At 52.6% G+C, this 57,671-nt stretch carries 62 protein-coding genes and 1 riboswitch (2 of these 63 running past the window's edge); of the genes, 1 reads left to right on the top strand and 61 read right to left on the bottom strand.

Translation table 11 applies throughout. The features are described from left to right. The 13 genes from recN to AC1BI1_RS00790 all read right to left on the bottom strand — a co-directional run. Nucleotides 1-1,101, bottom strand: the 5' portion of a protein-coding gene (gene recN, locus AC1BI1_RS00850; protein ID WP_476715369.1) for a DNA repair protein RecN. 591 nt of this gene lie to the left of the window's left edge; the window shows 1,101 of its 1,692 coding nt (coding positions 1-1,101); it begins with the start codon at nucleotides 1,099-1,101; the stop codon falls past the left edge of the window. 10 nt (nucleotides 1,102-1,111) lie between these two features. After that, nucleotides 1,112-1,567 (bottom strand): arginine repressor, encoded by a 456-nt coding sequence (gene argR, locus AC1BI1_RS00845; RefSeq protein ID WP_476715368.1) that lies wholly within the window; start codon nucleotides 1,565-1,567, stop codon nucleotides 1,112-1,114. 18 nt (nucleotides 1,568-1,585) lie between these two features. After that, nucleotides 1,586-2,455 (bottom strand): NAD(+)/NADH kinase, encoded by an 870-nt coding sequence (locus AC1BI1_RS00840; RefSeq protein ID WP_476715367.1) that lies wholly within the window; start codon nucleotides 2,453-2,455, stop codon nucleotides 1,586-1,588. Between the two features lie 9 nt (nucleotides 2,456-2,464). Continuing rightward, nucleotides 2,465-3,001 carry a hypothetical protein gene (locus AC1BI1_RS00835; RefSeq protein WP_476715366.1) on the bottom strand — a complete coding sequence of 179 codons (537 nt, stop codon included), beginning with the start codon at nucleotides 2,999-3,001 and terminating at the stop codon, nucleotides 2,465-2,467. Between the two features lie 7 nt (nucleotides 3,002-3,008). Continuing rightward, on the bottom strand, nucleotides 3,009-3,836 hold the full coding sequence (locus AC1BI1_RS00830; RefSeq protein ID WP_476715365.1) for a TlyA family RNA methyltransferase: 828 nt from the start codon (nucleotides 3,834-3,836) through the stop codon (nucleotides 3,009-3,011). Continuing rightward, nucleotides 3,829-5,754: a 1-deoxy-D-xylulose-5-phosphate synthase gene (gene dxs / locus AC1BI1_RS00825; protein WP_476715364.1), complete on the bottom strand. Its 1,926-nt coding sequence runs from the start codon at nucleotides 5,752-5,754 to the stop codon at nucleotides 3,829-3,831. The genes AC1BI1_RS00830 and dxs overlap by 8 nt, the downstream gene beginning before the upstream one ends. Then, on the bottom strand, nucleotides 5,751-6,341 hold the full coding sequence (locus AC1BI1_RS00820) for a hypothetical protein (RefSeq protein WP_476715363.1): 591 nt from the start codon (nucleotides 6,339-6,341) through the stop codon (nucleotides 5,751-5,753). The genes dxs and AC1BI1_RS00820 overlap by 4 nt, the downstream gene beginning before the upstream one ends. Before the next feature lie 826 nt (nucleotides 6,342-7,167). Then, nucleotides 7,168-8,058 carry a polyprenyl synthetase family protein gene (locus AC1BI1_RS00815; RefSeq protein WP_476715362.1) on the bottom strand — a complete coding sequence of 297 codons (891 nt, stop codon included), beginning with the start codon at nucleotides 8,056-8,058 and terminating at the stop codon, nucleotides 7,168-7,170. Next, nucleotides 8,055-8,303, bottom strand: a complete 249-nt coding sequence (xseB, locus tag AC1BI1_RS00810; RefSeq protein WP_476715361.1) for an exodeoxyribonuclease VII small subunit — start codon at nucleotides 8,301-8,303, stop codon at nucleotides 8,055-8,057. Before xseB ends, AC1BI1_RS00815 begins: the two co-directional genes overlap by 4 nt. Beyond that, entirely contained in the window at nucleotides 8,282-9,520 is a 1,239-nt protein-coding gene (xseA, locus tag AC1BI1_RS00805) for an exodeoxyribonuclease VII large subunit (protein ID WP_476715360.1), read from the bottom strand. The genes xseB and xseA overlap by 22 nt, the downstream gene beginning before the upstream one ends. Continuing rightward, nucleotides 9,514-10,359, bottom strand: a complete 846-nt coding sequence (folD, locus tag AC1BI1_RS00800; protein ID WP_476715359.1) for a bifunctional methylenetetrahydrofolate dehydrogenase/methenyltetrahydrofolate cyclohydrolase FolD — start codon at nucleotides 10,357-10,359, stop codon at nucleotides 9,514-9,516. Before folD ends, xseA begins: the two co-directional genes overlap by 7 nt. After that, nucleotides 10,352-11,761: an NADPH-dependent glutamate synthase gene (gene gltA, locus AC1BI1_RS00795; RefSeq protein WP_476715358.1), complete on the bottom strand. Its 1,410-nt coding sequence runs from the start codon at nucleotides 11,759-11,761 to the stop codon at nucleotides 10,352-10,354. The genes folD and gltA overlap by 8 nt, the downstream gene beginning before the upstream one ends. Beyond that, nucleotides 11,752-12,594, bottom strand: a complete 843-nt coding sequence (locus tag AC1BI1_RS00790; RefSeq protein ID WP_476715357.1) for a sulfide/dihydroorotate dehydrogenase-like FAD/NAD-binding protein — start codon at nucleotides 12,592-12,594, stop codon at nucleotides 11,752-11,754. Before AC1BI1_RS00790 ends, gltA begins: the two co-directional genes overlap by 10 nt. A 155-nt stretch (nucleotides 12,595-12,749) precedes the next feature. Between AC1BI1_RS00790 and AC1BI1_RS00785 the strand changes: the two genes are divergently transcribed. Next, on the top strand, nucleotides 12,750-13,940 hold the full coding sequence (locus AC1BI1_RS00785; RefSeq protein WP_476715356.1) for an MFS transporter: 1,191 nt from the start codon (nucleotides 12,750-12,752) through the stop codon (nucleotides 13,938-13,940). Here AC1BI1_RS00785 and AC1BI1_RS00780 read toward each other — a convergent pair. From AC1BI1_RS00780 to sigK, 48 genes are all read right to left on the bottom strand, one after another. Then, the gene (locus AC1BI1_RS00780; RefSeq protein ID WP_476715355.1) at nucleotides 13,923-14,876 is read right to left on the bottom strand and encodes a Kae1-like domain-containing protein; all 954 of its coding nucleotides are present in this window, start codon (nucleotides 14,874-14,876) and stop codon (nucleotides 13,923-13,925) included. The two genes, AC1BI1_RS00785 and AC1BI1_RS00780, sit on opposite strands and share 18 nt — an antisense overlap. After that, the gene (gene nusB, locus AC1BI1_RS00775) at nucleotides 14,857-15,315 is read right to left on the bottom strand and encodes a transcription antitermination factor NusB (protein ID WP_476715354.1); all 459 of its coding nucleotides are present in this window, start codon (nucleotides 15,313-15,315) and stop codon (nucleotides 14,857-14,859) included. Before nusB ends, AC1BI1_RS00780 begins: the two co-directional genes overlap by 20 nt. A gap of 20 nt (nucleotides 15,316-15,335) precedes the next feature. Further along, complete coding sequence (locus AC1BI1_RS00770; RefSeq protein ID WP_476715353.1) at nucleotides 15,336-15,557, bottom strand: DUF2273 domain-containing protein; 222 nt, start codon at nucleotides 15,555-15,557, stop codon at nucleotides 15,336-15,338. A gap of 15 nt (nucleotides 15,558-15,572) precedes the next feature. After that, nucleotides 15,573-16,115: an alkaline shock response membrane anchor protein AmaP gene (gene amaP / locus AC1BI1_RS00765; protein WP_476715352.1), complete on the bottom strand. Its 543-nt coding sequence runs from the start codon at nucleotides 16,113-16,115 to the stop codon at nucleotides 15,573-15,575. Nucleotides 16,116-16,130: 15 nt separating this feature from the next. Then, nucleotides 16,131-16,538 carry an Asp23/Gls24 family envelope stress response protein gene (locus AC1BI1_RS00760; protein WP_476715351.1) on the bottom strand — a complete coding sequence of 136 codons (408 nt, stop codon included), beginning with the start codon at nucleotides 16,536-16,538 and terminating at the stop codon, nucleotides 16,131-16,133. A gap of 73 nt (nucleotides 16,539-16,611) precedes the next feature. Then, complete coding sequence (accC, locus tag AC1BI1_RS00755) at nucleotides 16,612-17,955, bottom strand: acetyl-CoA carboxylase biotin carboxylase subunit (protein ID WP_476715350.1); 1,344 nt, start codon at nucleotides 17,953-17,955, stop codon at nucleotides 16,612-16,614. Nucleotides 17,956-17,962: 7 nt separating this feature from the next. Continuing rightward, nucleotides 17,963-19,801 carry an acetyl-CoA carboxylase biotin carboxyl carrier protein gene (gene accB, locus AC1BI1_RS00750; RefSeq protein ID WP_476715349.1) on the bottom strand — a complete coding sequence of 613 codons (1,839 nt, stop codon included), beginning with the start codon at nucleotides 19,799-19,801 and terminating at the stop codon, nucleotides 17,963-17,965. 114 nt (nucleotides 19,802-19,915) lie between these two features. Continuing rightward, nucleotides 19,916-20,128 carry a hypothetical protein gene (locus tag AC1BI1_RS00745; protein WP_476715348.1) on the bottom strand — a complete coding sequence of 71 codons (213 nt, stop codon included), beginning with the start codon at nucleotides 20,126-20,128 and terminating at the stop codon, nucleotides 19,916-19,918. 16 nt (nucleotides 20,129-20,144) lie between these two features. After that, a complete protein-coding gene (locus AC1BI1_RS00740; protein ID WP_476715347.1) occupies nucleotides 20,145-21,899 on the bottom strand; it encodes a phosphoenolpyruvate carboxykinase in 1,755 nt (584 codons plus the stop codon). 240 nt (nucleotides 21,900-22,139) lie between these two features. After that, nucleotides 22,140-22,505: a Na-translocating system protein MpsC family protein gene (locus AC1BI1_RS00735; RefSeq protein WP_476715346.1), complete on the bottom strand. Its 366-nt coding sequence runs from the start codon at nucleotides 22,503-22,505 to the stop codon at nucleotides 22,140-22,142. A 52-nt stretch (nucleotides 22,506-22,557) separates the two neighbouring features. Beyond that, nucleotides 22,558-23,175 carry a SpoIIIAH-like family protein gene (locus AC1BI1_RS00730; protein WP_476715345.1) on the bottom strand — a complete coding sequence of 206 codons (618 nt, stop codon included), beginning with the start codon at nucleotides 23,173-23,175 and terminating at the stop codon, nucleotides 22,558-22,560. A 27-nt stretch (nucleotides 23,176-23,202) separates the two neighbouring features. Further along, complete coding sequence (locus AC1BI1_RS00725) at nucleotides 23,203-23,814, bottom strand: hypothetical protein (RefSeq protein WP_476715344.1); 612 nt, start codon at nucleotides 23,812-23,814, stop codon at nucleotides 23,203-23,205. Nucleotides 23,815-23,819: 5 nt separating this feature from the next. Next, nucleotides 23,820-24,395, bottom strand: coding sequence for a stage III sporulation protein AF (locus tag AC1BI1_RS00720; RefSeq protein WP_476715343.1), 576 nt, complete (start codon nucleotides 24,393-24,395; stop codon nucleotides 23,820-23,822). Between the two features lie 9 nt (nucleotides 24,396-24,404). Further along, entirely contained in the window at nucleotides 24,405-25,625 is a 1,221-nt protein-coding gene (gene spoIIIAE / locus AC1BI1_RS00715; RefSeq protein ID WP_476715342.1) for a stage III sporulation protein AE, read from the bottom strand. A 21-nt stretch (nucleotides 25,626-25,646) separates the two neighbouring features. Beyond that, nucleotides 25,647-26,036: a stage III sporulation protein AD gene (gene spoIIIAD, locus AC1BI1_RS00710; protein ID WP_476715341.1), complete on the bottom strand. Its 390-nt coding sequence runs from the start codon at nucleotides 26,034-26,036 to the stop codon at nucleotides 25,647-25,649. A gap of 13 nt (nucleotides 26,037-26,049) precedes the next feature. Then, complete coding sequence (gene spoIIIAC / locus AC1BI1_RS00705) at nucleotides 26,050-26,256, bottom strand: stage III sporulation protein AC (RefSeq protein WP_476715340.1); 207 nt, start codon at nucleotides 26,254-26,256, stop codon at nucleotides 26,050-26,052. A 14-nt stretch (nucleotides 26,257-26,270) separates the two neighbouring features. After that, entirely contained in the window at nucleotides 26,271-26,789 is a 519-nt protein-coding gene (gene spoIIIAB, locus AC1BI1_RS00700; protein WP_476715339.1) for a stage III sporulation protein SpoIIIAB, read from the bottom strand. Continuing rightward, the gene (gene spoIIIAA / locus AC1BI1_RS00695) at nucleotides 26,783-27,838 is read right to left on the bottom strand and encodes a stage III sporulation protein AA (protein WP_476715338.1); all 1,056 of its coding nucleotides are present in this window, start codon (nucleotides 27,836-27,838) and stop codon (nucleotides 26,783-26,785) included. Before spoIIIAA ends, spoIIIAB begins: the two co-directional genes overlap by 7 nt. 105 nt (nucleotides 27,839-27,943) lie before the next feature. Further along, nucleotides 27,944-28,426 carry a CD1247 N-terminal domain-containing protein gene (locus AC1BI1_RS00690; protein WP_476715337.1) on the bottom strand — a complete coding sequence of 161 codons (483 nt, stop codon included), beginning with the start codon at nucleotides 28,424-28,426 and terminating at the stop codon, nucleotides 27,944-27,946. 43 nt (nucleotides 28,427-28,469) lie between these two features. After that, nucleotides 28,470-29,027 (bottom strand): elongation factor P, encoded by a 558-nt coding sequence (efp, locus tag AC1BI1_RS00685; RefSeq protein ID WP_476715336.1) that lies wholly within the window; start codon nucleotides 29,025-29,027, stop codon nucleotides 28,470-28,472. A gap of 14 nt (nucleotides 29,028-29,041) precedes the next feature. Then, nucleotides 29,042-30,118, bottom strand: coding sequence for a M24 family metallopeptidase (locus AC1BI1_RS00680; RefSeq protein WP_476715335.1), 1,077 nt, complete (start codon nucleotides 30,116-30,118; stop codon nucleotides 29,042-29,044). Next, nucleotides 30,115-30,570, bottom strand: coding sequence for a type II 3-dehydroquinate dehydratase (gene aroQ / locus AC1BI1_RS00675; protein ID WP_476715334.1), 456 nt, complete (start codon nucleotides 30,568-30,570; stop codon nucleotides 30,115-30,117). The genes AC1BI1_RS00680 and aroQ overlap by 4 nt, the downstream gene beginning before the upstream one ends. 316 nt (nucleotides 30,571-30,886) lie before the next feature. After that, nucleotides 30,887-32,239: a TldD/PmbA family protein gene (locus tag AC1BI1_RS00670; protein WP_476715333.1), complete on the bottom strand. Its 1,353-nt coding sequence runs from the start codon at nucleotides 32,237-32,239 to the stop codon at nucleotides 30,887-30,889. After that, on the bottom strand, nucleotides 32,239-33,642 hold the full coding sequence (locus AC1BI1_RS00665) for a TldD/PmbA family protein (RefSeq protein WP_476715332.1): 1,404 nt from the start codon (nucleotides 33,640-33,642) through the stop codon (nucleotides 32,239-32,241). The genes AC1BI1_RS00670 and AC1BI1_RS00665 overlap by 1 nt, the downstream gene beginning before the upstream one ends. An 80-nt stretch (nucleotides 33,643-33,722) precedes the next feature. Then, nucleotides 33,723-34,997: a type 4a pilus biogenesis protein PilO gene (gene pilO / locus AC1BI1_RS00660; protein ID WP_476715331.1), complete on the bottom strand. Its 1,275-nt coding sequence runs from the start codon at nucleotides 34,995-34,997 to the stop codon at nucleotides 33,723-33,725. A 64-nt stretch (nucleotides 34,998-35,061) separates the two neighbouring features. Beyond that, complete coding sequence (locus AC1BI1_RS00655) at nucleotides 35,062-35,619, bottom strand: PilN domain-containing protein (RefSeq protein WP_476715330.1); 558 nt, start codon at nucleotides 35,617-35,619, stop codon at nucleotides 35,062-35,064. A 1-nt stretch (nucleotide 35,620) separates the two neighbouring features. Beyond that, nucleotides 35,621-36,523, bottom strand: coding sequence for a type IV pilus biogenesis protein PilM (gene pilM, locus AC1BI1_RS00650; protein WP_476715329.1), 903 nt, complete (start codon nucleotides 36,521-36,523; stop codon nucleotides 35,621-35,623). Between the two features lie 37 nt (nucleotides 36,524-36,560). Further along, nucleotides 36,561-37,712: a hypothetical protein gene (locus AC1BI1_RS00645; RefSeq protein WP_476715328.1), complete on the bottom strand. Its 1,152-nt coding sequence runs from the start codon at nucleotides 37,710-37,712 to the stop codon at nucleotides 36,561-36,563. Between the two features lie 5 nt (nucleotides 37,713-37,717). Next, entirely contained in the window at nucleotides 37,718-38,185 is a 468-nt protein-coding gene (locus AC1BI1_RS00640; RefSeq protein WP_476715327.1) for a prepilin-type N-terminal cleavage/methylation domain-containing protein, read from the bottom strand. A 5-nt stretch (nucleotides 38,186-38,190) separates the two neighbouring features. Continuing rightward, nucleotides 38,191-38,571 (bottom strand): type IV pilus modification PilV family protein, encoded by a 381-nt coding sequence (locus AC1BI1_RS00635; protein WP_476715326.1) that lies wholly within the window; start codon nucleotides 38,569-38,571, stop codon nucleotides 38,191-38,193. Between the two features lie 8 nt (nucleotides 38,572-38,579). Beyond that, on the bottom strand, nucleotides 38,580-39,068 hold the full coding sequence (locus AC1BI1_RS00630) for a GspH/FimT family pseudopilin (protein WP_476715325.1): 489 nt from the start codon (nucleotides 39,066-39,068) through the stop codon (nucleotides 38,580-38,582). Between the two features lie 43 nt (nucleotides 39,069-39,111). Next, nucleotides 39,112-39,870 (bottom strand): prepilin peptidase, encoded by a 759-nt coding sequence (locus tag AC1BI1_RS00625; protein ID WP_476715324.1) that lies wholly within the window; start codon nucleotides 39,868-39,870, stop codon nucleotides 39,112-39,114. Between the two features lie 104 nt (nucleotides 39,871-39,974). Further along, a complete protein-coding gene (locus AC1BI1_RS00620; RefSeq protein ID WP_476715323.1) occupies nucleotides 39,975-40,574 on the bottom strand; it encodes a type II secretion system protein in 600 nt (199 codons plus the stop codon). Nucleotides 40,575-40,715: 141 nt separating this feature from the next. Continuing rightward, nucleotides 40,716-41,231 carry a prepilin-type N-terminal cleavage/methylation domain-containing protein gene (locus tag AC1BI1_RS00615; protein ID WP_476715322.1) on the bottom strand — a complete coding sequence of 172 codons (516 nt, stop codon included), beginning with the start codon at nucleotides 41,229-41,231 and terminating at the stop codon, nucleotides 40,716-40,718. Between the two features lie 78 nt (nucleotides 41,232-41,309). Next, the gene (locus AC1BI1_RS00610) at nucleotides 41,310-42,389 is read right to left on the bottom strand and encodes a type II secretion system F family protein (RefSeq protein WP_476715321.1); all 1,080 of its coding nucleotides are present in this window, start codon (nucleotides 42,387-42,389) and stop codon (nucleotides 41,310-41,312) included. 188 nt (nucleotides 42,390-42,577) lie between these two features. Continuing rightward, nucleotides 42,578-42,665, bottom strand: a riboswitch (cyclic di-GMP riboswitch). 48 nt (nucleotides 42,666-42,713) lie between these two features. Continuing rightward, complete coding sequence (locus AC1BI1_RS00605) at nucleotides 42,714-43,721, bottom strand: type IV pilus twitching motility protein PilT (RefSeq protein WP_476715320.1); 1,008 nt, start codon at nucleotides 43,719-43,721, stop codon at nucleotides 42,714-42,716. Nucleotides 43,722-43,728: 7 nt separating this feature from the next. Continuing rightward, a complete protein-coding gene (locus AC1BI1_RS00600; RefSeq protein WP_476715495.1) occupies nucleotides 43,729-45,384 on the bottom strand; it encodes a GspE/PulE family protein in 1,656 nt (551 codons plus the stop codon). A 70-nt stretch (nucleotides 45,385-45,454) separates the two neighbouring features. Next, nucleotides 45,455-46,540, bottom strand: a complete 1,086-nt coding sequence (gene aroB / locus AC1BI1_RS00595) for a 3-dehydroquinate synthase (protein WP_476715319.1) — start codon at nucleotides 46,538-46,540, stop codon at nucleotides 45,455-45,457. Further along, nucleotides 46,519-47,040 carry a shikimate kinase gene (locus tag AC1BI1_RS00590; RefSeq protein ID WP_476715318.1) on the bottom strand — a complete coding sequence of 174 codons (522 nt, stop codon included), beginning with the start codon at nucleotides 47,038-47,040 and terminating at the stop codon, nucleotides 46,519-46,521. Before AC1BI1_RS00590 ends, aroB begins: the two co-directional genes overlap by 22 nt. Nucleotides 47,041-47,054: 14 nt before the next feature. Further along, nucleotides 47,055-48,206, bottom strand: a complete 1,152-nt coding sequence (aroC, locus tag AC1BI1_RS00585; protein ID WP_476715317.1) for a chorismate synthase — start codon at nucleotides 48,204-48,206, stop codon at nucleotides 47,055-47,057. A gap of 11 nt (nucleotides 48,207-48,217) precedes the next feature. After that, complete coding sequence (locus tag AC1BI1_RS00580; RefSeq protein ID WP_476715316.1) at nucleotides 48,218-49,066, bottom strand: shikimate dehydrogenase; 849 nt, start codon at nucleotides 49,064-49,066, stop codon at nucleotides 48,218-48,220. A 15-nt stretch (nucleotides 49,067-49,081) separates the two neighbouring features. Continuing rightward, a complete protein-coding gene (locus AC1BI1_RS00575) occupies nucleotides 49,082-49,585 on the bottom strand; it encodes a YqeG family HAD IIIA-type phosphatase (RefSeq protein ID WP_476715315.1) in 504 nt (167 codons plus the stop codon). A gap of 309 nt (nucleotides 49,586-49,894) precedes the next feature. Beyond that, complete coding sequence (locus tag AC1BI1_RS00570; RefSeq protein WP_476715314.1) at nucleotides 49,895-51,370, bottom strand: recombinase family protein; 1,476 nt, start codon at nucleotides 51,368-51,370, stop codon at nucleotides 49,895-49,897. A gap of 30 nt (nucleotides 51,371-51,400) precedes the next feature. Then, nucleotides 51,401-51,562, bottom strand: coding sequence for a hypothetical protein (locus tag AC1BI1_RS00565; RefSeq protein WP_476715313.1), 162 nt, complete (start codon nucleotides 51,560-51,562; stop codon nucleotides 51,401-51,403). Nucleotides 51,563-51,663: 101 nt separating this feature from the next. Further along, entirely contained in the window at nucleotides 51,664-52,446 is a 783-nt protein-coding gene (gene fdhD, locus AC1BI1_RS00560; RefSeq protein WP_476715312.1) for a formate dehydrogenase accessory sulfurtransferase FdhD, read from the bottom strand. 189 nt (nucleotides 52,447-52,635) lie between these two features. After that, the gene (fdhF, locus tag AC1BI1_RS00555; RefSeq protein ID WP_476715311.1) at nucleotides 52,636-55,332 is read right to left on the bottom strand and encodes a formate dehydrogenase subunit alpha; all 2,697 of its coding nucleotides are present in this window, start codon (nucleotides 55,330-55,332) and stop codon (nucleotides 52,636-52,638) included. 15 nt (nucleotides 55,333-55,347) lie between these two features. After that, entirely contained in the window at nucleotides 55,348-57,231 is a 1,884-nt protein-coding gene (locus AC1BI1_RS00550) for an FAD-dependent oxidoreductase (RefSeq protein ID WP_476715310.1), read from the bottom strand. Between the two features lie 215 nt (nucleotides 57,232-57,446). Next, nucleotides 57,447-57,671 carry the final stretch of an RNA polymerase sporulation sigma factor SigK gene (sigK, locus tag AC1BI1_RS00545; RefSeq protein WP_476715309.1) on the bottom strand. Its footprint extends 441 nt past the window's final position, so 225 of the gene's 666 nt are visible here — the last part of the coding sequence; its start codon lies beyond the right edge, outside the window — the gene reads right to left on this strand; its stop codon occupies nucleotides 57,447-57,449.

Genomic DNA, 57,671 nt, shown 5'->3' with positions numbered 1-57,671 from the left:
CTCAGCTTTTTCTTTATAAATTGCTGCCAATTCCTCTATTTCTTTTTCTAGGGAACTGAAAATTTCCGCACTCTGTTCCAGCCTGGCCAGGGTGCAAGCAGCTTCTTCTCGAAAACGCAAAATTTCTTCGAGGCTATTGCCGTACTTGCGTCGCAAACGCCGTAGAAGCTCCAGCCGTTCCTCTATCTCCTGGATGCGTTGGGGATTGAACTCCAAATTTTCGCCGTAAGACCTTATAGCCTGAGCTACTTCTTCCACCTGGAGCCTCGCTTCTTCCAGCTGGGCAAACCATTTTTCGACCATTGGATCCAAGTTGGCCATAGACTTTAGTTGGTCTTCGGCCCGGGCCAGGAGATCATAGGCCGCCAGACTTCTGGCTCCCTGCCCGCCAAAAAGAAGGGCATAAACCGTTTCCGCCCCCCGCATTAATTCCTCAGCATTATTCAAGAGGTTGAGCTCCTGGCGCAGTTCTTCTTCTTCCCCCGCCCGCAGAGCAGCCCTGTCTATTTCTTCTACCTGAAAGCGCAATAAATCCTTTTGTCTTTCCCTCTCCTCAGGGTTGCCGCAAAGGTCGGCCAGTTCCTTTTGCTTAACCCGCCACTGGGCGTAAATACTGGCCACTTCCTGGCGCAAAGCTTGAAGACCGGCAAAATTATCCAGTAATTGCAGTTGATAGCTGGGTCGCAGCAAGGACTGATAAGCGTGCTGACCATGCAGGTCGACGAGCTGCTGACCTACCTTCTGATACATGGAAAGGGTCACGCTGCGACCGTTAATGCGGCAGGAATGGCGGCCGCTGCGGCTGAGCTCGCGGGTGAGAAGTAAAGCCCCATCTTCTTCCGGGCTTAGGCCTAATTCTTTAAGGGTTTCCTCTATTCCCTTTAATCCTTGGCAATAAAAAAGCCCGCTGACCTGACCCCGTTCGCTACCCTCTCTTACATATTCTCCCGAAGCCCGCGCTCCCACCAGTAAGCCTATAGCGTCGATGATAATAGACTTGCCGGCCCCGGTTTCTCCTGTTAAAACATTTAAGCCCGGCCCCAGGGTGAGCTGCAGTTTTTCAATCAAAGCAAAATTTTCTATTTGTAATTCTTGTAACATACGCTACCCCCTAAGACAGCAGAGCCAGAAAACGATTAAAAATCTCGGGCACCGCTTCCTTGGGTTTGACAATAACTAAAATAGTATCATCCCCGGCTACGGTACCTATTATTTCCTTCCACTCAATTTGGTCAATGCAGGAAGCCACAGCATGGGCTGTACCGGGAAGAGTCCGGATAAGGATGAGATTTTCACTGAAGTCAACCTTAGTTACTGAATCCTGAAACAGCCGCTGCAAGCGCACATAGGGGTTTAACCTCCGCTCTTCCGGTGGAGGAGCATAGCGATAGCTATTTTCCCCCGACGGCACTTTTATTAAACCTAACTCTTTAATATCGCGAGACACAGTAGCCTGGGTTACCTTTAAACCCCGCGCTCTGAGTTCCTGAGTTAATTGCAGCTGGGTCTCAATGGATTTTTCGGCAATAATAGATAAAATAAGGTGTTGACGTTTAACCTTCTTCATCCCTCCTCGCCAGGGCCATCAATCTCTATTTCTATGCCGGCTACCTCCTTCCCGCAATTTTTCCCTTACCAAGCTATAAAAAGACCTCTCCCGGAGGCGTACCAAGCGGGTAGGTGTACTGGCACGCGAAGTTACAACTTGGTCACCATGGTTTAATTGCATCCCTTGCTGGCCGTCTACGGTCAGCATAACTTCGGCTCCCGCGGTATAAACCTTGACGTGGATTTCCTGGTCCCCCGGTACTACCAAGGGGCGAGCATAAAGGGTGTGGGGACAGATAGGAGTTAAAATCATTACCTCCAGTTCTGGTGAAACGAGAGGGCCACCGGCAGAAAGGGAATACGCAGTAGAGCCAGTCGGCGAAGATACAATCAAGCCGTCAGCCGTATAAGTATCTAGATAATCCGTGGCTACATAGACTTCCAGCTTGAGCATCCGAGAAAAGGCGCCTTTAGTAATAACGACATCATTTAAAGCTATAAAAGAAGCTTTTCTTTCTCTCCTCCACAGGCGACTTTGTAGCATCATACGCTCTTCTATGCTAAAGTCCCCCGCGAGCAACCGTTCCACTGAGGGAAAAAGCTCGTTTAATTCTATCTCCGTTAAAAAACCTAGGTGGCCTAGATTGACCCCTAAAATGGGAGTTCCTTTATCCGCTACCAGGCGCGCAGCCCGCAAAAGCGTACCATCTCCGCCTAAGGAGAGTAAGCAGTCTGCTTCGGTCAGCTCGTGAGGCCCTGCTCCTCTTTGAGGGCAGCCCAACATTGCAGCGGTGCTCTCCAGCACCAGGGGCTGTACCCCGCGTTTCTCCAGCCAATCCATCAGTTCTGAGGCCACAGGCCGTACCTGCGGTTTATTAAGATTAGCTATCAAGCCGATTTTTTGCAAAGCAGTCCCTCATTTCCCCAGCCCATTTCCTAAACCTAGCCAAGTAACTAAAGCTCCTACCGCTCCAGCCAAGGCGTACTTCCAGACAGCTGGTAGCCTCTCGAATCTATTATACCAGTTGTTCCCCAACCGAAAAGAGACACGGTGTATTTTCCGGCTCTCCATGTCCAACAGGAGGACCTCATCAGGCCGGTATACCAAAAAATATTCCAACAATTGCCGCCTAGTAGTGGCCCTTCCCGGTTCCTGGCCCTGGCGGCCGCTCTTAACTTCTACTATATAAATTTTACCCCCTTTGCGGGCCACTAAATCTGCCTGAACGGACCCTTTATATTCCCGCCCGTCTACTATCATTACTACGGGTACTCGGCGCTGAACATCGATAACCTTATAACCTCGTTCAGCTAATACATGGATTGCTTCTTTTTCCGCCTTTCTGGCCCGTCGGAGCCGGGCAGCAAGGTTTAGAGCTTGCCGCCTTCTAAACCACCACAGGGCCAGTACAACACCGGTTACCAGCCCCAGAAGAAAAAGGTCTGCGGCCACCAAGGCTTCACCCCTTTCCGCCCTGGAGCTCCTCATGGGCCCTGGTTACCACAGCAGGAACCAAATCTTTTACCTCCGCTAGCGTCAATCCCGGACAATTTAAGCCCAGCCATAAAAAGAACTCCCTGTTTCCTTTCGGTCCTAAAAGGGGAGAATGAGTAAGCCCCAAGATGGAAAATCCTTGGGCCTGAGCTGTAGCACAAACCGTTAGCAATACTTCACAGTGAATCCGGGGGTCGCGTACCACTCCTTTTTTTCCTACTCGTTCCGGCCCGGCTTCGAACTGGGGTTTAACTAAGGATATGACTTGCCCGTGGGATTGCAGGCAATTTAAGATAGCAGGCCATACCTTACTTAAGGAAATAAAAGAGAGGTCGAGGGTGGCCAGGTCCACTTTTTCGCCCAAGATCTCCGGCGTCAAATAACGGACGTTTACCCGTTCGTGAACTACAACCCGGGGATCCTGGCGTAAACTCCAGTCCAACTGGCCATACCCTACATCTACGGCATGTACCCTAAGAGCACCGTGCCGAAGCAAACAGTCGGTAAAACCACCGGTGGAAGCGCCGGCGTCTAGGGCTACCTTTCCTGCTGCCTCCACACCAAAAACTTGTAAGGCCCGCTCTAATTTTAAACCCCCACGGCTCACGTAGGGGAGAGACAGGTTTAAAATCTTGATCTCCGCTTCCGGATCCACCAGGCTACCTGGCTTGCTGATCTCCTTACCGTTTACCAAGACTTCTCCCGCCATAATGGCGGCCTGGGCCCGTTCGCGGCTGGGAAATAATCCCTTCTCTACCAGCAATACATCTAACCGTTTTTTCGTACTACCCACTGGATAACTCCTTTGCTGCTGCCGGACAGGTAGCCGGCAGCATACTCTCACCTTTTAATAACCTCTCCACCTCTGCCGCGATAGAGGTCGCGGTCAACCCCAAGTGCTCCCTTAAAAGTTCAGGTTTGCCATGGGTGACAAAAATATCGCCAATGCCTAAACATTTAACCTTAACCTCTGTACACCCTTCAGCAGCCAGGGCCTCTAAAACTGCGCTGCCAAAACCCCCGGCAATGGCATGCTCTTCCAAGGTAATTATATGTCCTGTTTGCCGGGCCCATTTTATAATTAACTCGGTATCCAGAGGTTTAACAAACCGGGCATTGATTACTGCTACTTCTATACCCCGCCCGGCCAAATCCTCAGCAGCCTCTAAGGCCGCATAAACCAGGGGACCCAGGGCTATAATAGCTGCCTTGCTACCCTCCCGTAAAACTTCTCCCTTGCCCACCGGTAACGGTTTGGCTGCTCCTACCAGAGGTACTCCTACCCCTTTACCCCGGGGATAACGCAACACCGCCGGCCCCTTAAGATTTAAGGCCGTGACCAGCATGTGGCGCAGCTCTTGCTCATCTTTAGGAGCCATTAAAACCATACCGGGTACACACCGGAGTAAAGCAATATCGAAAACGCCCTGATGGGTCTCACCATCTTCACCCACCAGGCCAGCCCGGTCCAGGGCCAGAGTAACCGGGAGGCCCATTAAAGCTATATCGTGTATTACCTGATCTACTGCACGCTGGATAAAAGTAGAATATATCGCTACCACCGGCTTTAAACCCATGGCTGCCAGACCGCCGGCCAAAGTTACGGCATGTTGTTCGGCAATTCCTACATCAAAGAAGCGCCGGGGGAAACGCCGGGCAAAGGGAATAAGCCCTGTGCCCTCCGGCATAGCCGCTGTAATGGCCACTATGCGCTCGTCCTTTTCTCCCTGCCGTACCAGCTCGGCACCAAAAACTGAGGTAAAAGTGGGAGGGCCGCCCTGGCCCAAAATCTCACCGCTTTGGGGATCAAAAGCTCCCACTCCATGGAAAACTTCTGGTCTGGCCTCAGCCGGAGGATAACCTTTTCCCTTTTTGGTGAGCACGTGCACCAGCACCGGCCCGCGCATACGACTGGCTTGCTGCAATACTTCTTTTAGTTGGGCGATACTGTGCCCGTCAATGGGCCCCAGATAGGTAAAACCTAGCTCTTCAAAAAGCATGCCCGGTATTACCAGATACTTGAGGCTGTCTTTTAAGCGTTCCATTAAACGCAAAAACTTAGGGCCTACACGGGGCAACCGCCTCAGCAAAATTTCCAGCTCTTCTTTGCTGCGGGAATAACGGGGATCCGTGCGCAAGCGTGAAAGATAGGCAGCCATGGCGCCTACTGGCCCGGCAATGGACATCTCATTATCATTTAATACTACAATCAAATCGGTCTTGAGGTGACCGGCGTGATTCATAGCCTCAAAGGCCATGCCACCGGTTAAGGCACCGTCACCGATAACCGCTACAACCTTAAAATTCTCTCCCTTCAGGTCCCGGGCCAGCGCCATACCCAAAGCCGCAGAAATGGAAGTACTGCTATGCCCAGTATTGAAAACATCATGGGGGCTTTCCGCCCGTTTGGGGAAACCGCTTAGGCCCCCAAACTGGCGCAAAGTAGCAAAACGCGGTCTCCGGCCCGTAAGGATTTTATGCACATAACACTGGTGCCCCACATCCCAGATAATTTTATCCCGAGGAGAATCAAAGACCAGGTGGAGGGCCAAGGTAAGCTCCACCACACCCAAATTAGGAGCTAGGTGGCCTCCGTTTTGGGCCACCACTCTTACTATTTCCTCGCGTATTTCCTGGGCCAGAGACTCCAGCTGCTCCAAAGTTAAGCGTTTTAAATCGGCCGGTGACGCGATATTATCCAGGATCTTCATTTTGCTTTACCCTTTCGTGGGCTATTATTGGTGAGGGGTTCCTTAGTAAACCTCTCTACCAAGGCTATAACTCGACCCACTAAAAATACTATTTCATCGGCTTCCCGTATAGCAAAACTTTTGCCCAGGGCTTTGCCCCCTACGGTTAGAGCAGCAATAATAGCTGTCATACCGGTGCTCAGCAGTATATTCTCCGCACCTTCACTCCCCACGAGACGAAAGAGAAGGCTGGCGCCGATGGCGCCGCTTATAGTTCCGCACACATCCCCCACTACATCGTTGGCAAAGCTGGCCACCCGATCCGCATTGCGCAGCAGCCATATAGCTTGTTTGGCACCGGATACTTTTCTAGCCGCCCGCGCATGAAGAGGGGGTTCGGAAGCAGCCGCCACCGCTATGCCTAAAATATCAAAGGCAATACCTGTAACGATTATAACCATTAACAGAACAAAGGATACCACCAGCGATCCCAGGCGGCCGATAAAGGTCTGAGAAATATATCCTATGAGTAGCGCCAAAAAAAAAGTGCCTGTCCCTATACTTAAGGCATTACGCCAGGGGCGCCGCCCTTGATTGCTACTACCCAAATACCCCTGCTTCCTTTCCCGGTATGTACGCTCCATATGAAAGTGGGTGGCAACCTGCCAGGTAAACGCTGTGGCTTAGGTCCAGTAGGATTTCCCGGCAACCTACCGCACGTCGCCGTAGCGGCGGTTTCCCTTTAAAGGTTGCCCTGTAACGTCGCCGTCTACAGGACTGGATTACCACTTAGCGCACACTTTAATCCCTGGCAGGTCTTACCGTAACGGTAAACAGCCTAGGAGTTTTCCTCAACAGTACTATCCATTCCCTAGCCTCTTTTGCAATTGTGGTTTCAACTGAACTGCCAGCGCTCCAGGCAGCGGAGCCGGACAGCAGCCTTACTAAGAAGGCCGGTTTCCACCACAACCGCTCAAGGCAGGCTACGCTGCAGCCAGCACCCGTTGTACCGACTGCAGGTTTCTACCCCAAGCCATAGTACTCGCTCCTGCCACGGGACTTTCCCACGCACTTGGGTCTCCGCGGAAGGAGGGTCCACGCCTACATGCCATTGTAGATCGCCCCCCTTCCTTAACTCCCAGCACCAACCCCCGACTGGGCGTCGGCAGCCAGCACCAGGAACTTCATCGGTGTGCCCTTGACGGATTTTTAGGCCCGTCTTCAGGAATGGTAGCACTGACTAGGATACTGTGCCACCCACTAAACTGATAGGCCTTATCTTTTTGATACTGTGTATTATACGGCATCTTAAAGCGTACAGCAAGGCGTAAGGCAGGGGACCACACTACGCTGCAGCCCACCAAGGTTTTTAGGTTCAAAGAAAGCTAAGCAGCCACCATGTACTTCACGATAGCTTATTCTTGCAAACTCTTGCTAGCTCTTGCGCTCTACTATATATTTAGCCAGAGCTACAAGGGGCCAAGCTCCTGCCCCCAGCTCTTCTGCTGTCTGGGCAGCCCGGCTAGCCAGTTCCTGTGCCCGCCGGCGAGATACTTCTATACCAAAACAGGCAGGGTAGGTAACCTTCTGCTTTTTTAAATCGCTGCCCACCGGCTTGCCCGTCTCATAAAATTCTCCTAATATATCCAGCAAATCATCCACAATCTGGAAGGCTAGACCTATATCTTCCCCGTACCGGCTCAATTTATCCAACTGTTCCTCTGTAGCTCCGCCCAACAGTCCCCCGATACGCACACAGGCCCGGATGAGACTGCCCGTCTTGTGGCGGTGAATATACTCTACCACTTGGGGATCGGGTGTCTGCTTTTCCGCCAGTATATCTACTACCTGTCCACCGACCAGGCCCTGGCTACCGGCCGCGCTGGCCAGCTCTTTGATAGCAGCCACTGTTGACTCCGGCGTGCTACCGGCCTCCACTTGCCTGGCCAGGAGTCCAAAGGCCTCAGTGAGCAAAGCATCGCCCGCCAGGATGGCTATGGCTTCCCCATAAACTTTATGGCAGGTTAAACGCCCCCGGCGAAAGTCATCATTATCCATAGCCGGTAAATCATCATGGATCAGGGAGTAAGTATGCAATAATTCCACGGCGCAAGCCGCCGGAAGCAAGCGGTCGTGGGGGCAGCCCACGGCTTCGCCCGCTGCCAGCACCAGAATAGGGCGCAGCCTTTTCCCACCCGCAAACAGGCTATAATGCATGGCTTCGTGAATAAGGGGGGGATAACAGTGGGGATCGGGCAAGTTGGCCTTCAGGGCTTCCTCAATGAGCTGCCTGCGCTCAGACAAATAGACCTCCAGATTCTTCATCTCTCCGTTACCCCCGGCAGCTCTACTTCCTGAATAACCAGTTCCCCATCTTCCCCGGCCATTAATACCTGGAGCTTATTCTCAAATCTGTTCAACTGTTCACGACAAAAACGCACTAAGCGTATGCCCTCTTGATAATAATCCAGGGCTTCTTCCAGCTTTAGCTCCCCGCCTTCCAGGGCCTCTACCACAGCCTCCAGCTTGGCCAGGGCCTCTTCAAAGGTCAATTTAGTTTCTTCTGCCAACTTCGCTCCTCCTCCAACTCTTCCACGAGGCAGTGAAGCGCCCCTGCTTGTAAGATAACCTCCACCTTCTCCCCTGCTTTCACTTCCCGGCTGGATCTTATTACCGGTCCCCCGCCTCGGTGCCGGCATACAGCATAACCTCTTCTTAAAATGGTCAAGGGGCTAGCTGCCTCTAAACGGGTTATTAGCAACTCCAGCTCCTTTATTTTTTCCTGCCAGCGATCCTTCCAGGCAGCGGTCAAGCGCTGTTCCAGGCCATCTACATATTGTTGCCGCCAGTAAATCTCATGCTGGGGACGGGCTAGGCCCCGGCTTCGGGCCAGACGCTCTACCTTGGCCCTCAACAAATGTACTTGCTGCAATATACTTCGTTGCAGCCTTCCTTGGAGGCCCAGTATCTCCCGCTCCAATTCCGCCCGCACGGGCACAGCCATTTCTGCTGCGGCCGAAGGTGTAGGAGCTCTCCGGTCGGCCACCAGGTCCGCAATGGTATAATCCGTTTCGTGCCCCACAGCCGCAATAACCGGGATGCGCGACGCATAAATAGCTCGGGCCACTTCTTCCGTGTTAAAGGCAGATAGATCCTCCGCCGAACCGCCGCCGCGGCCCACAATAATAACATCCACCTGTCCCCACCGGTTTAAGTTTTCTAAGGCCATCACTATCTCCTGCACTGCTGTGTCACCCTGGACAGCCGCTGGCGCTAGGACAATGCCCATCCCCGGGTAACGCCGGCGGATAACCGTCACTATATCGCGCCAAGCTGCTCCGTTTAAGGAGGTGACTACTCCTATACGGCGGGGAAGTTTAGGCAGAGGGCGCTTCCGGCTTTTATCAAAGAGACCTTCCTTCTCCAGCCGACTTTTTAATTCCTGAAGGGCTATTTCCAAAAGGCCCATACCCGCCGGAAAAAGGTCCTGGACGTAAAGCTGGTAAAGGCCATCCCGCTCATAGACGGAAATGTAGCCCCGGGCAACAACCTGGTTGCCGTTAGCGGGCCTGAAGTTAAGACCGCGGCAGCGGCCTTGGAACATAACACAGCGCAAAGCCGCTGCCTTATCCTTAAGGCTAAAATAAAGATGGCCAGAAGAATGCCACTTGAGGTTCGATATTTCACCCTTTACCCATACATTAGCCAGAAGGCTATCCCTGTCTAAAAGCCCTTTGATATAGAAAGTCAGCTCGCCGACACTTAAGATACGCTGCCGGACTAACACGTCCTCCGGGCGGCCTCCACAGTATTTTTAAGGAGCATAGCTATGGTCATGGGGCCCACGCCGCCGGGAACCGGTGTGATCCAGGAAGCCCTTTCGCTTGCGCTCTCAAAGTGTACATCTCCCACCAGCTTCCCGTCGGACAAGCGATTAATGCCCACATCAATGACCACCGCACCCTCTTTGATCATATCCCCGGTGATAAGCTCAGGTCTGCCCACTGCCGCCACCAGGATATCGGCCTGCCGGCATTCGGCAGCCAGATCAGGGGTGCGGGAATGGCAAATGGTTACGGTAGCATGCCGGGCCAGGAGCATCATGGCCATGGGCTTTCCCACAATATTGCTGCGCCCCACTACTACAGCCTTCTTGCCTTTAGGATCCACTCCGATTTTGTCTAAGAGCACCATGCACCCGTGGGGAGTACAGGGATAAAAGCACTTGTCGCCGATTGCCAGGTTGCCTACATTGGCAGGGCTAAAACCGTCTACATCCTTGTTTAGAGCAATGGCATCGATAACTTTTTTCTCATCGATGTGCTCAGGTAACGGTAGCTGGACCAGAATACCATGGATTCTTGTGTCGTGATTCAACTCTTCAATGAGCTTGAGGAGCTCTTCCTGGCTGGTAGTGGCAGTCAGGCGGTGTACTTCGGAGTAAATACCCACTTCTTCACAGGCGCGATGTTTGTTGCGCACATAGACCTGGGAGGCCGGGTCATCGCCTACCAGGATAACGGCCAATCCCGGGGTCACCCCTCGAGCTCTTAATTCTTCCACTTCCTTTTTCACTTCTTCCCGCACTTCAGCAGCAATCTTTTTCCCATCGATAATGTTAGCCATTCTTCTTATCCCCTTTCTCCCGTAGATAAGCATCAATGGCCCGAGCCGCCTTCTTGCCGGCACCCATGGCCAGAATAACCGTGGCCGCCCCGGTCACAATATCCCCACCGGCAAAAACGCCCTGGCGGGAGGTGGCCCCTGTGTCTTCATCAGCAGCAATGGTCCCTTTCTTGGTGAGCTCCAGGCCAGGCGTGGTCCTCAGCACCAAAGGGTTGGGCCCCTGGCCGATGGCGATAACGACAGTGTCCACTTCCATCCGGTACTCCGAACCAGGAATGGCTACCGGCCGCCGCCTGCCGCTTGCATCGGGCTCGCCCAGCTCATACCGGATGCAGGTCATACCGGTGACCCATCCCGCTTCATTGCCGTGAATCTCCACCGGACTGGTTAAGAAGTGAAATTCTACTCCTTCTTCCTCCGCATGTTCCACTTCTTCTTTCCGCGCCGGCATTTCCTCGGCGGAACGGCGGTACACGATCATGGATTTTTCGGCCCCGAGGCGCAAAGCCGTCCGGGCGGCGTCCATGGCTACATTACCGGCACCTATTACCGCTACCCGCTTGCCCACCTTGATGGGGGTAAGATACTCCGGGAAAAGATAGGCCTTCATTAAGTTAGTGCGGGTAAGAAATTCATTGGCCGAATAGACACCCAGGTAATTCTCTCCCGGTATGCCCATAAAGTACGGCAGACCGGCACCAGTACCTATAAAAACAGCATCATAACCATTATCCAGCAGCTCATCTACCGTTACCATTTTACCTACCACTGCATTAGTACGGATCTCTACTCCCAGGCTCCGTATATAATCTATTTCAGCCTGAACAATCCTCTTGGGCAGACGGAATTCGGGAATACCATACATTAAGACACCGCCGGGTACATGGAGCGCCTCAAAAATAGTAACTTGATGGCCCATACGAGCCAGATCTGCAGCTGCCGTCAACCCGGCCGGACCTGAACCGATCACTGCCACTTTAAAGCCCGTAGCAGGCACTTTAGGGGGAAGCTCACTGTCGCCCTGACTCAGCTGATAGTCAGCCACAAAGCGCTCCAGCCGGCCAATGCCCACCGGGTCACCCTTTTTAGTGAGGGTGCAGTACTTTTCACATTGATTTTCCTGGGGGCAGACCCGGCCGCAGATAGCCGGCAAATTGTTCTTTTCTTTAATCTTATTGATGGCTCCGATAAAGTCTCCCTCTTTGATAAGGCCGATAAAAGCGGGAATATCCACTTCTACCGGGCATCCCTGGCGGCAGGGGGCTTTTTTACACTGCAGGCAGCGCTGGGCTTCCTGTAAAGCCTGTTCCCTTGTATAACCCAAGGCTACTTCCTGGAAATTACGGATGCGTTCCGCAGCCGGTTGGGAGGGCATAGGGGTTTTCTGAAGATTTACTGGCATCGGCAACCACCTCTCTTCTCTTCGTGGAAAGTCAAAGCCCGAGCTTCCTCCTCTTTATACATGCTAAGACGGCGCAAAGCTAACTGCCAGTCCACCTGGTGGCCATCAAATTCCGGGCCGTCCACACAGGCAAACTTGGTCTCACCGCCCACACTGACGCGGCACGCCCCGCACATACCCGTACCGTCTACCATAATGGGGTTCATGCTGACGATGGTGGTAACACCAAAGGGCCTCGTAACCTCAGACACCGCCTTCATCATCACCGCGGGACCAATACCCCACACCCGGTTCACCTGCTTCTCCTGTAAAACTTTAACGAGCAGATCCGTTACAAAACCTTTATGCCCGTACGAGCCGTCATCGGTAGCTACCAGCAGCTCGTCTGATACAGCCCTCATCTCATCCTCTAAAATTAATAGATCGCGGCTGCGCGCACCTATTATAGAAATTACTTCGTTACCAGCTTCTTTAAGGGCCCTGGCTATAGGATAAATGGGTGCAACTCCCACGCCACCGCCTACACATACGACCCATCCATAATTTTCTATTTCTGTGGGTTGCCCCAAGGGGCCTACAAAGTCGGCCAAAAAGTCGCCCTCTTCCAGCTGGCCTAACTGCTGGGTAGTATAGCCGACCTCCTGGAAAATGGTAGTAATAGTACCTCGCTCGCGATCAAAATCAGCAATGGTTAGGGGGATGCGTTCGCCCGGCTCATCAATGCGCAAGATAATAAACTGGCCGGCCTGAGCCTTACTGGCCACATCTGGAGCTTTAATCTCCAGCAATTTAATGTTTTTAGCCAGTATCTTTTTTTTGACTATAGGGTACATATCATGCTCCCTCCCCAAAATTAAATAAGACTTTTCTGGCCTAACTTTTTATAATTCTGCTTAAAAAAGCATGTTCCTGCTAAAAAATCCAGCTCCCTTCCCTTGACCAAGAAGCACAGAAGGTTTAATATGAGTTAGGATTGGAGGTAGGCTATGTGGCCAAAACCAAGCATTATCTCTATCTCCTTAGCCTAGGCCATCTCATGACCGATGTCAACCAGGGTTTGCTACCAATTTTTTTACCTATATATAAAGACTACTTAGGCCTATCCTATACGGCTGCCAGCCTGGTAGCTCTCATTTCCAGCATCAGTTCCTCTGTAATTCAGCCCCTGTTTGGCTTCTGGTCTGATCGCAGGGCCCACCGCTGGTTAATTCCTGCGGGCTGTTTCCTGGCAACTATGGGCATGGCTTTGGCCGGTTGGGCTCCTAACTACCTCGCCTTTGTGGCCGCCGTGTTTTTAAGCGGTCTGGGGGTGGCCAGTTACCATCCGGAAGCTTCTAAAGCAGCCCACTATTTAAGCGGCCAGCACCAGGCCAGCTCTATGGCTATTTTTTCTGTAGGGGGTAATTTGGGTTTTGGCCTGGGGCCCTTGGCAGCCGGTTTGCTCCTGGCCCATGGCGGACTGAAGGCTTCACCTCTGTTGTTGATACCTGCAGGGTTACTGTCTCTGCTCCTTTGGCGCTCGCTGCCCTACCTTAGCCGAGCCGAAGCTGTGCACCAGGCCGGAAAAGCAAGTACCAGACCTCAAGACTTAAATAAAGCAACCGGCGCCAACAATTTAAAAGCCCTTTTACTTCTCCTGGTAGTGGTAATAATGCGCTCTTGGCTTCATGCAGGGCTAACTAATTACATACCCTTTTATTATATAAACTACTTACATGGTGATCCAACCTTCTCTAGTGCTTTGCTCACAGTTTTTCTCGTTGCCGGCGCGGTAGGCACTCTAGTAGGCGGCAAGATGGCCGATCGCTGGGGATGTAAAAATATCATTTTACTATCCATGGCTATAATGGTTCCTATCGTCCTGCTCTTCCCCCATATCAAAGGGCCCTGGCTATTCCTCCTTCTAGCCCTGGGAGGTTTTGTCCTCATCTCCACCTTTGCCCCGACCATTGTCCTGGCCCAAAACCTCATGCCCGCGCACATCGGTATGGCCTCTGGCTTAATGATGGGCTTCGCCATCGGGACGGGCGGATTGGGACTTTTCCTACTGGGAATAGTTGCCGACGCTTTAGGCGTGCCTGCAGCCATATCCCTCATGGCCCTCATACCCGCCGCGGGCTTCGCTCTAACCCTATTTTTACCTGAAGCACACCATGGAAAACTAAGCAGAGCCCTCTAAACCCAAGAGGGCTACCCCCACAGCATTGTCCGTGCTGTACTCTGGTGCGGCGAAATATAACCTGGCCCCCACGGCCCTGTGCTCCAGGCGATGGCGCAGCCGTTCCCTTAAAAAAAGATTGGCCGCTACTCCACCGACAATCAAAATGTCTCTCCGGCCTGTTTCTTCTACTAAGGGCCTTAAGACCTTTTCTAAAGTGTTGGCAATACACCTCTCCACTGCCCGGGCTACGGCTGCCGGGGGTGCTCCCCGCCGGACCAGCCTTTCTGCGTGTGCAGCTGGTCCCGAAAAGCTAAAATTATATCCTTGCACAGCCGAAGGCAGGGTAATTTCCTCGTCATCCCTATCGGCCTCACGGGCCAGGCGCTCCAGGTGTGGACCGGCCGGAAAGGGCAGGCCCAGCATCACCCCTACCCGGTCGACCAGCTGGCCGGCATGAAGATCGGTGGTGCCGCCAACCAGTTTAACGATAAAACCCCCTTTTTCCGGTGTCACCAATAAAACTTCCGAAGTGCCACCTGAAAGGTGTACGGCAATGAAAGGGTGCCGCGCAACCAAATTAGCTGACCACAAACCCGCTCGCAGATGGCCTTCCTGATGGGTAGTGGACCAAAAAGGTACCCCCAAACCGGCAGCCAGAATTCGTCCCTGGCCGGAAGAAACCACAAAGACGGGCATATAGGACCCGGCCACCGGCCGCGGTTTAATGGATGCGGCCACGATTTTGATTTCTTGGGGAGGAACAACTTTAAAGGCTTTTTCCAAAATCTCGGGCAGATTGTTTATATGCTGAAACACCGCCATGGACTGCTGCAGGCCACACTCTCCCTCGGGAACTCGCAGCAGTTGGCGGTGGTCAAAAAGCACCTTTTGTTTTTCATCCACTAGGGCCACAGAAGTGGTGTAACAGCTGGTATCAATGCCCAGAACAGCCACCTGAACTATCCTCCAGTTTCCCCTTGACCTTCCCTGCCTCCACGTCTCGCCGGATACTGTCCAAAACGCCATTGATAAAGGGCCCAGCCTCTTCCCCACTGAAGGCTTTGGCCAATTCGATTGCCTCGTTGATGGTCACTGAAGGCGGGATTTCTTCTCGTAAGTAAAACAATTCATACAGGCCCAGGCGTAAGATATTGCGGTCTACAGCAGGCATCCGGTCTACCTGCCAGCCAATGGCGTATTGTTCAAGCAGTTTATCCAGTTCCCGGCGGTTGTGCAAAACCCCAGAGACCAATTCCCGCGCAAAGGATACATCGGGAGGAAGCAGTTCGTTCTCTTCTAAAACATGTTGAAGGGCTATTTCTTCGGGAGTACGACCCACATCCACAGCAAACAAGGCTTGCAGGGCTGCCATTCTCGCCTTCCTTCTACTCACTTAAGCCTGCTCTCCCCTCTCTACCAGCGCCTGCCAAATAGACGTTCCCACAAGTCTCCTATACTCTGACGATCGTCAATCCGACGGCCAACAAAGTAGCCCAGAGCTACGCAAAAGGCTATAAAAAGAGCTTTGCCCAGACCCAGGACAGCCACTGTTAGGCCAAAAAGCAAGCCCAAACCTATCCCGCATATTTTGCCGCGGTGTTCACGCCACATTTTTAGAACCCTATCCCAATCCAATCTGGCTTCACCCCGCTATTCTACCCGCCTCACGCTGTCCTGGAAAATACCATTGATTAAGATGCGCACTTCTACGCTCTCTAAACCTGTGGTCCCGGTTATGTAGTTGCGCACCGTTTCCTGGAGAGTTTGGGCTAGAGCTGGCAAATTTTGCTCTGGGGTAACACTAACCTCCAGTAAGATAGCTACACCCTCCGGCAAGATTTTGACCCGGGGCTTCACTTCCCGAATCCCTTTAACCTGGCGCGACGCCCGTATCACCAGATTTTCCAGAGCACTCAAGGTAATAGTTACTTCCCCAGCATCTCCACGAAGGAGCAAGGCCTGCTCTATGTTCCTGGACGGTACACGTATACTGGCTAAAAAGAACCGTAAGGAGAGCAAGAACAACACCGCCGCCACAATACCGCCCGCCAGGCGGTAATCCAGGTTCGTCAGGGTAAACTCATACAAATCAAGGAGTATAGTCCAACCGGCGCTAGTGGCTACCAAAGCCAGGCTCAAGGCACCCATTAACAATGAATAAAGGGCGAGAATCGCCCGTTCCCAAGGCTGCACCTCTCCAAGCCCTCCCTAGCGTACCCGGCTTGGCTCTTCTTCAGCCGCCTTCTCCTGCGGGAAGGCCACTCCCTGCACGTGCACGTTGACTTCTACTACCTTTAAACCAGTCATGCTCTCAATAGACCTTTTAACCCTTTCCTGTATTTTCATAGCCACGTCGGGTATCCTTATACCATACTCAACTATTACAAAAAGATCTACTGCGGCCTCCTTTTCCCCTACCTCTACTTTAACTCCCTTGGAAAGGTTTTTCCGGCCGAGCATCTCAGCGATTCCACCAGCAATGCCCCCGCTCATCCCGGCCACGCCTTCCACTTCTGTTGCTGCCAGCCCCGCGATGATGGCCACTACCTCATCGGCTATCCTGATAGATCCTAATTCGGTCGCTACCTCGGGGGTTACCATAGCTTTTGTTTCCATATCTCTTACACCTCGCCTTTCCCTATTTTCTACATTATACCAAAGGCCGTTGCTCACTACAACGGCCCTTTACCTACTCTGATAGCCGACGTTGAATGAAATTCGTATATACTTCACCCCGCCGGAAAAAGGCATTATCCATGATTTTTAAGTGGAAGGGGATAGTAGTAGTTACCCCCTCTATTGCCATCTCCTGCAAAGCCCCGCGCATACGAGCTATAGCCTCAGCCCGGGTAGGCGCCCAGGCGATTACCTTGGCAATGAGGGAATCATAAAAAGGCGGTATCTCATACCCGGCATAGAGAGCGCTGTCTACTCGGATGCCGAATCCGCCAGGCGCATGATAACGCTCCACCCGGCCGGGAGTAGGGCGAAAATTATGAGCAGGATCTTCGGCATTGATGCGGCATTCCAGGGCATGGCCCCGGATTTGAATATCTTCCTGCCGGTAGGATAACTTCTCGCCGGCAGCAATAAGGATCTGCTCTCTTACAAGGTCGATGCCTGTAACCTCTTCCGTAACCGGGTGCTCCACCTGGATGCGAGTATTCATTTCGATAAAATAATATCTTCCGTATTTATCCAGAAGAAATTCCACCGTCCCGGCGCTAAAGTAACCTGCGGCCTCCGCTGCTTTTATGGCTACCTTACCCATCTCCTGGCGTAACTCAGGGGTTAGCCCGGTCGAGGGGGCTTCTTCTAGAACCTTTTGGTGCCGACGTTGTAGAGAACAATCCCTCTCCCCTAAGTGTATGAGATGCCCGTGGGTATCACCTAAGATTTGAAATTCAATGTGGCGAGGTTCCTCAATGTACTTTTCCAGGTAAACTTGAGCGTTACCGAAGGCAGCCTCAGCCTCTTGCTGAGCTGTCTGGACTGCCTGGCGCAACTCCGCCGGATTCTGGGCCACCCGCATCCCCCGGCCGCCACCACCTGCTGCAGCCTTTACCAGCACCGGGTAACCTATTTCCTTGGCCACAGCCAGGGCTTGGTCCACATCCTTGACCACGCCTTCCGAACCCGGTACCACCGGTACACCAGCCGCGATCATGGTCGCTCTGGCAACTGCCTTATCCCCCATAAGCTGGATAGAGCGCGGCGAAGGACCTATAAAGGTAAACCCAGAGGTGGCACACATTTCGGCAAAGTAAGCGTTCTCGGCCAAGAAGCCATAGCCGGGATGGATAGCATCCACCCCTGTAACCTGGGCAGCAGCTATAATATTGGGGATGTTGAGGTAACTGCGCCCGGCCGAGGGGGGTCCGATACAGATGGCTTCATCCGCCAGTTTCACGTGCAGGGAGTTTCTATCGGCTTCAGAAAATACCGCCACTGTTTTGATCTCCAGCTCCCGGCAAGCGCGGATAATTCGCACCGCTATTTCTCCGCGGTTAGCAATGAGGATTTTCCTGAACACGGACTGACTACTCCTTTGCTAAACGGAAGAGAATCTGGCCGTATTCTACCGGCTGGCCGTTTTCCACCAGAATCTCCACCACCCGCCCCGGCACATCCGCCGTTATCTCATTCATCAATTTCATAGCTTCAATAATACACAGGGTCTGCCCCGGCTTAACCCGGGTACCGACCTCCACGAAGGGCGGAGCGTCAGGAGCCGGCGCGCGGTAAAAGGTACCCACCATAGGCGCTCGTATCTCTATGAGTTCGCCAGCAGGCGGCGCCTCCTCCTTGGCCGGCGCAGAAGTCGCTTCCTTTTGAGCAGGAGAGGAAACCTCTAGCACCGGCTGAAGGCCAGCACCTCCCCTCTTAATGTTAATTTTAACTCCCTCACTCTCCAGGCTGAGTTCAGTTACTCCTGTCTCTTCCAGGGCCTTAATAAGCTGGGTGATATCCTTCAGGTCCACCCTGCCTTTCACCTCCTTATGGGCAGTAGCCTCTTGGGGAGCCGGACGGCGCCCGGGGTTGAGTTTCCCTGCCCGCCTGTTTTCTAAAAACTTGCGGGCCACCTGCGGGAAAAGGGCATAAGAGATTACATCTTCTTCGCTTTCCGCCAGATCCCCTATTTCCCGGCGGGCCTGTTCCAGGCGGGGCTCCAGGTAATCAGCCGGACGGCCCGTAATGGGTTCTTCGTCCCCTATAATCTTCCGCTTTATATCTTCGCTAATGGGGGCCGGTGGCTGGCCATAGTAACCTCTTACATAATTTTTAACCTCTTCCGGTACTACCTTATACCTTTCCCCCAATAAAACATTTAAAACCGCCTGAATACCGACAATCTGGCTGGTAGGCGTAACCAGGGGAGGATAACCCAGCTCGGCGCGTACCCGCGGGATTTCCTCCAGCACTTCATTAATGCGGTGGGCTGCCTTCTGCTCCTTGAGCTGGTTGACCAAGTTGGATATCATGCCCCCGGGTACCTGGTGCTCGAAAACCCACATATCAGTGAGCCGGGTCACACCCCGCTCATAACCCAATTCCCGCCGCAAGTCATCAAAGTATCTGGCTATATCGAAGAGTAAGTGGAGATCTAGACCCGTATCCCAGGGAGTTCCGGCTAAAGCCCGCACTATGGTCTCCACCGGTGGCTGAGAAGCACCGAAGGCTAAAGGAGTGGAAGCCGTGTCCACCACATCTACTCCGGCCTGCACCGCTTCCAGGTAAGCGCCCAGAGCCAAACCCCCAATATAATGGCTGTGCAACTGGACCGGCACGCTCAAGTTTTCCTTGAAAAGCTTTACCAGTTCATAGGCCGTAAAGGGCGCCAGCAAGCCAGCCATATCTTTAATACAAATAGAATCTACCCCCATGCTTTCCAGCTCACGGGCCACCTGCAGATAATGCTCGGTGGTATGCACAGGGCTGATGGTATATACCACCGTCCCCTGTACATGGGCGCCTTCCTTTTTGGCTACCATAATAGGTACTTCCATATTGCGCAAGTCATTTAAAGCGTCAAAAATGCGGATAATATCGATCCCGTTGGCCACCGCTCTGCCGATAAAGGCGGTTACCACGTCATCGGGATAATGTTGGTAGCCCACCAGCGATTGCCCCCGGAGGAGCATCTGCAGAGGAGTGCGTTTAACATATTTTTTGATAGTGCGCAAGCGCACCCAGGGGTCTTCATCCAGGTAGCGCAGGCAGACATCAAAGGTAGCGCCGCCCCATACCTCCAACGAGTGGTAGCCCACACTGTCCAGCTTTTCTAATATGGGCAACATATCTTGCAGGGTCATCCGAGTAGCCCATAAGCTCTGATGCCCGTCGCGGAGGGTAGTATCCGTAATCTTGACAGCCGCCAACTCGGCTTTACCCCCTTGTTACAGCCATATTTCTTTGGGAGTGCACCTTGCCCTATTATATAGAACTTTAGCTTTAAGAAGCAATATCTTCGGAAGATGTATACATTATATCTGCTAATCCACCATATCTTCACCGGTCATTTCTAGATACATCCGTTTTTGGAACCGAGCGTCTAACAAGTCTTCCTCCACAGCCTTCTTTGTAAGGGTAAAGGCGGCCACTGCCTCCAATTCCTCGTAGGAAACTTCTTGGAACAACCAAAACAATTTTTCCAGCCTGTCCTTTTCCAAAAAGGCCTTTACTTCTAATTGAAGCTTGTTGACCATAACGTTTTTAAACACCTCACTTATTATAAGTGATAAAATCAAATAGCGCCTTGGCAGCCGCTTCTGGTCCTTTAAGCTCGTAGCCTCGTAAACCCAATTGAGTTCTTAACTGTCCTACTTTTACTCCGGTAGCCAACATCTGAGCCAGATATTTACGGGCCAAGGCATCATGTTGTTCGCGTTTTTGGGGTGCTCCAAAGGGGTTGGCAAAATAAGTATGGGTTAACCCCTCTTCGTCTGTGGTACCTTTAGACAATCGGGCTCCTTCGCTAAAAATCTCTAAAGCGCTCTCTACATCGGTAAATAAATCAATATAGGGGTGATTAGAATCTACTGGTTCATAGTTATTGGCATAGAGAAAAAGATCTACCGGGTAACCTGCTATAACATCCTGGTACTTTGTTATGGGAATCACCAGACGAGCGTTCTTCTTATGAGGGTTCATGAAAATACTCCGGTCTATTTCTTCATAGGCAAAACCCGGGGCTAAATCATCCAAGCGCACAAAAGCCCCGATCTCTGTTCCTATAGCTACTACCTTCCCCTGCTTATCCAGGCGTAGGGAGCCCATATCGTCAAAAATTATAGTTAACTTGCGCATATAAACGTCGGCCAAAACGCGGAAGGCTTCCAGGGTTTCCGATTTTCCTGCACCGCTATCACCAACCAATACCACATTGGCGCTCTCCCCAGTGCGAAGTACAATTCTGGCCATAGCTCCATGAACAGGTAAATACCCGCGGTCAATGGCAATAATATTGTGGAGAGTGAGGGCCATCTTTTTAAAATACCCGAAATAGTCTACATCGTCGCTTCGCCCGATAAAACCTACTACTATACCTGCTCCCTTATCTTCAAAATAACATGTTTGACGCTTACCCAATGTCTCGGGGTCAATACCAAAAATTAATATACCTTCAGGCCGACGTTCATAAATTTCCATGGGAGCAGCCAATTCAAATAAATTAGCCAGGCTGGCTCCCAGGGGCAAATAGCGCTTGTGAAAATAAATAAAAATCAACAAGTCACCGACTTTGGCAGGATAGCAAATCCAATCCTTAACGTTAAATTGGGCTCGTAATAAGGGATTTTCCGTTACGGGGATAAACATCCCTTTCCGGTAATTGCGCTTAGGATAATACACCAGAGGAGGTTCGATCACTGCCAGGCGTATAAAGGGTATCTCCTGCAAAGGGGCATATTCTTCCCCGGGCACATTCCAGGGAATTTTTTCAGCCAAAATACCTACCCCTGCCCCACACGGAAGTTGCCGGTAAACCCGGGGAAGTTTATCCATAAGATTAGCACAGATTTGCCGATAAGTTTCCAGCACAAGATTCTTAAATCTCTCATTAAGTTTAATGAACTTGTGATGATCACTAGCTGTTTCTCCCATGTGGTGTTGCCCGTCATCGATAATTAAGAAGCGGGCATGTTTTCGCCAGAAGTTATATAACCCCTCGATGAAATCATAAAGGAGCGAGGGATAAGCTAGGGCCTTGGTATAAGCAGGCTGTCGTTTAATAATTTCATCCGGCCGGTAATCGGTAAGCATTAATAATAACTCTGTAAAGGCTTCGAGGTCGTATTCACCGCTGGAGGAACGAAAAGATTGCAGGGCTTCCAGCTCGGGGGCTTTGCGCTCCTCCAATTGCTGCAAAAACTCCGTTAAAATACCCCAGAAAGCTCTGCTTTTCAACATATCGGCTGCTGTTTCACAAGGACTGGGTCCCAATATTATGACGCTGTTTTCCCGGATTTCATCTGCCAACTTTTTACCCTCCTCACACGTGTGTTTAAAATAAAAAAGACCAACAGATGTACTTTCCCTGTACACCTGTTGGTCTACTATCCGGCAGTTCTTCTTGCCCTTAGACCAACCGCCGGCCAGCGGACCCCTTTAGGATGTTGAACCCTTCCCTTGCCTCCCCCGAAAGGTGGCCAGAGAATAGTCCCCCATCCATAAAGGTATTATAAACTACATAATACGAGCGCACAATAGGATGATCAATTACTTGGGCAATTTAGCTTCTAAATCATCATCTAAAGTAAAGACTATAATCCTCTCCCCGGTAATGGTACTTATATCTGTATGCAAGCTGACAACGTTTTGTCCCGTGTATTCTTTAATCATCTTTTCCAATACCGGACGTGAATTCTCCAAAAGCTGAGTTCTTATTTTTTTGATCAATATTTTTCCTTCCTGGGTCTGGGCCAAATGTTGTTCTGCTGGAGTTAATACTCCTTTGAGGCGAACATAGATCTGGTCTTGCAAAATAAAAGTCTTAACTTCTTGAGGCCCTCTGCCTAAATATTCTTTTTCGAATTTCATTAGTGCTTTACTAACCTCATCCTCCAGCTGGCCTTTCCTCACCATTAAGCTCTCTCCCCGGATATGTCCACAACCGTCTATTATTATAACATATGAACTACTTTTGGGGTATAATACTGATCTGCTCCCTGGGGCGGCCGGTCGAACGGGAAACCAGGTCACCAATTTTATTAGCATCCTCTTCGGCAAACTTATCCGCCATAACAATAACATTTACCGCATTGGGTTGGATAAAGACGGCTGCTTCCTTGTATCCCTTAGCCACAATCAGCTTTTCCAACTGGAGCTCCAGATCCATTTGTTTAGTCAGTTCCACCAGCCGCTTCTGGGCCTCCTGCTTACCTTCACCGCCGGCATTGGGATTGTCGAGGATTTGCTTTAGGAGCTCTATCTGCTGGCTGCGCCGGCGATCGCGTTCCAGCCGGTACTCCACAAAAAAGGCTGTACCTCCCTGACCGGCCTTATTACTGGCCTCTTTCATAATATCTTCGGCCTTTATTTCCACCCTTGAGGATTGGGGGGCAGGAGCTGTTACCTTGGTTAAATCCTTGGTGCTCTCCTGCTTGGCCGTTTGCCTGGCCGGCCCTTCAACAGGTGTCTCCAGATCGCTTTGACGCATTCCCTGTTGTTCGCCCTGCACCAGATAAGCTAAAACTCCAAAGGTTAACACCAGCGCTATCAAAACGCGCATTTTATCGTTGATTTTTATTTTCATTATTGATTTCACTCTCCTTACCGGGTTTTATTTGGAATGGCGCATGGGCAAAACCTGTACTTGATGGGGAGCGAGGGCCCACAGGGTCTGAACGGCTTCCGTGAGCCGGGCCCGGATCAGAGGATCATTTCCTCCCTCGGCGACCACCACCACTCCCTGAATCTGAGGTTTAGATTCCCGTACCACCACCGGTTCTTCCCCCTGGAGGGTGCTGGTACGGGCCAGCACCAGCTGCCCGTCCTCGTTGGTTTCGGTGGTCACTCTGGTACCGCCGCTCTTATCCTTTTCTTCGGTATTGCGCTTAGTAGCCCTGGTATTGGTGGCGTATTCCTTAATGGGCGTAGCAGCTAAAGAAACGCTTACCTTTACCCGCCCGGCTCCCTCTACTTGCTCCAGGATAGCCTCCAGTTCGCTCTCCAAAGCCCGGGCCGTGGTGAAGAGCTCGCTAGCCTGGACATTTTCCTTGGCAGCTGTCTCCTGGACGGGGGGACGCGCCCCTGATTTCCTGTTACCGGGCTCCGCTATATTACTTATGCTTAATACCAGGGTGCCCAGTACCAGAACACCCACCCCCAACCACAAATACCACGGGGGTTTCCCCGGTAATCTTAAGCCTTTAAAAAGGTTTTCTTTGCCCATTTCCATCACCTCCCCTTTACTACTATCACTCCAGGATCCAAACCATAAAAGAAAGCCAAAGTCTGTTTAATTCTGGCTGCTATCTCCTGGTCTTTCCCGGCTCCGGCAGGTTTCTCGGGTATGAGAATTTCTGGCGGCTGGGGCTCTTCTTCCGCCAACTCCACGGTCACCACCACGCCCAGGATTTTCCCTATCTGAGATTTGCCCTGCTCCACCTCTACCTCTACTTCGGCCGTTTTCACACCCGGTATTAGGGAGATCAGAGCGCGCATCTGGCTGGCCACCCTTTTGCGAAAGATTTCCAGAGCCGCCTCCTCGCTGGCCGTTGCCCAGGTCTGGGCCGGGCCGACAGAGCTCTCCCTTAGACTGTTAGGGCGCAGATCCCAGGCCATAACATCTAAGACCTCGCCCCGGCTAAAGCTTTCTGCCAGTGGGGACAGAATAGCTACTAGAATAAAAAGGCCGAGCACCAGACGGACATATCTACTCATGGCTCGCTGGGGCAACATCATCTCTAAAAGCCCTGCCAGAATAGCAATTAATGCTACCTGCCGCACTATTTCTCCTATTATCTTGAGCAACCACCTCACCTACCCTCGAAGGGCCACTACCAGATTGCCTAAAGCCACCAACACGCCTATGGCCAGGTAAAACATTATAGTTACGGCTATAAGACAGGCGAAGACCAGTAGCAGACCGCCTCCCATCCCTTCTAAAGCGTCAGACAACTGGTTTTCCCCGAAGGGCTGCACTAAAGCTGCAGCCAGTCTGTATATAAGGGCCAGGGAAACAATTTTAATCATAGGAAAGGCAGCGAGGAAAAAGATAATAACAACGCCTACTAAGCCCACCGCACTTTTTAAGAGTAAAGTAGTACCGGCCACCGTACTTACAGCATCGGAAAGAATTTTCCCTACCACCGGCACAAAAGCTGAGGTGGCAAATTCGGCGGCCCTTAAACCCAGACCATCGGCTACCGACCCGGCAATACCGTAAACCGAAAGCACTCCTGTAAAGAGGGTAAGCATAAGCCCCAATAAGGCCAAAGAAAACTGGCGCAAAAGCCCTGCCAGCCTGCCTATTTGAAAACGGTCGGAAATCTGGCTAACTACTCCTAAAATGGCTCCGCAATAAATTAGAGGGAAAACAGTGGTACGGGTTAACGTTTTAGCAATGGTTAGGCTATAAATGAGCACCGGATGCAACAAAGTGGAACTGGTTAAGCCCCCGCTGGCCGCAAGTAAACTCACCAGCATAGGCAAAAGGGACTGAAAAAAACTTACCATACGGTCAATGGCCTGGCTGGCTGTCTCCAGAGCCAGGGTAAAGGAGGTCAGCGCCAGTCCGGCTAAAGCCAAAAATACGATACCATGGGCTACCTTGCCGGCCGTACCCTCGCCCAGTGAAGCCTGCAAATTTTGCAATACCGCAGCCGCTACCGCCAGGATTACCAGCTGGCTCAAAAGCTTTGTGCCGGCCCAGAGTTCACGAAAAAGATAACGCCCCAGCCCTTGTAAAATCTCTCCCGGCTCCACCGGCAAACGTCCTTCGCGCAAGTTTTGCCACATCTCGCGCCAGCTTAAAGGGGGCATATAAGCGCCCACTTCTTGTTCTAACTCCCTTAAGTACCTGTCCAGGCTTTCTATATTTAGCCTTCGTATCTGTTCATCTAAGTGCCTGTCCAGTACCGAAACAACCTCGCGCTCTTCTCCCCTTAGCAGGGGGATAGCTTCCTGGGCCCACGTTAAAAGGGGGTTGACCAAAAGGAGTATGGCCAAGAGGATTAAAGTAGATAAAACCCTGTCTTTCACCTTTTCACCTCCTCTTGGCTTTTAGGGCAACAACTTCACAATGCTTTCTAAGATGGCCACAATGATGGGGATGGCCAGCACCATTATAAGCACCTTGGCTGCCAGCTCCACTTTGCTGGCCACAGCGTTCTCCCCGGCATCCCGGCAAACCTGGGCTCCAAATTCCCCCACATAGGCAATACCGATTATTTTTAACACGGTAGTAAGGTAAAAGCGGTTTATGCCCGCATGATCGGAAAGGTCGGTTAAAACCTGGATAACCGCCCCAATTCGGTCAAATAGGAGGAGGAAAATAACAGCGCCCACCACCAGACTTATAAGGAGCGCCGTCTCCCGGGCCTGGGCCTGCCGTACAACTACAATAATCAGAGTAGCTGTTAAGGCTAAACCAACAATTTGAAAAATCTCCATAACAGTACTCCTTTTAATAGAGCTGGAAGACAGCCCGTACAGCATTAAATAGCTCCATAATGACCGGGATTACCCATAGGAGGGCAATGGCCAAGCCCGCCAGTAAGGTCATATAAGCATACTCATCTCGGCCAGCCTGTTTTAAGAAGGTATAAAAAATGGTTATAATAATGGCCAGGGCTGCCAGGCGAAAAATTAAACTGACATCAACTGCTAACATCCCTTTCTCTCCTTTCAATACATTAACAGGACTAGAGCCGTACCTAAGAGAAAACCTAAAGTTCGCCACATTTTACCCTGGCGATTGGCGGCTTCTTCTGCAGCAATTAGCTGGCGGCTCAAGTGCTGCCGGGCCAGTTCCAGATTCTTAACCTGATCTTCCCGGCCGGAAGCTCCCAACCCCTGCCCCAAGGTGCGCAAAACATCCAAATCCGCAGGCGTCAGAGCGCTTTTCTGGCCTAAAGCTTCCAATCCCTGTTCCCAGGCTTGTGCTGCCGGGAGGCCCCGTTCTTCCTGTAAAAGCTTAGCAGCTACCCGGAAGAGAATAGCCACTGGCTCGCCCAGCCTCTCCCCTATCCTGGCCAGCGCCACCGGAAGGGGGGTAGCAGTGTAAACAATCTCCGTCTCCAGCATTTTCAGCCCAGCATTCAAAGTCCGCAATTCCGCCGGCCGGGCGAAATAAGCTTGGGCAATACCTAAACCTAAAAAGCCGCAGCTCAAAATCACCAGTCCTGCACCAGCCAGCTTCAGCACCTTTCCTTCCTCCCGCCTGTAACCTGGGGTATGTGCCTTCGGGGGCCGGCCAACAAAACTTTGCCGTTTCCACCTTCCATTACGGCTTCGACTGTGCCGGGGCCTAGACTCCGGCCCAAGATGACCAAGCGCTGCCATACTCCCTGCTCCAAAAGATAAGGCCATCCCGGCCGCCTCTTTAATTCCTCCACGCTGGAAGCATGAACGCTGGCCAGCAAAGTGACTCCCGTGTGCAACACTTCTTGGAGGGCTTCTAACTCTGCCGGCCTGCCCACTTCATCGGTGGCCACCACATCCGGGCCCATGGACCGGACCAGCATGAGCAGGCCGCTCACCTTGGGACAGCGGTCCAGTACATCGGTTCGCGGACCCACATCTAGCTGGGGTATGCCCTGGTAACAACCGGCAATTTCTGACCGCTCGTCCACCACCCCGACATTAAGGCCCGGCAATCCGAGTTCCGGCACACCCGTACTGAAAGAGCGGATAAGATCTCGTAAAAGGGTTGTCTTACCGCAACGGGGCGGGGAAAGCAATAAAATATGACAGGGACGGCCATCGGCATTTAAAAGATAAGGAAGAATAGGACGGGCACAGCCGATTATACTGCGGGCCAGGCGAATATTTAAGCTGCTAATGTTCTTTAGAGTGAGCACTTCTCCCCTTTCCACCACCGCTTCGCCTGCCAGGCCCACCCGGTGGCCCCCTTTAACAGTCACATATCCCGAACGCAACTCATTTTCCAGGGCATAGAGGGAATTATTAGTCAAAGCCTGCACCGTATGCTGCAAATCCTTTATCCCAACTTGATAACCCTCACTTCTTTCTAGGGTAAGCCTCCCTTCGGCGGTGACCCAACCTTCCCCTCCCATCCAGCGCAGGTTTAGAGGTTGTTGACAGCGTAATCGTATTTCCTCCAGGCTTTCTTGGATAGATATGGGCAGCTTGAGGAGAATTTCTTTTAGCTTAGCAGGCAAAATATTTAAAACTTCCGTAACCCTAGCCAGGGGAGGAGAAGCTTCGGTACTTATCAGTTGAAAAGTAGCCAAGTCATTCTACCTCCCTGCAATAATGCTTATTACCCTCCTGCCAATTTTATGCAAAAAATAAAGCCCCGGCCTAAAACCAGGGCTTTCCTTACAAGCTAGTAATTTTTAGATATCTTCGGTATCCGTATCGTCTTTACCCCTATTTTTATCTGCCTCGCTTAAGGAGGTTAAATGGCCTTCCCCTGCTTCATTTACAAAGACAACGGCATTACAATTAGGGCAAGTAACTTCCACTACATCTTCGTCATCCAGGACATCGGCGTCAAAACAGACTATTTCATGGCATTTGGGGCACTCAACCTCTACATAATCCCCTTCGTCTTCATCTTCTTCCTCTTCATCCTCATCCTCATACTCTTCTTCGTCGTCATCGTAAACCTCATCTTCTAAGTCATAAAGATCTTCATCAATATCTTCCAGATATTCTTCCAGCTCCTCATAGTCTTCATGCAGGTCATGGAGGGCTTCGGCCATATCCTCCAGGAGGGACACTATTTCCTGCAGCACGCGTCCTTCTTTGCTATCCTCCAGTTGGAGCCCGGCTATCAAGCCCTGAATGTACGCCACCCGCTTGCGCAAATCTCTCACCTTAAGGCACCCCTTTCAATTTTTATTATTAATTTACCTTTCCCTAGACCCTTTCAATATATGCTCCGGTCCGGGTGTCAATCCTTATTACATCACCTACTTCGACGAAGAGGGGCACCTGGACCACAGCACCCGTCTCTACTACTGCCGTTTTAGAGCCACCGGAGGCCGTATCGCCTTTAATCCCGGGCTCTGTTTCTACTACCTTAAGTTCCACAAAGTTGGGTAGTTCGATACCTAGGGTCTCACCCTGGTAGAAGAGCACATCAATAATCATATCATCCTTGAGATACTTGGTTGTTTCATCCAACTGCTCCCGGGGCAGAGAGAACTGTTCAAAGGTCTCGGTATCCATAAAGTAATAGGTGTCGCCGTCATTATACAAATATTGCATCTTACGCCGTTCTACGTGGGCGCGGTTAACCTTTTCTCCCGCCCGGAAAGTACGCTCGATTACAGCGCCGGTGCGCCGGTTTTTCAATTTAGTGCGCACAAAAGCCGCACCTTTTCCCGGCTTAACATGCATAAACTCAATTACCGTATAAACTTCGCCATCCACTTCAATGGTTAATCCTGTCCGGAAATCATTGGTGGAAATCAAGCCTTTCTCGCCCCCTACAGTAGCATAAATTCTTTAGCAGCCCGGGACAGAACCTGGCAACCTCCATCCTGTACCAGGGCTATATCTTCTATGCGCACACCGCCCCAACCGGGTAGGTAAATACCCGGCTCCACAGTCACCACCGCGCCGGCCTCCAGGGGCTCTTCCTGCCGGGAATTCAAGGTCGGCCCCTCATGCACCTCCAAACCCACCCCGTGGCCCAAGCCATGGTTAAAGCGGCCTTGAAAGCCAGCCTCCTCTATATGTTTCCTGGCCAGGGCGTCTATCTCCCGCGCCGGTACTCCGGCCTGCAACCCCTCCAGCGCCAGCCTCTGGGCCGTCAAAACAGTTTCATAAACTTTGCGCTGTTCCAGAGAAGCAGGTCCTAATACCACTGTACGGGTCAGGTCCGAATGATACCCCTTATAAACCGCCCCGAAATCCAGGACCACTAGATCACCCGGCTGAAGCTCGCGGTCTCCGGCGGTCCCGTGGGGTAAGGCCGAACGCGGTCCACTGGCCACAATGGTGGGAAAAGAAGCTGCACTGGCTCCCTGCCACCGCATAAAATACTCCAGCTCTAAAGCGATCTCCCTTTCCTTTACTCCCGGCTTAAGGTAAGGAAGGATATGGTCAAAGGCTTTATCCGCTATAGCTATGGCTTGCTGGAGAAGCTCAATCTCTTCCACTTCTTTAACCCGGCGCAACTTCTCCACCAGTCCGTTGGCCGGCTTAAGAACCACCTTTCGGGGCCAGTCCTCTATAGCCTCGGTAAGACGGCGGTGAGCAGCCACCGTAAAATGTTCTTCCTCAAAATATAACTCCTCGATGCCCGTTTGGGCTACTATTTCCCCCATTCTTTTCAAGGGTTCATTACCCAAATCCACTACCTCAAAGTCAGGGGCTTCCTTTTGGCCCTGCTCCATAAAGCGCCCGTCGGTTAAAAGCCAATTGCCTGACCGGGTCAACAAAAGGTAACCGCTATCCCCGGTAAAACCGCTTAAGTAAAACCGATTGGCGGCATTGCTCACCAAAAATCCCTGGATGCCGGATTGTTCAAGGGACAACCGTAAACGTTCCAGGCGCGTCACCTATCCGCCGCCTTCTTTCTCTCCCGGGCTAGTTCCAGGGCAGCCATTAACCCCAACTGGTAGCTTAAAATACCAAAGCCCGTAATCTGTCCTTTAACCACCGCTGCCGTCACCGTATGGTGGCGGAATTCTTCCCGGCTATAGATGTTAGATAGGTGCACCTCCACCACCGGGTAATCCACAGCCGCCAGGGCATCCCGCAAAGCCAGGCTGTAATGCCCTAAGGCGCCTGGGTTAATAATAGCTGCATCCACTGCTCCTCTGGCCCCATGCAGCTTATCAATGATAGCCCCTTCGTGGTTGGACTGGAAAAACTCTATCTCGGCTCCGGCTTGGTGCGCCATATCTTTAAGAAGGGCGTTGATTTCTTCCAGGGTTGTCAGCCCGTAAATTTCCGGCTCCCTGGTGCCCAGGAGATTAAGGTTAGGACCGTGTATCACCAAGATCTTCATGGGCAGCATTTTACCATATAATTGCCTATTTGGGTAGGCCTAAGTCCCCTGGCTTATCCTCACTTTTGAACTCAGGCCTGCTTGGCTTGCGCTCGCAAAGGCCTCCCTCGCGGGCCAAACTAGCGCTCGGCCTCAAGCTCCGGCGGACTTCCCGGCAAATTCGACGTCCTGTCTCAGTTGCCGGCCGCAGGCCTCTTAAGGCCTCGGGTCCGCCTCCGCTTTCGGCCGAAGCTTAAAGCCTGGGCTAGCCGCTCGGGGAAAGATCCTCGCTGCAAGCCCAAGCAGGCCTCCCCAGCGAAAACTGGGGACACGCCAGCTAAGTCCCGCTGATGCTCATACTGGCGATGCGGATGGTGGGCGCTCCGGTGGCACCGAAGAAAGTAAGGTCCGAACCTACTGCCTCAATGGATTTAAGTAGCCCAATTATATTGCCCGCTATAGCCACGCCCCGCACCGGACCGGCAAACTGGCCGTTTTCAATCCATAACCCCATGACGCCCACGGAAAAATCCCCCGAGATGGGGTTGGCCGTATGCATGCCCAAAACTTCCGTCACATAAAGACCGCGGGATACTTCTTTAATCAAATCTTCGGGTGTCCGGTCCCCGGCTGCTAGATAAAAATTGGTGGTGCCTACCTCGGGAGTAGCTTTAAAAGAACCACGGGCACCGTTGCCGGTGGAGCGCACCCCTTCTTTGGCAGCCGTATAGGTGTTGTGCAAAAAGCCCTGCAAAGTACCATTTTGTATTAAAACCGTCCTTCCAGTGGGCACACCTTCCCCGTCGAAAGGCGCGGAAGCTATCCCCCCAGTAAGCCGGCCATCGTCAATGATGTTTACCGCGGGGGAGGCCACCACCTCTCCTACCTTGCCCCGGAAAAGGGATTTGCCTTTCTGGACGGCATCAGCTGCCAGGGCCGGCGCTATTACCCCCAGAAAATTAGCCGTTACATAGGGATCAAAAATTACGGGAGCTCGCTGGGTAGATATCCTTTTAGCACCCAGCAGGCGTACCGCCCTGGTCGCCCCTTCCCTGCCTATTTTAGCCGGATCGAGGTCTGCTATTTTGAGGCTAGAAGCCAGGCCAAAACCGGTCTGGCTCTCCTCCCCTTCCACCGCCACTACAAAAATGCTGGCACCGCAACTGGCTCCGTAATAAGTAGCGGAAACACCCTGGGAATTGGCCAGGGCAACTACATAGCGGCTATCGCTATAGGAGCAACTCTCCGTAATTTTAACCCGCGGGTCGCTGGCCCGGGCCTGGCGTTCAATTTCCCTGGCCAGCTCAATCTTATCTTTTAAAGGCTTCCTCTCTATCTCCGGGTCAAAGAGGTCCAGGTGAGGATACTCGGCAACAGCCGGCAGGCAATTGTATTCATCTGGCGTAGCTTTCCTGGCATTGGCCAGGGCTCGTTCCACCGTCTCGTCTAGGGCAGCCTGGCTAAAATCCGTAGTATAAGCAAAACCCACCCGGCCCTCTATTATCACCCTTAGGCCTAAGCCCCGCTCGCGGGCAGTGGTGAGGGCTTCTACTTCTTGATTTCTTATTTCGATGCTCAAGTCTTCCCCGGCGCTGATATAGGCTTCGGCAGCCGCACCGCCTTTTGAGGCCTTCTCTACCACCCGCTCGGCCAGGGCCAGGTACTCCTTAGCAAGTGCTGTGTAATCCATCAGGCTTTTTCCTCCTCATCCAGGATACCGCCCACCACCATCTCCGGGATGCGAATGGTGGGCTGCGCATCCCCCACTGGGACCCCTTGCCCGTCTTTTCCGCAGGTGCCCAGGCTGAAGCCCAGGTCGCTGCCTACCCGGTCCACCATTTTCAACACTTCCGGCCCGTTCCCGGTTAAAGTAGCCCCTCTAACTGCCGGCCCGATCTGCCCGTTTTCAATCAAATATCCTTCCGCTACATCGAAAACAAAATCCCCGTTAGTGGTGTTGACCTGCCCCCCGCCCATACGCTTTACCAGAAGGCCCCTTGGGGTCTCCCGGATAATGGCCTGGGGATCGTCTTTACCTGGCGCGATGAAAGTATTGGTCATGCGGGGAATGGGCCGGTCCTGGTAGGATTCCCGCCGGCCGTTGCCCGTAGATTTGCGCCCCTCTTTGCGGGCCGTCAGGTAATCGTACATATAATCCTGCAATATACCGTCCTTGATAAGCACCGTCCTCTGCCCGGGGTGGCCCTCATCATCAAACCTGAAAGAGCCATATTTCCCCGGTATGGTAGCGTCATCTATCACGGTAATTAAGGGCGAAGCCACCTGTTGGCCTTTCTTGCCGGCGTACACCGAAAGCTGCTTCTGCACCAGGTCTGCTTCTAGGCCATGGCCGCAGGCCTCATGGATCATAGTACCGCCGGCCTCCCCGGCCATAACCACCGTCATCCTCCCGGCCGGAGCCGGCCTGGCTTCCAGCATGCGTACTGCTCTCTCGGCAGCCTTCCGGGCCAGTTCTACCGGGTCATTTTCTTCAAATAGCTCAAAACCCATAAGCCCCCCGGCGGATTCGTAGCCCGTCTGAATAATCTTGCCGTCGGTGGCCACCGCGTTGACCATGAAACGGCACCGCACCCGCTCATCTTCCACCAGTACGCCTTCGCTATTAGCTATGGTTACCTCCTGGATGACATCACCGTAGGCCACGCTTACCTGGACAATGCGTTTATCCACGGCCCGGGCTGCCTCATTGGCCCGCTGCACCAGGGCCACCTTTTCTTCTACCGGCACTTCGTCCGGGCGTTTCTTGATCTGGAAATCCCAGTTGGGCCTGGGCCTTTGCCACTCGATCTCCGGTTTAGTCCCTTTACCGCCGGCGGCTTTCCCCACCAGGCGCGCTGTCTCCAACAAACTCTCCTTGGTCAGCTCGTTGGTATAGCCGTATATAGTGTTTTCCCCTTTTATTACCCGAATTCCCGCGCCCTGGTCGAGGCCCGAGTGGACTCGTTCGATTTTATTATCTTCACAGCTGATCCCTGTGGTCCTGCGGCGCTCCAGGAAAATCTCGGCAAAATCGCCGCCCCCCTCCAGGGCAGCCTCCAGAACAGCTTTTAAATCATCAGGTGCCAGTAACATTGCTACACCCCTTACTTCCCTAAAGCCTTTTACAGGATTAGAGTATTCAAAAGTATTCCCTAGTATAATTCAAGATGTGGTCAAATATTCCTCTTCGTAGTCAACAAAATCATATCGGCCAGGGCCACCTTGAGACGATCATAGTCACCAGGACCAGCCTCTTTCCATTCTACCTGTATGGTAAGCTGGTTCACTCCCGTAACATCTACCTCCATATACTGAGGATACCTACCCGGCTTCAAAGGAGGGCTGGTAAAGAGTTCCCGTTCATCACCCTTTAAGCGAAGAATAAAGTTACCCCTGCTGTTCATAGTCTCGTCCTCCACACCGATAAAGCCCTGGAGTTTTAAATATCCGGCCTGCAAGTCCAGTACCGCCTCCGCCTGGGTCTTGCTCTGTCCCAGGTCCACTACTATACCGTGTTCAAACTGTCGCCCTCCTATGGCTATTCTCCTGCTGGCTGGATAATAAAAAGGACCTACATTACGCAATACCCTTATTCCCTCCAGCCAGGGCGCTCCTGCCCGGATACGGCCATTACCGCGCGACGGGAAAGTATATTCCGGTGTCTCACTTTGATCCTTATCTTCCGGCCTTGTTCCCTGTACCGTATCCCTGCTGTCCGGAAGCCGGAGGGGAGGGGGACCTGTAGGGGGTTGACTGGCAGGCAACCGCTCCTGGCCGCCGAACAACCCGCTTTGAGGGGCCGCGTGACTTGCCCCAGGCTTCTCCCCGGCCGTAGGCCAAAAAATATCGGACCGGCCTAAAGGTAAAAGGGCCACGGCCTTGCCCGTTTCAGTCACTTCCTCGCCGAGATCATAAAAATCTAAAACGAAGCTCGCCTCCACCCCGCCGGTGGCCCCCGGCTTAACTGTTAGTTTTAAGTCCCGCACCTGAGTTAAAGCGGGCAGGGTTTCCAACTGCCGGAGATAAGCCTCTACTTGAGGATAGGCCCCCTCAACTGAAACCTGAAAGGGTTGTATAGTAAAACTCCCCCGCTTTCCAGTTTCCAGAGGCCGGAATAATAAAACCCGTACTCCTGTTTGTTTAGGTTGGGCTGCGGCCAGAAAAGACTCTTTATCCCGCAGGGTCAAGCCTAGTCGGGCTTTAGCCATCAATAGTTCGGTCTCTGTCCTGGCCAGTTCTTCTTTTAGCGAGGGTACCTTAAGGCCAGCTTCCTTGGCTGCTGCCAGTTTGGCGCTCTCGGCCGCGAGCTCGGCCTTAACTTGCAGATAATATGGTAACTGGCGTCCCCAGACCACGCGCTGGGTAAAAACTATTGCTCCTACCATAAGAAGCAGTATAAGCAATCGCTTTTCCCGGGGACTTAAGTTGCGGTATTTACCCCATTTCACTTAACCCTTTCCCCCTGTTTTCTCGCCCTAAGCACACCGGTTAAAACCTTCTAAAAGTTGCTGCTCATGGCTTCTCCAGCACAGCTTTTATGCTGAATTCAAGTATTGTCTTGTCCTCCGCAGCCGCCTGTATAGATTGCAGTTTAACCTCTTTCAAAAAAGACAGGCTCTCCAAGGCCACTAAAAAATCGCTTACCGCGGCCAGGGAATAGGTCCTGCCGGTAAAAAGTATTTCTTTGTTGGAGGTAGTTTCCAATTTAGTCATCCATACCTCCCGGGGCAAGGCAGCACTCAAGGCCAGTAATAAATCCGACCATTTTTGCCTGTCTTGAACCAGCCCTTCCAGCTCAGCTTTTTGCTGGCGGAGGCTGTTTATCCTTTGCTCGGCCCTACGAGCCTCCTCTTCCTGGGACCGGTAAAAGACCAGTTGATTTTTAACTAGCTCCAGGCGCTTAACGCTAAGCCAGGTATGCCCTAAAAGGAAAAAATATAGAAGCAGGAGAACCGTCGCCAGGGATAGTGTAGCCACCAGCTTGCGCCTCTGGTGGAAAAGGAATGGGCGGTAAGGTTGTACTTCCGGAGGGAGCAAATTGATCTTTACTGCTTCCGTGTTTCTTGCCATTTTACCCCCTGCTCTCCCTCAACGCCAGACCTACAGCCACAGCAAATTCAGGGCCCAGGCCGTAGGGCCTGCTTACTTCTACGGGCAGGTCAAGTTCCATATGCAAAAAATCACTCAATCCCTCCTGGTAAGAGCCTCCTCCAGTGAGATACAGCTTGGAGGGGTTGAACTCCCTTCCCACCTGGGAGCGGTAGAACTCCAGAGATCGTCGGACTTCTTGCGGCAGGTTAAACAAGGGATTAAAGCCCGGAGGAGTATTTTCCTGTTGCGTCGCCAGAACACCCGTATTTATTCTCCGGCTGTAAAGGAGCCGGCCCCCTCTCATCAGCACCACCTGGCTCGAACTCGCTCCCAAATCCAAAATAATGGCTTCTCCCCCCCCTGTTTCCGCCGCCAGGGCCCTGCACAGAGCCACCGGTACGATGTCCAAGGCGACTAAGTCCAGGCCTGCCGCTCGAAAGATGCGATGATAGGACAGAGCCAATTCCCGGGGAGCGGCGGCCAGCAAAACCAGCATTTGACCCGTAAGGCCGGCGGGTTCCGGGTCTAGGATGGCGCAGTCCAACACCATATCCTGGGTCCCCACGGGTAAATACCTCTCTGCCTCGTATTGGAGGCCAGAACGCAATTCCTTTTCCGGCATACGGGGAAGCCGCAAGTATCGCACAATCACTCGTTCACCATCGATGGCGCTTATCGCCTTGCACCCCCGCCAGCCGGTCTCCTGCACAGCCTCAGCCAGAGCAGCCGCTATTTCGTTCTCGTTACTGAGACCGGCAGGCGGTACCTTGGTCACTCCCTTGACCAGCAGCCGTTTACCTTTCATAGCTACCGCTTTAATCTGCCCAGTACCCAGATCTATTCCCAGCAAGTTCTTGCTTCTGCGCCACAGTGGCCACGCCAACGCTACCCTCCTCCTATAAAACCTTTGATGTTTAAACTTAAAACACGGGGTACTTTTCTCTCCAGGATATTATCTTAAGATCAGGTACAATCCCTGTAAGCAGGTTGCTCTGTATCATCTGAGCGTTATATTTAATGGTAACATTTCCGCTGCCGCCCCCCTGCCCATGGCCTCCTCCACCCTTACCGGCTCCCTGACCTCCGAAGCTCAGACCCTTGGCCACCAGTGCTCCTTCCAGCTCCCCGTTTCCCCTGACAGACAAAGTACCTCCAGCCATTATTACCGCTTTCACCTTACTGTTCTCCATATCCACATTGCCCAGACAAATAATGGTAAGTACATCGTTAGCAGAACTCGGCAAGAGATCCCTGGGAATGGAGACATCCCCTTCTACCACCAGAGTTGCCTGGCCGGAATAGGTGCCAGAAATGGTGAGATCTTCTTTGATGTAGTATATTCCGTTATAGACGCGCGTCCCGCTTAAAACAAGATCGCCAGCATAATACTGACCTGCCCGTCGGGCTTCCGCCTCGTAATAGCTGAGATTCACCTCCGGAAACCTCGGAAGGTCCCTGAAATTGGTGTACACCTGGCCCTCTATCTTGTCCCGGCCCTCCACATTTCCGGAGGCATATACATCAGCTTCAATATTGGCAGAACCCGAGAGACGGAGATTCCCGTTAAAAAGCAACTTGCCCCAATTCTGTCCGACATTTTCCAGGGAAAAATTACCTCCTATATCCAGTTCAAGGGGTGAATCGGGCAGAAGGCTTAAACCTCCCAACAGGTTCTGGGCCGTTAAAAAACGTAAGGCGACCTGCAGGGTTTTTTGGGCGTTGCCAAACCTGCCGGTGGAAGTAAGCCCTATCTCCCAACCGAGGCCTCCTGTAGTTTTCCTTAACGTTACGTTTTCGATGCTTCCTCCTGCATAGGGAATATCCCTTAAGACCACCTGGTCCTGGTTAAGGGGTAAGGAATCCAGCCAGCCTGCTTCTGCCCTTATCCTAGCCACTACCCTCTCTACACCCGCTTCCGCTGCATAGTAGGCCTGCACCTGCTGCTTCTGGTAATGGACATTTTTGCGGTGGGTTCCGGCTATGCCCAGCATACCCGTCACCAGCACCAGAATCAGCGAGGTCATAAGCACTACAAATAATAAGGCCTGTCCTTTCTCCTCCCGGAAGGTCATAATGATCACCTTATAAAAACACTGGTATGGAAGGTGATCGGATTCCCCCTATCGTCTCCCACAACCAGGGTTATCTTCAGCAAAAGGCCGTGCTGTCCGGCTCCATTAGGCGGGTCGCTCTCCAAGCGCAGGTCCTTTATAAAACTGGCTACCGGATTAACTCCACCGCCCACCTCCCGCATAAGCTGTTGCCGGGCGGCATCATGGTAATAGCGTACTTTTTTACCGTCGCTTAAGGTTATGGCTACAGAAGTAGGATTTATTTCGTCAATAGTGCTGGCGGTCCTTAATTCCCGCACCAGCCTGTCCAGGGCAATACGGGCATTCTCCTGGACCTCAATCCGGGTTTGCTGGCTCTGAAACATTATTACTCCCTGGCTATAAAGCGCCAGAGCCGCACTGAGGGCAATAACTAAAATACTTATGGCTATAACGACTTCTACCAGGGTAAACCCGGCTGCCTTACCCCTCAAATTTTTTACCTCCAACCTTTATCTGCCGTCAGGCTCATTTCTCTCCGGCCGCTTATATCTTCATAATATATAGTTACGGTAACAGTTTTAAGATAACGGTTAACCTCCTGGACAGAAACGCGATAACTAAAAGCCGGGTTTTCCGCAAAGGTTACAGGAGGATCACCATAATTATCAGGTTCGTTATTTACTTCCTCAAAGGACATTTTCTTAATTTCTTCGATCTTGGCCTGGGCCAGAGCAAGGGCCACCATATCTTCCCGGGATGAGGCCGACCAGCGATTAGCCAAGACCAGGTAATCTACTAAAGGAACCAGGGCCAGCACTAAAATAGCCACGCTCACCACCACTTCCAAAAGCGTAAACCCGCGCTCGCCTTTAAGCATAAGACTGCTTACCGCACCTCCCAGCTATCCGGCGGTGAGCTGCTCACCCGGACCCTGCCCGTGATGGAGGCCACAATGACATAAAGAAATCGCCCGGAAACCGTATCCTGTAAAGTCATGGTGCCTCCCGTCGGATAGGGTGTGCCCTTGGCGGTAAAGCTAAGGTAATTATTAGAAAAGGTGGTGGCTACAATCTGCACCGTAGGAGGCAGCACCACCAGCTTTATAACTCTGGGCGAAACGCCCTCTACCTTGCGCACCTCATAAACATTGCTTCCTACCGCAAAAAAGATGCCGTAATAGCTGCTTTCCTCGCTCAAGGCCAACTGCTGCGCCTCGCGCAGGTCCTGAGCCAGCTGGCTGGCAGCCACTTTAAGGCGATAATAAGCCAGGGGCTTGCCCAAGGCGGGAAGGCTCATGGCCAGGATTATGCCCACCAGGGCAACAACTAAAGCTAATTCCACCAGAGTAAAACCTTTTTTTGACCTCCCCGGCAAACTACTTGCCCCCGCTTTCCTCCGGCGCTCAATATGTCGCGGCTCAATAACCCCAGAAGCGGCTTAAATACCAGAAAAGAATCGAAGGACCCCAGAAAAAAGAAATAAGGGCACCTATACTTAAAAAAAGGGCTAAGGGCAAAGGATCTTTGCGTCCCTTTATCCGCATGGCCAGCAAGAAAAATCCAACGGCCCCGGCGAGGAAAAGGCCCAGAAGGACCGCCAGAAACCCCACAGGCCAGCCCAGGAACAACCCCAGCACCGCGGCCAGCTTTATATCGCCACCGCCCACATTTCCCCTGCTAACTACGGCTAGGAGCCACAATAGGCCGCCTGCCGAAAGAGCCCCTAGGAGCCCCGACTTAATGGTTATTTCCATATTCGACAGCAAAAATCCTCCTCCGATGGCAAGCCCCGTAAAAGTAAGGCGGTCGGGTATCAAATAGTGCTCCATGTCGATAAAGGAGGCGGCAATCAATATAGAGGTCAAGCACAGGTATTTTACCAGCACCCAATCAAGCCCCAGGCGGTAAAAGAGCGCGGCAAAAACCGCGCCCGTTATAACTTCCACCAGGGGATACCTTAAGGAAATTTGCTCACCACAGTACCGGCAGCGACCTCGTAGAATTATGTAGCTGACCAGGGGAATAAGATCCTTCCAGGCCAGTACACGCCCACAGCAGGGACACTTGGAACGGCCTGTTATTGAGGTCTGGCCTTGCGGCAACCTGTAAATTACTACGTTCAAGTAGCTGCCGATGCAAAGTCCCACAAAAAAGGCAAAAGCCGTCTCCAGAAGCACACCATTTCCTCTCTCAATAATTTAAACTCTCAGCCGCACTATAGCAGCGCGATGGCGAAAACAGTCTCACTCTTCATCGTAGCAACGGTTTTTCTTACCCCATATCAGTAAACTACTCGGTAGTAAGCCCAGGTATCATTGGGGTTTCTTTTTCTAAAGTTTCCCGCGAGAATGTCGCCATCATCAATTTCCCTATCAATTTTTAGACATATAGCGTCAATATCCTTCAGGCTTAATCCTACAAAACCCATCTCTATAGAGGGGTCCGGCTTTCCGTCTCCATCAAAGTCCATGGCACCAGTTGTTCCGGTACCCTCCCACTGGTAGCCTTCTTCGCTGGCGCCTGCGCTGGATTTCCAAAAGGGATTGAGGGGCCAGTTTTCCAGATAGGGCCCGTTCCAGCCGGCTACACCCGCCGCATTGGTCAAGAAATCCCACCCTCGCCTGCGACCGGCTACATTATTATGCACGTATATATCGTCATCAGGAGGAAATTGCCCGGTATCAGCATAGTAGGCGAGCGCTGCCGCACGGATACTGCGCAAATCCTGCACCACTTTGGCTACCTTGGCTTTATCCACGGCTTTGAAGGCGCTAGGGGACACAATCCCCGCCAGCACCCCGATTATGGCAATAACCACCAGAAGCTCCACCAGGGTGAAGCCGCGCTGATCGCGGTCACGACTCGCCAAACTGAACTTCAATGGTGCACATCCTTTCCCAGCAAAAAGAGAATTCCCACCACTACCTCACCCCTGCCGGATCAGGACATTGCGGCGGGCTGCACCAGAAGCAGCCAATAACGGTGAGGAGGAGGCCGGCAGTATATGGAACACTGCCTACTGTTATTGCTCCTTAGAGATCAGGATACACGTTGTAGAACCTGCGAATTTAACAACGTCAGAACCTAGATGCTCCTGTAAAGTCTTGGCGGAACCTGTGGGATTTGCCCCGGCCCCAGGTACCGAGGTCAACTCGAGCCACCTGGCTGGGTTGCCCCACCCTAGTGTGCCGCTGTCAGCATTTCTAAAAGTATAAGTTCCACCCCATGGATTTGTATTCGGCCAGCGCTCCAGGTAGGGACCATTCCAGCCAGTTTTACCATCCGTTACCACAAAACCTGTGTTAGCTGCGTCGTTACTTGGCCACTCTCCAGTATCGGTATAGTAATTCAAAGCCGCGGCCTTAATGGCCTTATAGTCTGCCTCCGCTGCCGCCACCTTGCCCTTCTCGATGGCTTTAAAGGCGTTAGGTGCAATAATGGCGGCCAATATCCCGATAATAGCTATGACCACCAGTAGTTCCACCAGGGTAAAACCGCGTTCATTGCTCAACTTCCTTCTCAGACTACCAAAGAGCATTTCGAGATTTACCTCCTTTGGATAAGGTATAACCTTGAATAAGTACCACTTTCCACTCCTCACGCTTCTCCCCTTCCGTCAGGACGCCAGAGTCCCGACCAGCTGGAACAGGGGGAGTAAAACCGACAAAACAATCAACCCTACCACAGCGCCCAGGCCCAAAATCAAGATGGGCTCGATAAGGGAGGACAACCGCGCGGCCATCTCGCCGACTTCGCGGTCGTAGAAGGCGGCCAGTCTAGCCAGCAGGGCGTCTAGACTGCCCGTTTCCTCGCCCACGGTGACCATCTCTACTACCATAGGCGGGAAAACGCCGCTTTCCGCCAATGGCGAGGCTATACTCTTCCCATCCCTAACCTGCTCCTGGGCCAGGGCGATGGCCTCGGCCACTAGGCGATTACCTACCGTCCGCTCCACCACCTCCAAGGCTTGTAGAATAGGCACTCCGCTGTAAAGCATCGTCCCCAACGTGCGGCTGAACTGGGAAAGCAAGGCTTGATGTTTAAGACGCCCGAATACGGGAAGCCGCAATACGATTTTGTCTAGGGCGTAACGTACTTTTTCCCCCTGGGACCACCTCCAGAAAAAATATCCCAAGGCTATAAATCCTACCGATAATAAAAACCACCACCGCCTAAAAGACTGGCTCAACCCCAATACCACTCTGGTCGGCCAGGGTAAGGGTACGCCCAGATTCCCGATTATATTGCTGAACATGGGTAAAACAAAAGTTATCATAAAGCCTATGGAAGCCAGAGAAACTATAAAGACTATAAGGGGATAGGTCATGGCCGATTTGATCTTTTCCTGAATTTCATGCTCTCGCTCGAAATGGTCCGCCAGCTTTAAAAGAGTCTCGTCCAGGGCTCCGCTCAACTCTCCAGCTTCTACTGAGTAGATCATTATAGGCGGAAATACCTTGGGAGATTTGCTCAAAGCGCTGTGCAATGTTTCTCCTTGCTGCAAATCTTCCAAAACCCTATCTATACTTCCTTTTAAGCGGGGATTATCCGCCTGCCTGCTCAGGGTTCTCAAAGCATTCACAATGGGCAAACCCGCCACCAGCATAGTGCCCAGCTGCCGACAAAACAGGGCCAGATCTCTACGGGTGACGCGCTTTAGAAACAAGGGCCTCAGGTTATCAGTCCTCAAGTTCACTTTAAAATCACTTCTGGGTCTGAGAGGACGCAACTCAGTTATGAAGAGGCCCTGGCCCCTCAACTGCCGGCTGGCGAGTTGTTCGCTGTCGGCTTCAATGATGCCACTAACGGAATGGCCTCTAGCATCCCGTGCTCGGTAACTAAACCTCATAATAAAAACCGGGCTCTTCCAGGATAGTACACCCTCCCGGCAGCCCGGCGACCTTAGGCTCCCCCCACCCTTAGGCCCGTAGCTTTGCGCCCCCGGCTTTCGCCGGGTTTGCCCTTATATACGGGTTATGAAAGTTTATATTTCGCCAAATCTCACCAAAATCCTGCTGGCTTAAATATGTTCCGGGGAAATTATTCCCCTACTTTCCAGCTGTTTCAAGGCCATCTCCATGGTCTGCATGCCAAAGCGGCCTCCTGTTTGCATAAGAGATACAATCTGGTGGGTCTTGCCTTCCCGGATCAGATTGCGTACAGCCGGCGTGGCTATAAGTATTTCCACGGCCGCCACCCTTCCCCGGCCGTCAGCCCGGGTTAGAAGCTGCTGGGTAATCACTCCCGCCAGGGTATCGGCCAGCTGTATCCGGATTTGAGCCTGTTGATGAGGAGGGAAAACATCAATGATGCGATCTATACTCTGGACGGCGCTGCCGGTGTGAAGGGTGGCCAGCACCAAATGTCCAGTCTCAGCGGCGGTAATGGCGGTGGCCACCGTCTCCAGATCCCGCATCTCACCCACCAGGATAACATCGGGGTCCTGCCTCAGGGCCGCCCGCAGGGCGCTGGCAAAGGAGGGGGAATCGCTCCCTATCTCCCGCTGGTTCACGATGCTTTTTTTATGGTGATGGAGGTACTCAATGGGGTCCTCTAAAGTAATTATATGGCAACTGCGCCTCTCGTTGATACGGTCGATCATGGCCGCCAGGGTGGTGCTCTTACCGCTTCCTGTAGGGCCGGTAACCAAAATCAAGCCGTGGGGCTGGTCGGCCAGCTCCCCCACCACCGGAGGTAAGCCGAGTTCTTCCAAACTGCGGATAACGGAACCCACCAGGCGAATGGCGGCTCCTGCGCTGCCCCGCTGGTGGAAGGCATTTACCCGGAACCTGCCCAGACCCGGGACGGAGTAGGCCAGGTCCAGTTCTTTCCGCTGTACAAATTCTTCCCAGCGGGGACCCAAAATTTGTTGGACCAGCATCTCAACAGTCACCGCTGTCAGAGGCGGCCATTGGTCCTGCGCCTCCAGTTTACCGTGTCGCCGGAAGACCGGCGGCAGCCCCACTGTGAGATGTACATCGGAAGCGCCAACCTGTGTAGCTGCAGCTAGAATATCATTTATATGCATGTCTTCTTCAAAATCCTCCCAAGGTAACACGCATTACTTCTTCAATGGTAGTAAGGCCTTGGCTGGCTTTCTCCAACCCGTCCTCGCGCAAAGTTACCATTCCTGCGGCTACGGCTGCCTTCTTAATCTCGTGGGAAGGTGCCTTGTCTGCTACCAGGGCCCTGATATCTTCAGTCATAACCAGGACCTCCTGTATGGCGGTTCTTCCCTGGTAACCTGTGTAATTGCATTGGGGGCACCCTCGGCCCCTGTAAAAAGTTAATCCCTGCCGGTCTTGTACAAAGGTATAGGCTGGATCTTCAGGGCCGGGTTGGTAGGTTTCACGACAATTATGACATATCAACCGGGCCAAGCGCTGGGCCACCACGCCTATAAGGGAAGAGTTAACGAGGAAGGGTTCCACCCCCATATCTAAAAGGCGCGTAACCGCTCCTGCCGCGTCATTGGTATGTAAGGTGCTAAACACCAGGTGCCCTGTAGTAGCCGCCCGTACTGCTATATCGGCTGTTTCCCGGTCCCGGATCTCGCCCACCATTATGATATCCGGGTCCTGGCGTAAGATAGCGCGCAAACCAGAAGCAAAGTCCAGTCCGGCCTTCGGATTAACCCTCACCTGGTTTATTCCCGGCAGGAGATACTCCACCGGGTCCTCGATGGTAATTATATTCTTTTCCGGAGAGCTCAAGGCGTTTAGCGTGGCATAAAGGGTGGTCGTTTTGCCACTACCGGTGGGTCCCGTAATTAAAATCATCCCATAGGCGCTGCGGATTAAGGTTTCGTAAATTTGTCGGGTAGCGGGTAAAAACCCCAAACCATCAAGGGGCAGGAGCATAGTGCTTTTATCCAGGATGCGTAAAACCACCTTTTCCCCATAAACGGTAGGCATGGTCGAGACGCGTAAATCAATGCTGCGCCTTTCTACCGTTACCTGGAAGCGACCATCCTGGGGCAGCCTTTTTTCAGCTATATCCATTCCACCCATAATTTTTATGCGGGAAACTAGGGTGTTTAGTATCCCGGTGGGCAGGTGCAACACATCGCGCAATAGCCCGTCCACCCGGAACCGTACCCTTATGTCTTTCTCCTGGGGTTCGATGTGGATATCGCTAGCCCTGGAATGTACCGCCTGTAGGATGATCCGGTTAACCAACCGCACCGCAGGAGCGTTATCCATGCCCGCCCGGTTTACCTCGTCCAGGTCAAAGGCATCGCGCGGCGGCAAAGCAGCCGCAGTGGCAGCCATCTCCTCCACTTCTGCTAGTGCTTGGGTCACTCCAGCTCCCTGCCAGAAGCGGGACAACGCCGCTTCAATCTCCCTTTCCGAGGCGATAGCCGGCATAATTTCTAACCCCGTAGCCAGCCGCAAATCATCTAAGGCTGTAAGGTTTAAAGGATCGGCCATGGCCACCAAAAGCCTGTTTCCGTCCCGACGGATAGGAATGGCCAAGTGCCGCCGTGCCAGGGCTTCCGGAATAAGCTTAACCACCTCCTGGTCTAAATTGTAGTCTTGTAGCACCACTTTGGGTATGCCCAGTTGAAATTCCAGGACCTCCAGAATGTCTTTCTCAGTCACCAGACCTAAGCGCGTGAGCACCTTGCCCAGGCGCTCTCCGCTCCGCCTTTGCTCCCTTAAGGCTTGCTCTAATTGATCGCGGGTAATCATCCCCGCTTCTACCAGCAGATCTCCCAGTCGCCTCCTGTTCTCTATGCCCTCCACCCCCACTCTACGGTTTTTATTCCCCCGCACAGAAGGCTGCCCGCAGCAGTTCCTCCGCCTCAACCTCCATAATTTTTACCCGCCCCAACTCCACCGGTAATACCATGCGCAACCTCCCGTCCCGTACCTTTTTATCCCTCATAAGCGCCGCCAAAAAGGCGTCCCTGTCCAGGGAGGGCATCTCGGTGGGCAGGAAAGCTCGTTTTAACAAAGCTTCTATTCTTTTAAGCCCTGCATCATGGAAAATACCGCGTCGCACAGCCAGCCTCGCTGCTACCACCATACCTATAGCCACTGCTTCGCCGTGGCGGTAAGTATTAAAATCAGTGGCCGCCTCCAAGGCATGACCGGCCGTATGGCCGAAATTGAGGATGGCCCTCAAGCCCCTCTCTTCCTCGTCCTGGGCCACCACCTCCGCTTTGATGCGGCAGGAGTGCAAAACTATTTTTTGCAACACCTGAGCCTCGCCTGCCAGGGCTTGTTCCAGGTGTTCTTCCAGGTAGGAGAAAAAGCCGGCATCATAGATAACGCCGTATTTAATCACTTCGGCCAGCCCGGCCCTCATTTCCCTCTCCGGCAAGGTTTTAAGGGTATCCAGATCGGCGACTACCAGCCGCGGCTGGTAAAAGGCTCCAATGAGGTTTTTGCCCCGGGGGTGATTAACGGCCACCTTACCGCCCACGCTGGAATCAACCTGGGCCAACAAAGTGGTGGGCAACTGGATAAAGGGCACTCCCCTCAAAAGAGTGGCGGCCACAAAACCGGCCAGGTCTCCTACCACTCCTCCGCCCAAGGCTACAACGGGGCAGCGCCGTTCCCAGCCCACGCCCAAAGCTAGATCATAAAGCTCGGCAGCGGCGCTTAAGGATTTGGCATCTTCCCCGTCGGGCACTTCCTTAAAAAAAGAAATAAATCCACCCTTTTCCAGGCTCTCCTTTACTTTCGACCCGTAGAGGGAAGCCACCACCGGATTGGTAACTACCAAGCAGCGCCTGCCCAGGTCCAGGGGACTCAAAAGCTCGCCCAGTTGCCCAAGCAGGCCGCTACCGCAATGAATGGGGTAGCTTCTCTCTCCCAATTCTACTCGCAATTGGCCAGCCACTCCTTCAGTCCCTCCATGATTTCTACTACTATTTCCTCCGCACTTTTTCCTATCGTCTCGATTTTTAGGTCGGCAAAGCTATAATAAGGCTCCCGCTTTTTTAATAAAGCAACAACTTCTTCCCTGGAGCGTCCCCGCACCAGCGGGCGGTCTTCAGAGCCCGCTACCCTGCGCCAGACCGTCTCCTCGTCTACTTCAAGCCATATTACTTTATTGCCCTCCCGGAGCCGCTCCACATTTTCCGGCGCCAGCACCGCTCCGCCTCCGGTGGCTATAACGGCCCTGCTGCCCTCTGTTATCCTGGCGATTACTTCTTTTTCCAGCTGCCGGAAGTAGGCTTCTCCTTTACGGGCAAAAAGCTCGGCTATGGAACAACCGGTTTCCTTCTCCACTTCGGCATCCGTATCGTGAAAGTCCCATCCCAGTTTCCCGGCCAGAAGCCGGCCCACGGTAGTCTTGCCGCTGGCCATAAAGCCGATTAAAACAATATTGCCGGGCAAAATTAACAGCCCTCCTAAACCTGCCGCACATATTCCCAGTATTGCTTTAAGTGCGTGCGTATTTCTTCCAGGTGGTCCCCGCCGAACTTTTCTAGAAACGCACCGGCCAGGACCCAGGCCACCATGGCCTCCCCCACCACTGCCGCCGCCGGCACGGCACAGACATCGGATCTCTCTACCGCAGCCAGAACTTCTTCCTTAGTAAGCCAGTCCACGCTGCGCAAAGGCCGGCGCAAGGTGGGAATGGGTTTCATGGCCGCCCGGACTATCAGGGTTTCACCATTAGTGATACCGCCTTCCAGGCCTCCTGCCCGGTTGGTATAATGAAAGAAACCCCTGTCCCGGCTGTAGCCGATCTCGTCGTGGGCCTGGGAACCGGCCTTTGCGGCCAGGGCAAAGCCCTCCCCTATTTCCACTCCCTTGATGGCCGGAATGCTCATGAGAGCCTGGGCCAGCCGCCCGTCCAGGCGGCGGTCCCAGTGGACGTGGCTGCCCAAACCCGGCGGTAAACCCCGTACCATGACTTCAAAAACCCCACCCAGGGTATCTCCCCTTTCCCCGGCTTCCTGGATGGCAGCCACCATAGCTTTTTCCGCTTCTGCGTCCGCACAATAGACGGGCGATTTCTCAGCCCCCCGGGCTTCCTCGAAGGAGATATGGCGTTTGACCTCTGCCGGGCCGATCCGGACTACGTGGGTAACTATCTCTACCCCCAGGGCCTCCAGCAAAGTTGCCGCCACTGCGCCCGCAGCCACCCGCGCTGCTGTTTCCCGGGCGCTAGCTCTTTCTAAAATATTGCGCAAATCCTCCTGGCGGTATTTTAGGCCGCCGGGGAGGTCAGCGTGGCCGGGGCGCGGTCGCGTCACTTCCCGCTCCTTCCTGGCCTCCGGCCCCACAGCCATAATTTCCCGCCAGTTTTCCCAGTCGCGGTTGGCCAGGAGGAGGGCTATGGGGCTGCCTAAGGTTACGCCACCCCGCACGCCGGAAAGTATTTCTACCTGGTCCCTTTCAATGGCCATCCGTCCGCCCCGGCCGTAGCCGCCCTGCCGCCGGGCCAGCCGGGCATTGATAAATTCCGCCCTTAAAGGCACGCCGGCGGGCATGCCCTCTACAACAGTAACTAAACCCCGACCGTGGGATTCCCCGGCGGTCAAAAAGCGCAACATTTAGCTTCACCTCAAAGTAAGCTATCCAGGGTCTTTCGCATCACATCCAGGGGAGCCTCCCGGCCGGTCCATAAAGTAAAGGCCTCCGCCCCCTGGTAAAGGAGCATGCTTAAGCCCGAAATAACGCGGCAGCCTCGCCGCCGGGCTAGTTCCAGCAATTTGGTTTCAGGCGGGTTATACACTAGATCGTAAACAATGTGATGGGGCTGGAGCAAGTCTGGATTTAAAGGTACCTCGTCCCGGTGGGGGCTCATGCCTACGCTGGTGGTATTAATAACCAGTTCCACCCCGGGTAAAACCCCGGCCAAAGCTGGGTCTTCTAAAGGTAAAATATGTACAGGCGCGGGAGAGAATTCTTCTAAAGCGCGGGCCAGTTCCAGGGCCCTCTGCCCAGTACGGTTGGCCAGTATTAAAGCTGCACAGCCTGCCTGGGCCAGGGTAAAGGCCACCGCCCGGGCGGCTCCTCCGGCACCCAATACCAGTACTCTCTTTCCGGCCGGATCTACGCCCGCTTCCTGCAGGGAACGCCGAAAACCGCTACCATCGGTGTTATATCCCACCAGTTTTCCTTCTCGTATCACGATGGTGTTTACGGCGCCGATAAGGCGCGCCAAGGGATCTATTTCGTCCAGTAAGCCCATAATGGATTCTTTGTGGGGGATGGTAACGTTGGCCCCGGCAAAGCCCAGGGCCCTTATCCCGGCTACTGCTGCCGGGAGCGCCGAGGGTTCCACGCCGAAGGCCAGATAAACCCAATCCAGCCCTAAAGCGCGAAAGGCGGCATTATGTATAAATGGCGAAAAAGAATGGGAGACTGGGTAACCTAGTAGACCTACTACCCTCGTTTTGGCTGAAAGCAACTTCCTCTCTCCTTTTTAGCGGGGATCTCCCAGGGCCAACCACCGCCGAACTACCCATTCCAGCAGGCGTATAAACCTGGTGCCTATAAATTCCTTTTTGTCCAGGGGGACCACCAAGACAGTATATAAGCCCAGCCGATTACCTCCGAAAACGTCTGTAAAAATCTGATCGCCGATCACCGCCGTTTCCTCTGGCTTAGTCCCCAGGATCTCCATAGCCCGCCGGAAGGCCCGGGCCCGCGGTTTGCCGGCTTTAGAGATGGCCGGAATCTTCAAGCGCTCGGCAATTAAATGCACCCTTCTCTGCCGGTTATTGGAAAGGAGACAGGCGCTTAAATGATAATCCTTTAGTTTTTTAAACCATTCCTCTACCTGCTGGTCCAGAGCGGGTCTACCCCACTGGGTCACTGTATTGTCCAGATCGATGATCAACCCGCGAATGCCGCGTTGGTACAATTCTAAGAGCGGGATATGGAGTAAAGATCTGACGTAAAGATCGGGCCGTAAATACTTTAGCATCGATACACCTCGGTTAGCCTTAGCTTACGGGTTATTATATCACATTAACTCCTTCCTTGAAACTGAGCCTCTGCTTATTTGCCCTCCAAAGCAGATTTTTTCGCTGAATCTATTTCGCTGGGTACCGAAGACCCTCTCCGCTTCCACTCCGCTTCTGCTCCCCTTCTGCTGCAGTGGTAGCGAAAGGGTTTTTCGTAAATACTAAATAATTTAAGCAGAAACTACGAACCCTCCGTATGCAATTCCTTCAACAGTTTCTGAATAGCTTTTTTCTCAATGTCTGCCGCATAATATACAAAATGTTCGGATTTAGGCCTGTCCCGAGATAAAATAACCTTCTATTTCTACCCTCCCGTCGCCATAGATTTTTATCCGTTGGACCAGTTCCCGGACGATACTCTGCTTCTCCCCAAAATTGAGATTTTCAATATGCCGGGCCAGTCGCTCGGCATACTGGCGCAAAGGCTCTCTCTTTAACTCCACCCGCTCCCCGTTCTTTAAGATTTTTTCCAGCCGGACAAGGTCCTCCTTTACTTGTTTCATAGCTTCTTCCTGTTCCCGGCGGTAGCGCTGATATTCTTCCTCTGTGAGGGCTCCGATGATAAAATAGGCGCGGTCTATACGTTCCAGGGCACGCCTAATCTGGGCCAACCTTTTCTGCGCTTCTTCCAACCGCCGGGGAGTGCAACTTTCTGGTAACGGTTCTCGGCTGAAGTATTGATAAAAAAGGTCAGGATCCTCAAGAAAAGAGGCTATGGTTTCCCATACAGCCTTGTCTAATTCAGTGGTGTTCCAAGAAGGCAGGAGGCACCTGTGCAACCGTCCCTGGGTGTCAAACTTGCGGGGGTACCGGCGAGGACAAGTATAATAGCTATATTTCTTTTGGCCAGGACTGCTATGGGTAAAGACCACCAGCGTACGCCCGCACTCGCCGCATACCAGCAGGCGTTGCAGGAGGAACTGCCTGCGAGTGGTTTTAGGATTAAAGCGCTTGGATTTGGCCAAGATCTCCTGGGCTTTAGTAAAAGTAACCGGGGAGATTATAGCTGGCACCAGCACCGGCTTCCAGTCCGGCTGCTCGTCTTTACGGAGCATCTGTCCAGCATATACAGGATTTTTGAGTATCCTGAGCACCGTAGTATATATCCAGCCCTTACCCCTGGGGCCCTGAGGATATAACTGGCTTAATCTTTGGGTGATCTGCCAGGGGTTAAGGGGTTCTACAGGATCTGTAAGCCAGTCGAAAATCTGTTTAACGATTTCGGCTTCCCGGGGATTTATTACCAAAGTATCGTTTTCGGCATCCCAATCATAGCCGAAAGGTTTGGCATAACAACGGATTTGGCCATTGGCCGCCTTCTTAACTTTACCCCGCTGGGTGCGCTCTTTAATCAGAGCATGCTCGAACTGGGCAAAAGCTCCCCGCATCTGCAGAAAAAGCATCCCCTGAGGGGTCCTTTCCCAATCAAAATTAACAAATTCCAGCCTGACACCTGCGCCATCGAACTCGCGACAAAGTATCAACAAGTCTGTAAGGTCCCGCGACAAGCGATCCGGGTCATAAACTACCACCAGTTGAACCTGGCGTTCAACTACCTGCTGCCTGAGGTAGTTAAGAGCAGGGCGGTTTAGCTCTATACCTGTATAGGCATCTTCTATGATCTCTATTTCCGTTGCTCCCAGGTCCCGAGCTTTTTTCTCGCAAAGTTCTTTCTGGGTAGCCAGGGAAAAGCCCAAGGCCTGGTCCTGGGTGCTTACCCGAGCATACACAATTGCCTTGCGCATGGCCCAGTCCCTCCTTAGGGCAGCTATATCCTACTTGTCCGGCTTTTCAGGGATTTCCTTGCTTTCTCCGGGCAAAACTCCCAGCGAGCTCTTCACAATCTCTACAATACGGCCCAGGGCTTTACGCCGGGTAACTTGGTCTCCTACAGGGACCAGTCTAATAGTGAGGTGCGGCCTGGATTTTCGGGCCATTGATCCTAACAGGCCCCCCTTTGACCAAGGCGCTTTTTTGTCTCCTCTACTAAAGATATGAGGCTGGGCCTGTCCGCCCGGCTTGTCTAAGGCCGCACTTCTTAATTCACTCGCCAGTCATGGCTATAAACCTTAAATCTTCTCCCGCGGGCAAATCCCACAATGGTAATACCGACTAGCTCGCCTAGTTGAATGGCATAATCGGTGGGAACTGAACGGGAGATTAGAAAAGGGATCCCCAGCCTTGCCGTTTTAGTAACTATTTCTGAAGAAATCCGGCCGGTGGTAAGGAGCAGCTTATCAGAGGTATTTAATCTTTGGTATAAAACTCCACCGGCGACCTTATCTACGGCATTGTGACGACCTATATCTTCCCGGAAAATAACCAGCCGGTTTTTATCGGCCAAAGCAGCCCCGTGGACACCACGGGTTTTTTTATAAAGAACCGAGGACCTTTGGAGCTCACCCATCAGGTCGATTATAGCTGCGGCGGGCACAGTAACCTCGGAGGCAATCCGGCATTTAAATATACAGTTTTCTTCCTTCTCCCCTCGCCAGCTTATGTTCTGACCACAGCCCGAGGTAACCCAAGGTACCCACCCCTCTCCGCTTCTGACCTCGCCTTTGATTTGTACCTCTGCTTTTCCGTGTTCTATTTTAAGGTAGAGCAGGTCTTCTAGAGAGGTAATCATGCCTTCAGAATAAAGGAAGCCTGCCACCAACTCCTCTAAATGGTCGGGGGTACAAAGGAGGTTGACCAAGTGTCGGCCATTAACTGCAATCTGCAAAGGAAATTCTGCGGTAACAGAACTATATTCTTTATAGGTACGGTCCTCGCTAATTACAGTTACAATATAGTCTACAAAAGGTGCTTCTCTGGACATGGTTTAGCCCCCTCTAACTTTTCCCTTTCTCAGCCAACCCTGGCAAAACAAAGGGAGGACTGTTTGAGGCAACAGTCCCCCGCACTTCCCCAAAATCGTCCCTCTCTTATCTTTCCCACTCGGGCTAAAGGCAAACCCGTATGTTCACGTGTAGCGTAAGCGCTAGCTCCCAGCCAGCCGCTAATGCCTTTAAGCCGATATCTTTCTCACCTGTACAGCACAGGTCTTGTATTCCGGAATTTTAGCCACAGGGTCTAGGGCCGGAATGGTAAGAACATTAGCCGCTGCCTCCCAGAAATGGAAGTTCATAAACACCACCTTCCTGGGCACCCTGTTGGTAACCCAGGCCTTGACCTTCACTTTGCCCCGGCGGGACACAAGCTCCACCACTTCTCCGTCCTCAATTCCCAGCCGGGTAGCATCATCAGGGTTGATCTCCACCACCGGTTCAGAGCATATTTCTTCCAGGCCCCTGGCCTTCCGGGATAGGACCGTATGGTAATGGTAAAGCAATCTTCCTGTAGTAAATAAGAAGGGATACTTTTCATCGGGTTCCTCTGCCGGCGGCAAGTAATGGACCGCCTGGAACTGGCCCAAACCCCGGGTAAACTTTTCTTTATGCAGAATAGGTGTTCCCGGGTGATGGGGATGAGGCACGGGCCATTGCAAGCCCTTCTCCTCAAGGCGCTTATAGGTTATCCCGGCGTAGATCGGCGTTACCCCGGATATCTCGGCCATAATTTCTTCCGGTGAGTCATATGGTGCCGGATAACCCAACCTTTCCATGATTTCTTTTATAATCTCCCAGTCCGGGCGCGCCTCTCCCGGAGGGTCGATGGCTTTGTGTACCAGTTGTACCCGGCGCTCGGTGTTGGTAAAGGTGCCTTCTTTTTCGGCAAAGGAGGCGCCGGGAAGCACCACATCCGCCAGCCTGGCAGTCTCCGTAAGGAAAATATCCTGCACCACCAGGAAATCAAGGCTTCTCAAGGCTTTTTCCACATGGGAGGCATCGGGATCGGTTAGGACGGGGTTTTCCCCTAGAATATACATACCCTTGAGCTTTCCTTCTTCTGCCGCCCGCATCATCTCCATAAGGGTGAGCCCGTTCCTTTCGGGCAGTCCGGGTATACCCCAGGCCTGGGCAAATTTCTGGCGCACTTCAGCATTAGTTACGGGCTGGTAGCCGGGCAAGACATTGGGCAGTCCTCCCATGTCACAGGCGCCCTGCACGTTGTTTTGTCCCCTTAAGGGATTTACTCCGCTCCCTTCTTTGCCTATCTGGCCGCAGGCCATGGCCAGGTTGGCCAGGGCTATTACATTAGCTGTACCCGTAATATGTTGGGTTATGCCCATAGCATAGAGTATGCTCGACCTGGGGCCCGCAGCATAAATTCTGGCTGCCCGGACAATATCCTCCGCCGGAACCCCGGTAACTTCGGCTACCTTTTGGGGGGTATACTCCTCCACCGCCAGTTTCACTTGTTCAAATCCTTCGGTCCTCTGGGCGATAAATTCTTTATCGTAAAGTTCCTCTTTTATAATGACGTGCAACAGCCCGTTGATAAGGGCCAAGTCCGTGCCCGGTTTTTGCCGCAGCCACACATAGGCCCAGTCCACCAGTTCGATATGACGCGGGTCGGCGACTATGAGCTTGGCCCCGCGCCTGACCGCTTCTTTTACTTTAAGGGCGATAACCGGGTGATTCTCGGTAGTATTGCTCCCGATAACTAAAAGGCAGTCCGCCTTAGCTATGTCGGCGATAGAATTGGTCATGGCGCCGCTGCCAAAGGTGGTTGCCAGACCGGCAACCGTGGAGGAGTGTCAGAGACGGGCACAATGGTCTACGTTATTGGTGCCCAGCACCCCCCGGGCCAGCTTCTGCAAGAGGTAGTTTTCTTCATTGGTACATTTGGCCGAGCATAAGAAACCTAAGGCATCCGGCCCATAAGTCTCTTTTATCTCCCTTAGCTTTTGGGCTACCAGGTTCAGGGCTTCCTCCCAGGTGGCCTCGCGGAAGGTGCCCCTTCCCCTTTCCCCTTCCCTTATCAAGGGTTTGGTGAGCCGGTCAGGGCTGTGAATGTAATCGAACCCGAAACGGCCCTTGACACAGAGCCAACCGTTGTTAACTTCGGGGTTTTCGTATCCTTTGACTTTAACTACTTTCCCATCCTTTACGTAAAGGGTAAGGTTACATCCTACACCGCAGTAGGAGCAGATACTGCGCACTTTCTTGAATTCCCATTCTCTCCCCTGGCCTTCGCTTGTTCTTTCCGTAAGTGCTCCCACCGGACATACCTGCAGGCAGTTGCCGCAGAAAACACAGCCTGACTCCTTCAGTCCCGCGGGGTCCACAGTTCCTACTTTGGTCTCTATGCCATTGCCCACTAATCCCAAAACAGCATTGCCCTGGACTTCCTGACATACCCTGATGCACCGGCCGCACACAATGCATTTGTTGTAATCCCGTACTATGAAGGGATTTTCCCTTAGGACCGGCAGAGAAGCCAGGTCGATCTCCCAAGCACCTTCTTTGATCCTGTAATTGTAAGCGCAGTCCTGCAGGTCGCAATCGCCAGCTTTCTCACAGGTAAGGCAGTCCACGGGGTGCTGGCTCAAAAGCATCTCTATTATACCCTTGCGCCATTCCTCTATTTCCGGGGTGCTGGTATAAACCACCATTCCCTCCGCCACCGGTGTATTACAGGCCGTAACCGGCTTAGCAACCCCTTCTATGGCCACCAAACAAAGCCGGCAATATCCCAATGGTCTAAGCAATGGATGATAGCAAAGGGTGGGTATATGGATTCCGAGCTTTTCGGCAGCCTCCAGTATAGTAGTACCCTCGGGCACAGAAACCTGGCGACCATCTATGGTCAAAGTTACCATTTCCTTTTCCTCCCTTCAAAAAACCATGAGTCCCAGGCGATAGCACCTCAAACACTGGGCAGTCTCGGCCAGGCCGTCGTCGAAACTCAACCCCAACTCCACTTCTCGGAAATCCTTCAAGCGCTCTTCCACCGGCGCCATTTCCTCTTCTTTGCGAGGCCATCCGGACGGAAGGCCTACTTCCTCATTAGGGTCAAATACACCAAATTCTTTGAGCCAAGCTTCCATAAAGTCTTGGGGCCCTGCTTCAATCTTCCCGGAGGTAAGGTACTGGTCTATAGAAAGGGCCGCCCTATTTCCCTGGGCCACAGCCTCTATAACCGTCCTGGCGCCCAGGACTATGTCTCCTCCGGCAAAAACTCCCGGAACTCCCGTAGCCAGGGTTACCGGATCTACGGCAATGGTTCCCCATTTCGTTAGTTCAATGCCCTCCAGGCCTTGGAGAAAGGAAAGATCGGCAACTTGTCCAATGGCCGGAACTACTACTTCGCAGGGTAGGAAGAACTCCGATCCCGGTACCGGAACCGGTCGCCTGCGCCCGCTGGCATCGGGTTCCCCAAGTTCCATCCGTACACACTCTACACCTTTCACTTTGCCGTTTTCAGCCACAATCCTTACGGGATTGGCCAAGAAGTAAAATTTTACTCCCTCTGCTTCGGCGTCCCTTATCTCACATTCATTGGCCGGCATTTCGGCCCGCGAGCGGCGGTAGATAAGGTAAACCTCTTCAAACCCCCGGCGCAATGAGGAGCGCGCACAATCCATGGCTACATTGCCGCCACCTACCACAGCTACTCTCTTACCTTTGGGGACGGGAAGGCCCAAGTTTATGTTTCTTAAGTATTTGACACCAGGTATGAAGCCTTCATACCCTGCTGTTTCGCCTTCCACACCCATTTTGGCGCTATCATGCAGCCCGGTGGCGATAAATACGGCTGGATAGCTCTGACACAATTCTTTTAGGCTTACATCTTGGCCCACAGAAGTATTACACTTAATTTCTACGCCCAGAGCCTTTATGGCTTCGATTTCACCCTGTAAGATATCCCGCGGCAAGCGATAGGCGGGAATACCTACGGCCAGCATTCCGCCGGCTACAGGTAAAGCTTCAAAAATGGTCACTTTATATCCCTTTCGCGCCAGCTGGTAGGCACAGCTCAACCCTGCCGGGCCGGCCCCTACCACTGCCACCCGGGCCCTGCCTCTACTGTTTTCGGCTTTTAATCGGGGTTGGCGGCCGCGCTTCAGCTCATAGTCAGCCAGAAATCTCTTTATACCTCTAATGGCCAAAGCCTCGTCCACCAGCCCCCGGCGGCAGTGTTCTTCGCAAGGGTGCACGCATACCCTGCCCAGTACGCCCGCCAAAGCAGTAGTTTCCCTTATGACTTCCAGCCCTTCCTGGAAACGGGACTCTTGGGTGCATTCTATATATCTGGGTATATCCAGGTGGGCCGGGCACCTTTGCAAGCACGGGGCTGTAACAAAAGAGTGATATTCTTGAGCCTCTTTAGCTCCCCCATTATATGGTGCCAGCCCTTCATAGTGGTCCACGAAATCCAGAACCGGCCTGGCAGCAGACTGGCCTAGCTCGCATTTGGAACCGTTGTATACCAGGAGGGCTATCCTCTTCAATTGCTGACGCAAGGCCGGGTCGTCCCTCTCCGAAAGCTTCTGTAGGAGGTCTAGGATAACTCTGGTCCCCACCCGACAGGGAACACAGCGCCCACAAGCTTCTTTTTGTACCGCCTGATAATACTCTTTAAGGGCTGCCAGGAGGTCAACGCCGCTACCATTTATTATAATCCCTCCCCAGCCGATAAAGGCCCTTAAAGGCCGTCCCCTATAGGACGGAAGTAAAGTTTTATAATCGTTACCGCTGCTCCTCCATGTACTGAACAAACTTCTCCCCCCAATCCTCTTCTTACTTGTACCGTTATCTTTGTCTTCCCCTTCCCCTCCGGGTACCCGCCAGGCAGTATTTTATCGGGTTGAAAGATCGGGTTGAAAGATTTTTACCTTTAGCATAACAGAGATTAATCTAACCAGACAAGTGCTCCCTTGACTTTCCGTACTTTGTCGACCAGCTAGTTTGCGAAATAAGCCATAATTGTATGTTACTGTGCCAACATCTCGATGCGTGAGACATAAGAACGGGAAATTCCCATTTTCCTGGCTATCTCCCGCTGCGTCTTCCGCAAGCCGTGTAACAGGCCATAGCGCATCTCCAGCACTTGCTTTTCCCTCTTGCTCAGACACTTTATCTTTTCCAGCACTCGCTGCCGCTCCTGATGATTCTCCACCATTTCAGCTACATCCTGGTCCGTGCCCAAAACGTCTAT

The sequence above is a fragment of the Thermanaeromonas sp. DSM 22490 genome, assembly GCF_056378755.1.
This window is presented reverse-complemented; position numbering and strand designations above follow the sequence as displayed.

Excerpts from the sequence above, each read along its gene's own strand:
- argR (WP_476715368.1), bottom strand. The coding sequence starts at position 1,567 with ATGAAGAAGGTTAAACGTCAACACCTTATTTTATCTATTATTGCCGAA.
- dxs (WP_476715364.1), bottom strand. The coding sequence starts at position 5,754 with ATGAAGATCCTGGATAATATCGCGTCACCGGCCGATTTAAAACGCTTA.
- AC1BI1_RS00815 (WP_476715362.1), bottom strand. The coding sequence starts at position 8,058 with ATGAAGAATCTGGAGGTCTATTTGTCTGAGCGCAGGCAGCTCATTGAG.
- folD (WP_476715359.1), bottom strand. The coding sequence starts at position 10,359 with ATGGCTAACATTATCGATGGGAAAAAGATTGCTGCTGAAGTGCGGGAA.
- gltA (WP_476715358.1), bottom strand. The coding sequence starts at position 11,761 with ATGCCAGTAAATCTTCAGAAAACCCCTATGCCCTCCCAACCGGCTGCG.
- AC1BI1_RS00790 (WP_476715357.1), bottom strand. The coding sequence starts at position 12,594 with ATGTACCCTATAGTCAAAAAAAAGATACTGGCTAAAAACATTAAATTG.
- AC1BI1_RS00760 (WP_476715351.1), bottom strand. The coding sequence starts at position 16,538 with ATGGAAACAAAAGCTATGGTAACCCCCGAGGTAGCGACCGAATTAGGA.
- AC1BI1_RS00745 (WP_476715348.1), bottom strand. The coding sequence starts at position 20,128 with ATGGTCAACAAGCTTCAATTAGAAGTAAAGGCCTTTTTGGAAAAGGAC.
- AC1BI1_RS00735 (WP_476715346.1), bottom strand. The coding sequence starts at position 22,505 with ATGGTGAGGAAAGGCCAGCTGGAGGATGAGGTTAGTAAAGCACTAATG.
- AC1BI1_RS00730 (WP_476715345.1), bottom strand. The coding sequence starts at position 23,175 with ATGAAAATAAAAATCAACGATAAAATGCGCGTTTTGATAGCGCTGGTG.
- AC1BI1_RS00725 (WP_476715344.1), bottom strand. The coding sequence starts at position 23,814 with ATGGGCAAAGAAAACCTTTTTAAAGGCTTAAGATTACCGGGGAAACCC.
- spoIIIAD (WP_476715341.1), bottom strand. The coding sequence starts at position 26,036 with ATGGAGATTTTTCAAATTGTTGGTTTAGCCTTAACAGCTACTCTGATT.
- spoIIIAC (WP_476715340.1), bottom strand. The coding sequence starts at position 26,256 with ATGTTAGCAGTTGATGTCAGTTTAATTTTTCGCCTGGCAGCCCTGGCC.
- aroQ (WP_476715334.1), bottom strand. The coding sequence starts at position 30,570 with ATGAAGATCTTGGTGATACACGGTCCTAACCTTAATCTCCTGGGCACC.
- AC1BI1_RS00670 (WP_476715333.1), bottom strand. The coding sequence starts at position 32,239 with ATGGATTACACAGCACTTGCTAAGGAGTACCTGGCCCTGGCCGAGCGG.
- AC1BI1_RS00665 (WP_476715332.1), bottom strand. The coding sequence starts at position 33,642 with ATGTTACTGGCACCTGATGATTTAAAAGCTGTTCTGGAGGCTGCCCTG.
- AC1BI1_RS00655 (WP_476715330.1), bottom strand. The coding sequence starts at position 35,619 with ATGGCAAGAAACACGGAAGCAGTAAAGATCAATTTGCTCCCTCCGGAA.
- AC1BI1_RS00645 (WP_476715328.1), bottom strand. The coding sequence starts at position 37,712 with ATGACCTTCCGGGAGGAGAAAGGACAGGCCTTATTATTTGTAGTGCTT.
- AC1BI1_RS00635 (WP_476715326.1), bottom strand. The coding sequence starts at position 38,571 with ATGCTTAAAGGCGAGCGCGGGTTTACGCTTTTGGAAGTGGTGGTGAGC.
- AC1BI1_RS00615 (WP_476715322.1), bottom strand. The coding sequence starts at position 41,231 with ATGCTCTTTGGTAGTCTGAGAAGGAAGTTGAGCAATGAACGCGGTTTT.
- AC1BI1_RS00605 (WP_476715320.1), bottom strand. The coding sequence starts at position 43,721 with ATGCATATAAATGATATTCTAGCTGCAGCTACACAGGTTGGCGCTTCC.
- AC1BI1_RS00600 (WP_476715495.1), bottom strand. The coding sequence starts at position 45,384 with ATGATTACCCGCGATCAATTAGAGCAAGCCTTAAGGGAGCAAAGGCGG.
- aroC (WP_476715317.1), bottom strand. The coding sequence starts at position 48,206 with ATGTTGCGCTTTTTGACCGCCGGGGAATCCCACGGTCGGGGTTTAGTT.
- AC1BI1_RS00575 (WP_476715315.1), bottom strand. The coding sequence starts at position 49,585 with ATGCTAAAGTATTTACGGCCCGATCTTTACGTCAGATCTTTACTCCAT.
- AC1BI1_RS00570 (WP_476715314.1), bottom strand. The coding sequence starts at position 51,370 with ATGCGCAAGGCAATTGTGTATGCTCGGGTAAGCACCCAGGACCAGGCC.
- AC1BI1_RS00565 (WP_476715313.1), bottom strand. The coding sequence starts at position 51,562 with ATGGCCCGAAAATCCAGGCCGCACCTCACTATTAGACTGGTCCCTGTA.
- fdhD (WP_476715312.1), bottom strand. The coding sequence starts at position 52,446 with ATGTCCAGAGAAGCACCTTTTGTAGACTATATTGTAACTGTAATTAGC.